This window comes from Yersinia thracica, assembly GCF_902170565.1.
GTDB classification, from domain to species: domain Bacteria; phylum Pseudomonadota; class Gammaproteobacteria; order Enterobacterales; family Enterobacteriaceae; genus Yersinia; species Yersinia thracica.
This window is the reverse complement of the sequence record NZ_CABHXX010000095.1, coordinates 1-57,671: the sequence shown is the minus strand read 5'-3', so window position 1 is coordinate 57,671 and position 57,671 is coordinate 1. Positions and strand designations below refer to the sequence as shown.

Below are 57,671 nucleotides of genomic sequence, written 5' to 3'. Positions count from 1 at the left end.
CGTGTAGTGATACATGAATTTCTCTCCCTTACTTAATCATCACCGTAATAACATACGCAGCCGGTGTATCCTCATGCCGTTTCAGTACAGCAACGACTTCAAGCACATCCCCGGCAGCAATACCTTGCAGGTTGAACTTCCAATCGCCAGCCGCAGTTTGGTGCGGCACCTCAGTAAACCGACTGTGCTTGCTGGCAAACACATGTAAAATTTGTCTCAGTGTTACGCGCCGCTCAGACATCCTTTGTTTAGCATGTGTACTCATACGAATGAGGCCAGTGTGATTTATCGCCAAATCTTTCACTATTTTACGCGCTGAAATAGCGCTAAGTGGGAATTCTGTGATAGAAATTCCCTGATAGCGCGAAGGTGTATTAGATTCCATTCAATTACCCCTCTCTTCTTTACCTATCATTTTGATAGGTTAAAAAGAGGACGTCAAGAACAGACAGAGAAGAAAAGAGAAGAGAAGAGAAGAGAAGAGAAGAATGTGGTGTTCGTCGGAAAAAGACCGATATTTAGCGCCGATGAGCTAATGACCTAACCCACCTATCACCCAGACTTTGTACGCCTTGCACTAAAATAACTAATATCACTAACGTTGCGACCATCACTTCATTATTAAATCGCTGATAACCATAACGAATAGCCAAGTCGCCCAAACCGCCGCCGCCAATAACACCGGCCATGGATGAGAACCCCACCAGCATCACCACGGTTAATGTCACCCCGGCTAATAAAGCGGGTAAAGCTTCCGGCAATAACACTTTTTGAATCACATGCCACGCGGACCCTCCCATAGATAAAATGGCCTCAACCCGCCCTTTATCAACTTCATCCAACGCCGCTTCGACCACTCGAGCAAAAAATGGAATAGCCCCTAAAGTGATGGGCACAATGGCCGCGGTGCTGCCCAATGTGGTGCCGATAATCCAACGGGTAATAGGAATGAGCGCAATCAGCAAGACCACAAAAGGCATTGAGCGCCCCAGATTCACAATGGCACCAACCAATGTATTCACGCGGGGAGCCGGTAGCACTCCATTAGGGCGCGAAACAAATAATAAGACCCCCAATGGCAGACCAATCAATACCGTAAAAAAGGTGGCAACCACCACCATATAAATGGTTTCACCGGTCGCATTGACCACCAACTCCAATAGATCCTGCCAACTCATGCCGCTGCTCATATCAGTTCAGCCCTCACACCACGCTCATTCAAGAATTGTAAGACTTCCGTTAAATTCAACCCGCCGTCTGGGTGGCTGAAATCAACTTGTAAACGCCCGACTCGTTGACCCGCGATAGATTCAACCCCACCTCCCAGCAGGGTGACTCCGATCGCATGAAGCTGTGATAATTCACTGAGTACCGGCGAGGCCGATACCGTATCAAAGAATGTCAACTCCGCCACCGGAGTACCGGATAATGATGCCGCGCCGCGCGCAGGCAGCAACGCGCGCCCTAAACGGGAGTGAGGAGAAGACAGTAAATCCGCTATTGCGCCAGTTTCAACTACCCGCCCACGTTCCAATAAGGCGGCGGTATCGCAGATGGATTTCACTACATCTAACTCATGGGTAATCAACACGATGGTTAACCCCAACTGGCGATTGATATCACTGAGCAGCGCCAATATCGAGGCAGTAGTTTCTGGGTCTAATGCACTGGTGGCTTCATCCGATAATAAATAGGCCGGTTTGGCCGCCAGCGCTCGGGCGATCCCAACCCGCTGTTTTTGCCCGCCCGATAATTGCGAGGGAAAAGCCTGGGCTTTATCGGTTAATCCGACTAAATCCAGTAACTCTGCCACACGCTTTTGCCGTTGAACTTTCGGAATGCCCTTAATTTCCAGCCCAACAGCAATGTTGTCCCATACATTACGTGAATGAAGTAAGTGGAAATTCTGGAAAATCATGCCGATATTCTGCCGTTGCAGACGTAATTCGCGATCAGAAAGAGTGGTTAACTCGCGGCCATCCACTTGAATACGGCCCGAAGTGGGCCGTTCCAGTAAATTTAAGCAGCGGATTAAGGTACTTTTACCCGCCCCGCTGCGGCCAATAATACCGAACACCGAGCCGGTTGGGATCTCCAGCGATACCTCCTCCAGAGCCACCATCGGCAGCCCCCCTTGTGCATAGGTTTTACTCAGGCGTTCGATGCTAATCATGATTTAATGCCTGCCACTGGAATAACGGAACCGGCATATTTCTCAGTAATAAACTTCGCCACTTCCGGTGACTGTAAATCCTTTGCTAACTGTTTGATGCGTGGGTCATTTTCCAGCGTGGGTGTGGTCACCAGAATATTCGCATAAGGGTTACCGGCCGCTTTCTCCAGTCCCAATGCATCTTTTGCCGGGTTTAATCCAGCTTCCAGTGCATAGTTACCATTAATCACAGCTAAATCAACATCATCCAGTGAGCGAGGGATCTGCGGTGATTCAATCTCCAGGATTTTCAGGTGTTTGGGATTGCTGGCGATATCCTTAGGTGTGGCCTGATGCTTCGCCGGGTCAGTAAAGCCCGGTTTTAAGGTGATCAAGCCCTGATCTTGCAATAAATAGAGCGCCCGGCTGAGATTAGTTACATTATTTGGCACGGCGACAGTGCCTTTATCCGGCACATCAGCAAAGGTTTTATGTTTATGAGAATAGACGCCCAGTGGCTCAACATGCACGGTAGCGGCTACAGCAAACTTCTGCCCCAGAGCTTGCTCTTGAGAGCGCAGATAAGGAACATGCTGGAAGTAATTAGCATCAACATCACCGTGGGCTAACAGCTCATTGGAGTTTACGCCATTGGGGATCTCAATGATTTTTAGATTCAACGATGGATCAAGCTTTTGCACAAATTGCAGAATTTCTGCATGTGGTACCGGATCAGCCGCGACCCGCAGAGCTTCGGCTGCTTGTGCCGATAAAGTAAAAGTGGAGGCCAAAGCGGTCAACAATGCTGTGCGCACCAAGCCAGAAATACGTGTTTTAGTCATCATGGTCTTTGTCATAATTATCATCCCAAAAAGTAAGTTTTTATAATTTAATATCAATAAGTTGTGCTGGCCGTAGCCGCCGTTTCTGATGGTGTAACCACTTCAGGATAAAATTGCTGCGCCACATCTGGGTGAGAGCGCAAACGCCCTTTGAGATAATTCAATCCGACATCACGGAACAGCGGATTATGCGGGTCACTCGCCGGGCCACGGGCCTCTGCTGCCAGTTCTGCGGTTAACGGGTACAAAGGAACCACCGCGTCTAAACGCGCGCCGAGGAAAAAGGCGATGGACAAGCGGTCGGTGCCCGCCGGTGGTGTTTCGACCCGATGCACCGTGGCACGCAAATAGCCATTACTGGCCAGCTCCAGCAGTTCACCAATATTGACCACAAAAGTGTCCGGCAGTGGCTCCGCATCAATCCAGCGCCCCTCTTCTACCTCAACCTGCAAACCGCGTTGCTGGTCTTGCAATAAGAAACTGAGGAAACCGGAGTCTTTATGCGCCCCAACCCCCTGCCCGCTTTGAGTCGTTTCTCGCCCCGGATAGCGAATCAGTTTGATATGTTCATTGGGTTTATCGCCATACAACTCGTCAAAGGCGTTTTCATCCAAATTCAATGCCAAAGCAAAGGCGCGCAATAAGCGCAATGCCATGCCGGTCATTTCGCGCTGCCATTGCAATAAGGTCGGTTTTAATTCAGGTAGCGCTTCAGGCCACTGATTTGGGCCTTGCAACCGCGCCCAGCTTGGCGTGCCCGGTGTTTGAGGTAATGGCGTGCGCTCAGCGCCAATATCGAACTGTTCGCGCCAATCTGGCTGGCCGCGAGTAAGTTCTGAGGCCGCACGGTTATAGCCGCGAAAATGTGGTGAGCGCACCATCGCCACCGCCAACTTCTCTTCATCAGGCAGAGCAAAAAATTCACGTGAAAGAGTTTGGATTTGCTGTAATAACGCGGGGTCAATCCCATGTCCGGTAAGATAAAAAAATCCAATATCTCGTGCGCCATGGCGCAAGTCGGCTAAAAATGCCTGACGTTCAGCTTCACTGCCATTGAGCAATGAGAGATCCAATAAAGGTAAGATATCGGCATTAACCGGTGACTGATTGTTTAAGTTTTGGTGACTCATTTTTCACTCCAGGATGTTCAACGGGCTGTTTTTTCTGCTCAGAACCAATGAAAACTGGACAACCATACAAACGAATAATCAGCATATTCAGCTCCTGAGCTGTGGGGTGAAAGCAGGCAGTCGACAACACTCTCTCTGTGGCCTTAAATACCCGTCATACTTCAAGCTGCATCTGCGTTGGTTGCTTTCCTGCAATTCAAATTATTTAGGGTGGTTAGTGCCATTAAAAAACTTTTTAAGAGCGTTCTCGACTAGATACTTATCAATTTATATCCAAACGATATAAACAATTAACACCGAAACTCAGCAGCACACCAATATCAATCCGTTCTATGTTATTTCTTTCATTATTTTGTCTTATTTAATCGCTAGGCTGATTCGCTTTCCTATTTGGGTGGAAAGTATTAGCTTAACGACTGATACCCGTTATTCCGGTGGGGAATTGCCCGATGCCCAGCACTCGTACTGTTAATTTTCACTTCAATCGATTTGCCGACCTGGGGGTGACTTCATGGATTTAGCCCTGTTTGATCTTGATGAAACATTGATAAGCGATGACAGTTCTGGCCTATGGCTGCGCTGGCTGGTGGATGAGGGGCTTGCGTCCCATGAACTGGCAGAACAAGAACAGTATTTAATGAAACAGTATTATCAGGGGAGTTTGTCGATGTCCTGCTATATGGAATCGACCTTATCGCCCTTGGTTGGAAAACATAGGGTCGAAGTGGCGGGTTGGGTTGAGCGTTTTATCGCGCGCGATATTTTGCCGCGTATTTATCCTCAAGCCAAGAAATTGCTGGCCTGGCACCGCGACCGGGGGGATTACATTGTCATTATTTCAGCCACCGGTGAGCATTTAGTTAACCCCATTGCGCAGTGTTTTTCGGCTAATGCAGCATTGGCGATCGGCGTCGCGGTGGAAGATAACCGCTATACCGGCAAGACCTACGGCACCCTGACTTACCGCGAGGGTAAAGTCGAGCGGCTAAAACAGTGGCTCACGGAATCGCCCCTGTTAGACTTTCAACACACCTATGGTTACAGTGACTCAATCAATGACAAACCCTTATTGGAATATGTTGATCGCGCCGCAGTGATCAATCCGGGTACTGAATTGGTGGACTTAGCAATTTTACATGATTGGGATATCCATCATTGGCAACGACGTTAAACATGACCGGAGTTTGATATGCTGACAATCTGGGGTCGGAATAATTCGACCAATGTCAAAAAAGTGCTTTGGTGTCTGGAAGAGTTGGGGCTCAGTTATGAGCGAATAGATGCCGGTGGCCAATATGGCCAGTTAAACTCGCCGTTATATCGCTCACTGAACCCTAATGGCCTGATCCCTTGCTTGCAAGATGATGATTTTATCCTGTGGGAGTCCAACACTATTGTGCGCTATCTGGCAGCACAATATGGCGCCAATACCCTTTACCTGCCGGATGCAAAACAGCGGGCTGCCGCTGAGAAATGGATGGATTGGGCGACATTCAGTATTGCGGCGCCGTTTAAGAGTGTGTTTATTGGGTTGGTGCGCACTGCGCCGGAATTGCAGGATAAAGCCCAAATTGCTCATGGTATTGTGCAATGGAATACATTAATGGCGATTGCCGATGAAGCCCTGAGCAAACAAAGCTATCTTTCGGGCGATAAATTCGGCCTCGGTGATATTCCATTAGGCTGTTTGGCGTATGCCTGGTTCAATCTGTCGATTGAGCGCCCACAGTTACCGCACTTACAGCATTGGTATCAAAACCTGACCGAAAGAGCGGCATTCCAGAAAGTCATTGATATTGGCCTAAGCTAATTAGATAAGGGGAGCTATGTTGGCTCCCCCTACAGCTTCAAGTACAAAACCTATCTCCAAAGCAATTGGAGTCGCAGGTAGGCAGCCAGCGAACGCATCCCGATGAGCTTACTTATGTAAGTGATTCGGGTAAGTGAACGCAGCTAACCCCCGCGGCTTCAAGTACAACATCTATCTCCAAAGCAATTGGAGTCGCAGGTAGGCAGCCAGCGAACGCATCCCGATGAGATTATTCAAGCAATGCCAACAACCAGTAAGTGATTCGGGTAAGTGAACGCAGCTAACACCCCTGCGGCTTCAAGTGCGAAGGAGATTAGAAATCGTAGCTGGCACCTACCATATAACGGCGACCATCCAGAACTTTATCATTCACTTCGATATCTACGCGTTTATCCAGCACGTTATAGACACCCCCCATCAGACGGACTTCTTTTGTCAGCTGATAGTTAGCGCCTAAGTCCACAAACGTATAAGACGGTGTGGTTTTCCCCATACTGGTACGGTCAAGGTATTCCGAGGTTTTACCGCGGTAGTTAGCTCGGATCCAGGTTGCCAGCTCTTCATTGGCTTGCCAGTTCAAGGTGCCGTTTAACATGTGTTTTGGCATTTGGTTCAATGGTTGACCGGAGAACTGCCCGCTCTTTTGCTCAGATTGAGTAAAAGTATAGTTTGAGGTCAGTGACCAGTCTTTGTTGATATCCCAACCAAATGTTGCTTCTACACCGCGCGTCATGGCTTTATCCACGTTGGTGCGGTCACTGATAAATTTGTAAGGAGTGCCATTGATAGTGCATTGGCCTGACGCATTGCCGGTGGTATCCGTACAGCGGCGCACTTCAGTGATTTTATCTTTAAAATCAGTATTAAACAGTGTCACACCCGCATTCATACCTTCCTGGTCATCCCAGAGAATGCCGATTTCCTGGCTGATACTTCTTTCGGGCTTCAGGTTAGCATTGCCGACAATAATGGCCGGGTCACCTCGCCCGCCACCGGTGATTTGCCCCCAATTATCAGTTGCCTGGCGCAAATCAGGTGAGCGATAACCACCGGATACCCCACCTTTTAATGTCCATTGTTCAGCTAAATGCCAAACACCGTACATCCGTGGCGTCCAGTGAGTACCATAGTTTTCGTCCTGATCCATACGAATACCACCGGTCAGAGCGAAATCATTGGTCATTTGCCATTCGTCTTCAGCAAATAATGCCCAACTCCAGCGCGTTAATTTGGTGAGATCTTTAGCTGAAGCTAACTGATTACCTTTATCAGATAACTCTTCATAGCGATATTGGCCACCAAGAATTAACGTGTGGCTATCAAACAGGAAGGAGGTTTGGCTATTAAAGACATTATCGACGCTTTTCATTTGGCGCGATGGGTTACGAGTTTCGTCGCGCTGAATATAGCTGGTTGAATTACCAAAATCATAATAACCGTGGTGAGTCACCGCATAATTATTACGGTCATATTGTACGTCACTGCTTTTACCGTTTAACGCCACTGAACGCCCGGCAGTTGTATTTCTATCTTGCACATAATGGCCAATATCAAAGTCAAATTCGTTTTTATCATCCGGTGTTAAGGTAAATGTCGCGGCCCCGTTTCTTAAGCGCTGTTCATTATAGCCATCGATAATTTTATCTTCGCTACGATGAGACAGTAAACCGCTAACTTTTAATCCCAATAAGCCATCAATTAATGGGCCAGAGGCATAGGCGTTAGTTTGATAAATATCGCCGGAATTAGAATCTTCCTGCAAGGTGGCATCTGCACGCACGGTGCCATGCCATTCTTTACCCACTTTACGCGTAATAACGTTAATGACCCCGCCCATGGCGTCCGAACCATATAAAGAGGACATTGGGCCGCGCACCACTTCAATACGCTCAATAGCCGCCAGCGGGGGTAACCAACCTTGCTCAATACCCGAGCCGTCGCTGTTTGGCCGCGTGCCACGAGTATCAACCCGCTTACCATCCACCAGAATCAGGGTGTATTTCGCCGACATCCCACGAATACTGATATCACTGTGACTACCGCCGCCAGTGACAACTACCCCCGGCACATCTTTCAGCGCATCAGTAATATCGGTATAGGCTTTATTCTCAATTTGTTCGCGGGTCACAACAGAAATAGACGCCGCCGAGTCTTGAATGCGTTGTTGGAAGCCTGTTGCTGTTACCACCATAGTCTCTGTTGCGGGGGGATTAGTTTCAGCAGCAGATGCCTGAGATGAGATAATTGTCGCGATAACCAGTGCCGCAGAATGCGATTTTCTGAAAGTCATTGTTCTTTCTCCATGAGATATAAACTTATTCAGTTCCTTTTCCATCAGGTTATTTTGCCTGTAGCAATGCCGCCTGACGGGCAGGTGATAAATATTATTTTTATAAAAAACCGGCAATAGCTCACCAAAGCAGAAATAGCGCTTCCAACGATTTCTGCTTAATACATAATTATTATTTTATAAAAAACAGTTACTTCTGAAATAAATTCCTTACATCCCAGGATTAATATTAACCACAGCAATAATAAGGCATCAGAAATATTGACTAAATAGTTGGCTCCGTCACCAACCCATCAATTAATACTTGGGGCGTCCCTTGTGAACAGCGCTCAATACGCCCTTTCACACCATAGACCTTGGCCAAACTTTGCGGCGTAATCACCTCTTCGGGTAAACCATCCGCAATCAACGAACCGTTTTGCAACATCAGCACATGGTCGCCATGACGCAAAATAATGCTCAGGAAGAACGGCACACCCACCAGCGAAGTGACAATCCCGACCGAAATAATGACACCAGGAATCAGGTTTTTTGACGCAATCGACGCCATTGACAGCACCAGCGCAGATAACATACTGATACATAACAATGTTCCCAACCGTAAGCGGCGAACATCAATACCAAAACAGATGGCCCGGTCTTCACCTAAATGTAGCGCCATCAGCTTCCACGAGCTCATCATCAACAAAGGTAGCATCAGGGCATAAGGTAGACGAATATCCCAGACGATAACCCGAGTCCCTGCATCTGCACTGGCCGGGTCAATGAGCGTCTGCCACAGGGACGACAGTGTCAGGCCCGATGGCCCCATAGTGAAGTCCAGTAACAAGCAGCCGAAGATAGCTAACACCAACACGCCCATGATAAGCAGGCGGTGGCGCACAATATTCTTATAACGCCCCATAACACTGGCATCTGCCTGGCTAGAGATTTTTGTCATGGGTTCTGTGGATACACTCATTTATTTCAGCTACCAGCTGTTATTTCAGCGACTGAATATCAATATGGCGCTAACAATAAAACAAACGATAATACTTATCAATAAGATTGCTATAACTATTTTGACGCAAATCCTTGTAAGCACTTATTTTATAATGTTATTTAGTCTATGCGGTGGGGGATATTCATAATGTCTAGCGGGGAATGAAGCGAAGTCAGCGAAATTATTTGCTTAATGTTGTTCAAATAATCATCAGCTCATCGTCCTAAAAAAGGGCGATAACATTATCGCCCTATAACATTATCGCCCTTTCATCTACTGCATCATTTTGTTAGTCAGAAATCAGCACTGTTTTTTTAGGTTCCTGATCATCATAACTTTCATCACGCCATTTCGGGAATTCCATATCTTTGTATTTGATAACCTTAGTGCCACGACTGAGCTTATAGCCGAACCAAATCACCAGGAATAATGGAATGCCAATATAGGTGGCGGTCACGCCATACCAATCAATACGGTCTTGCAGGAATGCCTGATAGTTCTGACCCAAAGTAATGATCAAACACAGTACAAAAGCAAAGATTGGCCCCAGCGGGAAGAAACCCGACTGATACGGCAAATCGTTCAAATCGCGGCCCTGCATCATATAGCCCCGGCGGAAACGATAATGACTGATAGCAATCCCCAACCAGGCGATAAAGCCAGTCATACCGGAGGTATTCAGCAACCACAGATAGACAGTTTGATTGCCAAACATGGAGCTTAAGAAGCACAAGCCCGCAACTACGGTGGTTGCATACAGCGCATTACGCGGCACACCGCCCTTAGACAATTTAGCGAAAATACGTGGCGCTTTGCCCTCTGAAGCCAGGGTAAACAGCATGCGGGTTGAGGCGTACATCCCCGAGTTACCTGCGGATAATACCGCCGTCAGAATAACCGCATTCATTACCGCCGCCGCCGACAACAGGCCCGCATTCTGGAATACCAAGGTGAACGGGCTGACGCTGATATCTTTGACATCATTACGCAACAGACTTGGGTCGGTATACGGGATAATCAAACTGATAATCAGAATAGCGAAGATATAGAACAGCAGAATACGCCAAAAAACCTTACGCACTGCGCGTGGGATATTTTTGGCCGGATCTTTTGATTCGCCGGCCGCGATACCAATCAGTTCTGTCCCCTGGAAGGAGAAACCGACAATCATCGCCACACCAATCATCGCCGAGAAGCCACCGGCAAACGGCGCGTCGCCAATGGTCCAGTTGTGCCAGCCCGCAGTCTCACCGCCTTTCATGATGCCGCTAATCATCATTATGCCAATAATGATGAAGATAATAACTGTGGTGACTTTAATCAGTGAGAACCAGTATTCCGCTTCACCAAAGCCTTTGACTGAGATGTAGTTCAGTAAAAACATTAAGGCGAGGAACAGTGCACTCCAGATCCAACCGGGCGCATCCGGGAACCAATAATTCATCACCAATTGTGCCGCGACCAGGTCAACGGCGATAGTGACCGCCCAGTTGTACCAGTAGTTCCAGCCAAGGGCGAAGCCGAAGCCTTCCTCAACATATTTTGAACCGTAAGTCGAAAATGAACCCGATACCGGCATAAACGCCGCCAGCTCACCGAGGCTAGTCATCAAGAAATAAACCATCAGGCCAATCAATGCATAGGAGAGCAATGCTCCACCTGGGCCTGCCTGGGATACCGTCGCCCCTGAGGCCACAAATAAACCGGTACCAATAGAACCACCGATAGCAATCATGGCTAGATGCCGTGATTTAAGCTCTCGGCGTAAGCGCTGCGCACCCTGCTGCGCGGGGATTTTAGTCTGTGGCTGAGTCATTCTTACCCTAATCCGCCCTTAAAAATGAGGCGGGATTGTAACAAATCCCATCGCCTGTGTGAGGAACAATGCGCTGATATAAGATACCTTCATGATCCTAGCTGAATTATTAGCAAAAGCTCAATTATCAGAATAAATGCAATCCCACGGGGTATTCTTGCCGTAACAACCCTTTATAGTGGTGTAAAACACTTAAAACCCTATGCCGCATACCGCGAATGCGCTTTGATAAATCCAGCGGCTCAAGGCTCTTCTTGGCAATAACTTAGAAAACGTTGCAAAGCATTTGAGATGTGTTTTTGCCGATGATGAATCAGATATAACGTCCTGATCAGTGGCGGCAAAGGAATATTAAGTTCAATCAGTTCACCGCTGGCAAGTTGATCGGCAATCACTCGCCGCGACAAGCAACTGATTCCTATGCCATAACGCACCGCCCGCTTAATGGCTTCAGAATGCCCCAGTTCCATAACCAATTTAAAATGGGGCAATTTTGCCAACAATAAATGGTCGAGAACTTCACGCGTCCCCGAACCTCGCTCACGTAAGATCCACGCGGCATCAGCCAGCTCCTCTAGCGTCAGCATTTTATGGCATAACGGGTTATCGGGCGCAGCAAACACCACTAATTCATCGTGCAGCCAAGCTTGTGTCATCAATTCTGGCATATGACACGGCCCTTCAATCAGGCCCAGATCACCGCGAAAATCGGCTACCGCTTCAATCACATCCTGACTGTTACCAATATTCAACTCCAGCGGCGTTCCAGGGAAATCACGCCGATATTTAGCAATCATACCCGGCAACATATAATTGCCGATGGTGCTACTGGCGGCGATGCGCAATGCGCCTAAATCCTGCAAGAAAAGTTGTTCAATTTCTACAGCCTGATCAAGAAGTGATAGTGCTTTGGGGTAAAGTAACCGCCCATGCTCATTAGTAACTAAACGCTTACCGACCCTATCAAAAAGTTGTACCCCTAATTGCCCTTCCAAATCCGCCAACGCGGCGCTGACTGCCGATTGTGAAAGTGCGAGCACAACCGAGGCTTGTGTCGTAGAGCCGCTTTTTAGCACCTCAGTAAAGACTTCAAGTTGACGTAAGGTTATGTGCATAAGAGTCTCTTTCATAAATGAAGGTGATGGGTATATAACCTCGATTACCCTACAAGACTAACACTTCTGAGTAAAATTCGGCGATCATCAAGGATGAATTTAAGCAGTAAAATACTATTTATTATCATCGGCACGAAAGAAAACACGATAAATAATCGTGCCAATCGCACAAATAATAACATTAAAAATCAACCATATAATTAACAGGTAGCTGAATGTATGAGATAATGGAATACCACGTTCGCTCTTAAACGGATTAAAATGAGGTAGCGGTGTAATATGGAAAGGATTCAAGTTATATAACTTGAAAAAATAAGCAACTAAATAAGGTGGGGTCAATAAATAAATAAGTGGCGCAATTATCAAGATCATCCACAGTGATTTTTCTGGTTTTACTTTTTTCATATTAAAACCTTATATCATCAATTATTAATGTTGTAATTCTAACATGGCTCCTGGTTTTACTCATAAGCTCCAATCCAACAATCCAAGTTTATATTCACAGCAATGGCCTTTTATGGCACCTGTCGGTTGTTCCGATGCTTTAAAGTTACTCATACAGGTATAAACGCATTGAACTGTTGCTTTTATCGACATACTCTCTCTGTGATATGCTAACTCATTGTATATTCTAAGTATAATTATTATTTATTAGCTTAGAAATTAAAATGTGAACAATGGGTTTTCATATCTGAAATATATGGATGCATTTCACTTATGAGGTATTTCTTATGAATAATAGTCTTAAATATATATTACTTTCCTTAACTTTTTCAGCAACTCCACTGCTCGCTAATGCTTGCGAGATTGCGGGAGGGTCTGAAGAAGACTGTATGGAGGCGTGTTCACAGCCACAAATAGAAAACTATGATGCTTGTATGCTAGGCACACCAGCACCTACCGGGCAAACTGATCAGTCCGCCACTCAATAGTCGTATTATCAGGCATACCTCTTTGTGTATGCCTGCATCACTCACCGCGATCTCCCCCAACATCTCTTTTGGTCCACAGAACATTACTTACCACTTATATCGATTTATTATAAATATATAATCAATTTATCTATTATATCTAAAATAGGTAAACTAACGGCAATCTTTACAGGACACAGGACATCAACATGGCGACTTCTCATATTAAAGAACTCTCCCGACCACAGCTGCCAGCTTTGTTTCGCTATATTCCGGGCTTGGTATTGACTGGTGTGATTACCGGGTTAGCACTCAAAGTGGGTGACATGCCGTGGTTTATTGACATGGGTCTTGGGGCACTGACGCTGGCAATTTTATTCGGTATCCTGGTGGGCAACACTCTGTACCCTTGGGTACAGCCGGTCTGCTCTGACGGGGTGGTGCTCGCCAAACAACATTTACTGCGGCTGGGCATCATTTTGTACGGCTTCCGGCTGACTTTTCAACAAGTGGCGGATGTCGGTGCCACCGGCATGATTATTGACCTGTTAACTCTCGGCTCCACCTTTATATTGGCCTGCTGGCTAGGGAAACGCGTGTTTGGTTTGGACCAGCAAACCGTGATGTTAATTGGTGCCGGTAGCAGTATTTGTGGGGCGGCAGCTATTATGGCAACCGAACCGGTGCTGAAAGCGGACGCCAGCAAAGTGGCGGTGGCCGTCGCCACAGTGGTGATTTTCGGGACACTGGCGATTTTTATTTACCCATGGCTGTACCAGCTAAACCTGCATTACCAATGGCTGCCGTTCAGTCAGGAAACCTTTGGTATTTTTGCCGGTTCGACCATTCATGAAGTGGCACAGGTAGTCGCCGCTGGGCATGCCATTGGCCCTGATGCTGAGAATGCCGCCGTCATTACCAAAATGATCCGGGTCATGATGCTCGCGCCATTCTTGCTGTTATTGTCAGCTTATTTGGGCCGCAGCAGCATGAAAAGCCGCGGTGAAAAACGTGAGAAAAGTGCTATTACCATTCCGTGGTTTGCGGTGATATTTATTCTGATGGCGGGGTTTAACTCACTGAATTTGCTGCCCGCAGCATGGGTTAGCCACTTAATAACACTCGATACCATCTTGCTGGCCATGGCGATGGCGGCACTGGGGCTAACCACCCATGTGGGTTCTATTCGTCAGGCTGGGGTCAAACCGCTGTTACTGGCTTTGATGCTGTTTGTCTGGTTGCTGGTCGGTGGGACAGGTATCAACTTACTGGTGCAGCATATTGCCGGTTAATACTGCTGTGGCGGGGCGACTGCACCGATGGGCGCTCCGACGGCCTAAGCCGTTACGACCCATCCGGCGCATTTCCCCGCTTATCAACTTGGTCTTCGGTCTGAGGGCCGCCACGGCGGCCCTTTTCTTTTGCCGCAGTTTATACTCTAAATAATTCGAGTTGCAGGAAAACGGCAAGTGAGTGACTCCCGATGAGTTGACGCCAGTCAATGATTCGGGTGACAAATCTGCCGGGAGCAGATTTGAACGCTGCTGGCAGCGACCTCAACGAGGAGAGGCCCACGGATGGGCCGAGTAACGAAAGCAGTCAACGCACATGCAGCTTGAAGTATGACGAGTTTATCCCATTCAATCGCGCCGCTATCAATGCCATAATGGGCCGGATATCAAAGGAGAATGGAATGAAATTTGTCGGTGCACATGTCAGCGCAGCAGGGGGTGTAGACCAGGCTGTGATTCGAGCGCATGAACTTGAGGCCACTGCCTTTGCCTTGTTTACCAAGAATCAACGTCAATGGCGCGCCGCGCCGCTGGCGGAAGATGTGATTGAAAAATTTAAGCAAGCTTGTGAACACTATGGCTATACCTCAGCCCAGATTTTACCTCACGATAGCTACCTGATTAACCTCGGTCATCCGGTGGCCGAGGCGCTGGAGAAATCCCGCGAAGCCTTTATTGATGAAATGCTGCGCTGCCAGCAACTGGGGCTGTCATTACTGAACTTCCATCCCGGCAGCCATTTACTGCAAATTGATGAAGATAAATGTCTGGCGCGCATCGCCGAATCTATCAATATCGCGCTGGACGCCAGTGAAGGCGTGACCGCGGTGATTGAGAATACCGCCGGTCAGGGCAGCAATCTGGGCTTCAAGTTTGAACATCTGGCCGCCATCATTGATGGGGTGGAAGATAAGAGCCGCGTGGGAGTTTGTATTGATACCTGCCATGCTTTCGCCGCCGGTTATGATTTACGCAGCGAAGCAGATTGTGAGCATACTTTCAGTCAGCTTGGTGAAATCGTCGGTTTCGAGTATTTGCGCGGTATGCATCTTAATGATGCAAAAAGTGAATTTAACAGCCGCGTCGACCGCCACCACAGCTTGGGTGAGGGCAATATCGGCAAAACCGTGTTCAGCTATATTATGCGCGATCCGCGCTTTGATAATATTCCGCTGATTCTGGAAACCGTCAATCCAGATATCTGGGCTGAAGAGATAGCCTGGCTGAAATCACAAGCAGAAGTTTAATCAAAATCAGCATGTTAAAAAATGCCCGCCAGTAAATCTGACGGGCATTGATAAAAACTAACTTAATCAGTCTTTAATAATACTTATGCTACCTTGGCGACCACTGCATCAGGGCGTTTTAGCATCGCGTACAGGCCACCGGCTAAGACGGTACCCGCAATAATGGCCACCAGATATAACAGCACCGGATGAATGGCCCCTGGAATCAACAACACAAACAGACCGCCGTGTGGTGCCATCAGTTGCGCGCCGAAGGCCATCGACAGCGCGCCAGTTAATGCGCCACCGGCAATACAGCACGGCAACACGCGCATTGGGTCACGGGCCGCAAACGGAATCGCCCCTTCAGAGATAAAGCACAAGCCCAGAACCAGCGCCGCTTTGCCCCCTTCCTGCTCACCTTTGTCAAACTTATGACGTGCCAGCAATGTTGCCAGACCCATGGCCAGCGGTGGAACCATCCCCGCCGCCATAATCGCCGCCATCGGGGCATAAACTGACGAACTCAACAGCGCGACACCAAAGGCGTAAGCCGCTTTGTTCACCGGCCCACCCATATCGGTACACATCATCGCCCCGAGGATAGCGCCCAGCAGCACCGCATTGGCGGTACCCATAGATTGCAGCCAATTAGTCAGGCCAGTCATGATTTGTGCCACCGGCGTACCGACCACATAAATCATCACCAAACCGACAATCAAGCTCGCCACCAGCGGGATAATCAATATCGGCTTCAGCGCTTCCATACTTTGCGGTAAATGCAACTTGGTGCTGATGGCTTTGGCGACATAACCGGCGAGGAAACCGGCAATGATACCGCCAAGGAAGCCCGCACCAGTGCTCACCGCCAACATACCGCCAATCAAACCCGGTGTCAGACCGGGACGGTCGGCAATCGAGAAGGCGATGAAACCAGCCAATACCGGCACCATCAGGGCGAATGCTGAACCGCCACCAATTTGCATCAAGGCCGCAGCCAAAGAGCCTTTGACTTCAAATGCTTTAATCCCGAACACGAAGGAGAGCGCGATACACAAACCGCCTGCCACCACCATCGGCAACATGTAAGACACACCGGTCAGCAGATGGCGATAAGGGCCGCCAGTTTCTGTTTTTTTGCTGCCAGTGCTGCTGCCGGTTTTTGGCTGATAAACTTCCGCTTCCACCAGCGCTTTGTCCAGTTCCTGCACAGTTTTCTTCAGCGCCAAGCCGGTGGTGGTGCGGTACATCGGTTTGCCAGCAAACTTATCCAAGTCCACTTCAATGTCAGCCGCTACAATCACCAAATCGGCCGCAGCCACTTCTTCCGGCGTAATAGTATTGCCCGCACCGACAGAACCGCGCGTTTCTACTTTTACCCACCAGCCGCGTTTTTTCGCTTCACTTTCAATGGCCTCAGCCGCCATAAAGGTGTGCGCGACACCAGTCGGGCAGGCGGTAATCGCCACAATGCGCTTTGGACCGGTTGCTGACGTGGTTGCTGAAATTGTTGCTGGCGCGGTGGTCACTGGAGACTGATAAGGCTTGGCCTGCGCAATTGCCTGAGCCAAAAAACCCTCAGGGTCACGCACCGCTTTTTCTAGCTCACCGGCATACACTTTCTTGCCGTTCAGCGCGCTGTCAGTTGGAGCTGATGGCCCAGCCACAATCACCAGTTCGGCATCTGCGGCATTTTCTACCCAGCTCAGCCCGGCTTTTGCCGCCGCTGCACCCAGCATCAGTGACGCAAGGTGGCCTCTGGCCTGCCCGAGCGAACTGTCTATTATTAGTAGCGTTTTCATTTCGCCTCCGGAAATCAATTAAAAGGTTTCAAATCGACTTTTGCCATCATGGCGGCCAATTGCGGGCGATCGGTAATACCCACATTGCTTTGACTGACGGCCAAAGCGGCGACTGCGGTTGCCAGGCGCAAGGTATGCTCGCTGGACTCACGCATTAATAATCCATAAATCAGGCCGCCGACCATTGAGTCACCGGCACCGACAGTGCTGACCACTTCGCAAGCCGGGGGTTTTGCCAACCAGGCACCGGAGGCGTTGACCCACAGCGCACCTTCCGCGCCGAGTGAAATCACTACATGGGCAATCCCCTGGTCGCGCAGTGCGTGTGCGGCTTCCACCACATCACTCAGTTCTGGTAATGGGCGACCGGCCCAGATTTCCAGCTCACGGCGGTTGGGTTTTACCAACCACGGCGAAGCTTTCAGACCTGCAACCAGGGCTTCGCGGCTGCTGTCGAAAATTATGCACGGGCACTGGGAGCGCAGGCGCTTCATCCAGTCGGTAAAGTCATCGGGATTCACCCCCGCTGGCAAACTGCCGCTGACCGCCACCATGTCGAACTGCCCCAACCAGCTCAATGAGTCGGTGACGAAGCGGTCCCAATCGGGTTTGGTGACTTCAAAACCGGAGAAGTTAAAGTCAGTCACTTCGCCATCTTTTTCGGTCAGTTTGACGTTGATGCGGGTACGCCCTGGCACCACCTGAAAACGGTTGGCGATACCCAGTTCGCTGAACAACAGTTGGAAGCCATCTTGGTTATCTTTGCCGAGGAAACCGCCAACCGTGACATCAATACCTAAATCTTTCAGCACCTTGGCAACATTAATACCTTTACCCGCCGCATGCAGGCCGGCAGTTTTTACCAGGTTAACTTCACCGCGCTCAATCTCTGGGCAAAAGCCCACCAAATCGTAAGCCGGGTTCAGTGTGATAGTTGCGACTCTTCTGCTCATGCTGCCCCCTCGCCCAAACCGGCGGAGATGGCGGCACCAATGGCGTCCAGCGCAGCCTGTGCATCTTCACCGCTGGCGGTAAAGCGCAGACGATTCCCTTTTTTAACCCCTAAAGCCACAACTTTCATTAGACTACGTCCATTAGCGGGTTTACCGGTGCCGTCCAGATTGGTTACGGTGATTTCACTGGTAAACTGTTTGATTGTATTGACTAAAATCGTCCCTGGGCGCGCATGTAACCCATGTTCATTGCGGATAACAAACTCTGCGCTTAATACTTCATTTTGCTCTACATATTCACTGGTCAGCAATGCCAACAGTGCAGCGGCATCAGCGTTCAGCAACGCGTCAGCTTTTTTCGCCAGCAGTAAGTCACTCAAATAATTGAGTACTGACAGTGGTTGGTTATCGGCCACTGACTGGTTATTAGCGACGGACAGTGTCAGCAATAGGGCAACTTTCTCCCCATTATGCTCAAAAGCAGTTACCGGGCGACTGATTGCCGCAGCACTGACCAAATTACCTTCGGTGCTGTCACTCAGCCAGATGCCCTGCCCCAGATTCAGCGGCTCGCGGGTAATCACATCACTGACAAAATGCGTATCAACAGCGCCGATTTGCTGTAAACGGCCGGCATTCAGTGCTTGCAGCGTGATCAAATTGTCAGCCGCCACATCGAGCGCGATAAGTGAGGTGTCAAAATGGAATTCAGCGGTTTTTTGCTCGCCCATCAGCAAACTGCGTAACTCTTCAGCTGAGGTGGTTTTTGCTAGCTGTGCGGCAACCGCATCATCACTTAACACGTGCGTCAATTGGCGTAATAATGCCAGATGTTCATCAGAGCGGGCCGCGATGCCGATAACTATATAGGCGGTTTGATCTTCACCCCAGGCAATACCCTGTGGGAATTGGAACACCTGTACGCCGGTGTTCAGCACCAAGTCGCGGGTATCAGTGGTACCATGTGGGATAGCAATGCCATTACCCAAATAGGTCGAGGTCTGCTGCTCGCGGGCTAGCATCCCATCAAGATAGCCAGCAGCAACATTGCCAGCTTGAGTCAGGGCGGCGGCCACCTGAGTGATAGCCTCATTTTTGCTGCCTGCTTGAGCAGCCAGATGAATATCTTTTGTCGATAACTGGAACATTATGTCTCCTCTCTTGCTGAAATTGAATCGTTTCAGCTTTCATAAGAAAAAGGAGCCTGACCCTTTATCATTTGGTGACGAGGTAACGCTGAAACGTTTCAAGGAGTGTGTTTCCGACTCAGAATATATGCAAGTTTTCTGCTTTTATTCTTGATGAATTTTTGACACTCCGCACATTTTCCGTCTTGAACAAGTTTCTGTCATCAGCAAAATAGCCCATTTTGCTGATGGTAGCTGATACTCAGATCAAAGGAGCTAAACAATGTCTGTCGTTGTCGGTGTTGGCGTGATTATCGTCAATCAACAAGGTGAAATTCTGTTGGGGAAACGCAGCGGTCAGCATGCACCTTACTGGTCAATTCCCGGTGGTCATATGGAGGCCGGCGAGTCTTTTGAACAAGCGGCACAGCGGGAAATCATCGAAGAAACCGGCTTAAAAATCAATGACATGTCGGTTATTGGTTTATGCAATAACCTGGCGACCTGGCGTGAAGAGGGTAAACATACCGTTTCGGTTTGCTTGCTAGCACAACACCCCGGTGGGGAGCCAGAGCTGAAAGAGCCAGATAAATGTCAGCAATGGGTGTGGTGCAATCCGCGCGAATTACCCGAGCCTCATTTTGAAGCCAGCCGCCATGCGGTCGACTTATGGTTGAATCAGCAGTTTTACACCGCTTCCAACTAAAAAATAGCGTTATATATAATATTATATAACCAGCAATTTCAGCTGGTTATTTGCACTCCCTCACGAAATACCCTCCATTTCTGGCATTTATATTCAGCTAATTTGAACTAATATTGCTAAATACCTCTATTGAGTTAGTCAGCTGCGGAAAACCGCCCTACAATAAGCTTACTTATTTTATGGGAAAGAGTTGTCGCTGGCAGATTAACCAGTGGTGCATTTGATCCGTCCGTTTTACCAATAATTATTAGAATGGGTGCAATTATGAGCAACAAACAAACTGGCTTCGGGAAGCGACGCCGGTGGGGATGGTTATGGATTTTGCTGATCGGCATTATTATTGGGGCCGCCCTATTAGCAGGAACCGCCACCGTCTTCCATAAAACCAGTGATACCGCATTCTGCGTTTCCTGCCATACCATGCAGCAGCCACTGGCTGAATATCAAGGTAGCGTACACTTCCAAAACACCAAGGGTATCCGTGCTGAATGTGCTGATTGCCATGTGCCTCATGAGCCGCTGGATTATCTATGGACTAAAATCCGGGCAGTGAAAGATATCTATGGTGAAATGGTTGGCACCATCAATACACCAGAGAAATATGAAGCCCATAAACTCGCCATGGCCCAATCAGTGTGGAAAACGCTGAAAGAAAATGATTCAGCAACCTGCCGTTCTTGCCACAGTTTTGATGCTATGGACATCACCGGGCAAAGTGCTGAAGCACGCATTCAGCACCCGGTCGCCATCAAGAAGGGTGAAACTTGTATTGATTGCCATAAAGGTGTCGCCCATATCCTGCCCGACATGAGTGAAGTGACTCAAGCCGGTGCCGCCGAACTGGCCACCGCCGCAGCCCAAACCCCAGCCAGCGCCACCACGCTTTACACCATCGCCACTGAACCCTTCTTTATGAATGCCGGTGACAGCCACAATGCTGGTAACTTGATGCCATCGACCGAAGTGGAAGTCGTGAAGCAGCAAGGTGACCAGGTGTTAGTTGATGTCAAAGGCTGGCAGCAAGATGGCGTAGCAGAAGTGTTTTACGCCGCCCAAGGAAAACGCATTTTGAGTGTGTTACTGGGCGAAGAGGCACAAAAAGCCCTGAAAACATTGAATACCCAAACCGACCCACAAACCAATCTGGTCTGGCACCAAGTTGCACTCCAAGTGTGGTTGCCAAAGAAACAACTGGTTGATGACCAACAGAAAATCTGGCGCTATGCCGCTGATATGATGTCAGCTAACTGTACCGGTTGCCACGGTTTGACCGCACTGGACCGCTTCAATGCGAATCAATGGATTGGGGTTATCAAAGGCATGGCACCACGCACCTCCCTGACGCAGGAACAGTTGCGCGTGATGACTCAATATGTACAAAAGCATGCCAGTGATATGCCGGCCAAGCTGTAAATAAGAGGCAAAAATGACTAAATATCAACAACAACCCTTACAAATGAGCCGCCGTCGCTTCTTACTGGGAACCAGTGCGCTGGCTGCATTGCCTTTAGTCGGGGGTTTGTGGCCAAAATCCGCATTAGCCCAGGCCATCAGCCAGGCATTACCGCAATTTTTAGCACTGCGTCAGGCCCAGAAAGGTATTCTGACCGGCGCGCATTGGGGAGCCTTTGAAGCTCTGGTCGAGAATGGGCGCATGGTTGGCGTCCAACCGGTCAAAGATGACCCTTGGCCGAATGACCTTATCACCATGGCCCCCTATCAGGTGCATGCCGAAAACCGCATTAAATACCCGATGGTGCGCAAAAGCTGGTTGGAGGGCGGCCCCGGCAGCCATACCGAATTACGTGGCCGCGATGAGTGGGTGCGCGTCAGTTGGGATAAAGCCACTGAGCTGGTGTGCAACGAAATCTTACGTGTACAAAAAGACCACGGCCCACAAGCGCTGTATGCCGGCTCTTATGGCTGGAAAAGTGTCGGCATGCTGCACAACAGCCGCACTTTGCTGCAACGCTTAATGAACCTGAGTGGAGGATTCCTCGGTTATGCCGGTGACTATTCAACCGGTGCCGCGCAGGTGATCATGACCCACGTTATGGGGTCAATGGAGGTTTATGAGCAACAAACCGCCTGGCCGAATGTGGTCGAAAATAGCGAACTGGTGATTCTGTGGGGCTGTAACCCCATGATCACTTTGAAAAATAGTTGGAATATTCCGGATCATGTCGGCCAAACCGGCTTTGAAGCGCTGAAGAAGAAAGGCACCAAAGTCATTAGCATTGACCCGGTTAATAATGACAGCGCCAAATTCACTAATGCTCAATGGATTGCCCCGCGTCCTTACACTGACAGCGCGATGCTGATTGGGATTGCCCACACCTTGCTGACGGAAAAGCTGCACAATCCGGACTTTATCAAAACCTATACGATTGGTTTCGATAAATTCCAGGCTTATCTGTTAGGAGAAACCGACGGCCAGCCGAAGACGGCGGAATGGGCGGCTGATATCAGCGGTGTCGATGCTGAAGTTATCCGCCAACTGGCGCGCGATATGGCAAAACAGCGCACCATGATCATGGGCGGCTGGGGGATCCAGCGCCAACACCACGGTGAGCAACAACACTGGCTGCTGGTGACGGTGGCCTCGATGCTCGGCCAAATTGGTTTGCCCGGTGGCGGCTTTGGTTTCAGCTATCACTACTCATCCGGCGGCAGTCCAACCGCCAAAGGCGGCATTTTGCCGGGGATTTCTGCCGGCAATGCGCCGAAGAACTCGCCGACGCCAATTCCAGTGGCGCGCATTGCCGAATGTCTGGCCAATCCGGGTAAAACCATTGATTTCAATGGCACCAAAGTGACCTATCCGGATGTCAAAATGGTCTATGTGGCGGGCGGCAATACCTTCCACCAGCATCAGGACACTAATAATCTGGTGAAAGCCTGGCAGCATCCGGAAACCATTGTGGTGAATGAACCCTACTGGACCGCCACCGCCAAACACGCGGATATTGTGTTACCGGCCACCACCAGCTACGAACGCAATGATTTGGAAATGGGCGGCGATTATTCGCAGCTTTATGTGTTCCCGATGCATCAGTGCGTCCCGCCACAACATGAATCTCGCAGTGATTTTGATATTTTCGCCGCTATGGCCACCCGACTGGGGGTGATTGATGCCTTTACCGAGGGCAAAGATGAAACTCAGTGGTTGAAATCAATGTATGACGATATGAAATCGCAGGCCCGCACTGCGCGTGTCGCGCTGCCGCCGTTCGATATGTTTTGGGAATCGAATAACTATATTCGCTTCCCTATTCCAGAGGCGAACAAACAGTGGGTTCGTTTTGCCGATTATCGCGAAAATCCATTGCTCAATCCGCTCGGCACACCATCGGGTAAAATTGAAATCTACTCCGATACTATCGCCAAAATGGAATACGCGGATTGTCAGGGGATCCCGACCTGGATGCCACCTCATGAATGGTATCGCGGAGCAGAAGCCAAGCAATATCCGCTGTCACTGAACACGGCGCACCCTATCAACCGCCTGCATTCGCAATTGGATAACACACCACTGCGCGAAAAATACGCGGTAGCTGATCGCGAAGCCATCCTAATAAGCCCACAAGATGCCAGTGCGCGGCAGATTGTAAACGGCGATTTAGTGCGGGCGTTTAATGATCGCGGGCAGATTTTAGTCGGTGCGGTCGTCACCGAGGATGTGCGCCCGGGTGTGGTGCGGATAAGCGAAGGGGCATGGTTTGATCCCGCCGAGCCGTCGGTGCCGGGTTCGATTTGTAAGAACGGTAATATTAATTGCCTGACTTTTGATATCGGCTCATCCAGTTTGGCGCAGGGCAATTGCGGGCAAATGGCACAGCTTGAGATTGAAAAATACACCGGGCCGGTGCTGAAAAATACCGCCCATGCGGTTCCGGCTGGGGCTTAGTCCTTAGGTTGAATAACTCGGTAGTTTAGTGCTAACAGCGGAGAGAACTGACAGATCGTAAAGACGCCGTAAACCCTTCCCTGGGGGCTCGAGCCGCGCCTTCCCTGGCGCGAACGCTTTACTCTTCTGCCAGTTCTCACCGTTTAAGATAGAGCTTGAGGACTTTGCCATTTAAGGCGCAGTCTCCACTTCCAACTGAATCAAATATACCAAAGCCTGTTCGCGGGTATCAAAACACATCTCGCGCAATGCTTGTAGGCTGGCACACACCGCCGGACGAGAGGGCGAATGGAAAATACCACAGCGCATATTGTCATCTAAATGCAAGCAACGGGTATTGGCGGGCTTGCCGAATGGCATGCCGGGGATCGGGCTGGAAATCGAAGGAGCAATACAGCAAGCACCGCAATCTGAGCGACAGTCCATCAGCAGGCTCCTGTAGGCTGGTGGCATAACAGCGGACAATAGCAACCGGCCTCATCAACTACCAGCACTATCCTTGATCAACAACCCAATAGCAGATCCGGCACACCGCTTCAGCTTTGAAGCTCATTATTTTCAGTTTATTTTTTAACCTAAAAAATCCTCATTTGGGCGATATTCAATCACAACCCAATACCAGATCAAAACTAATCACTGACCCGACTATCCACATAAGCATATTCATCTGTTTACAGTTTTATTGCCATCATGTACCATTGAGCTAGTACAAAAGAACCATGAAATAATAATTCCAAAAATAACGGAGCAAAATTAAATGTCGATGGGTTTAGCCGAACCACTCTCACGCCCTTCCGTCCTCGGCGGCGCAATGATTGTCGCCGGTACCGCTGTGGGCGCGGGGATGTTTTCAATCCCAATCGTGACGGCGGGTGTATGGTTCAGCGGCTCAGTCATGCTGCTGATTTATACTTGGGCATGCATGCTAATTTCCGGCTTGATGATTCTGGAAGCTAACCTGAACTACCCTACTGGGGCCAGTTTCCATACCATGGTGCAAGACTTGCTGGGCAAAGTCTGGAGCGCCATTAATGGCGTATCTATCACTTTTGTTCTCTATATTCTGACCTACGCCTATATCTCAGCTGGCGGCTCAATCATCACCCATACACTGCAAAATACAGTGGGCATCAGTCAGACCGGGGCGGGCTTTATCTTTGCGGTGTTAGTGGCATTTATTGTCTGGTTATCGACCCGCGCAGTAGACCGCTTAAGCACCATATTGATCGGTGGCATGGTTATCACGTTTGTCATGTCCGTCGGTGATATGTTTAGCCATGTGGAAAGCGCGGTTCTGTTCAATCAGGCGGATAGTAATGCCCGTTATTTACCTTATGCGCTGGCGGCCCTGCCCTACTTACTGACCTCCTTTGGCTACCACGGTAATGTGCCGGGACTGGTGAAGTATTACCATAAAGACGGCAAATCAGTGGTGCGCAGTTTGCTGTACGGCACCTTGATAGCATTGGTCATTTATATCCTTTGGCAGTATGCCATTCAGGGCAATATTGCCCGGGATGCATTCAAACAAGTTATTGCTGACGGCGGGAACATAGGCAGCCTGCTGAAACAGATGGATACCGTCTCTGCCAGTCAAGCCACCAGCCGACTGTTGAATGCTTTCTCTTATATGGCATTGGCCAGCTCATTCCTCGGAGTCTCTCTTGGGTTGTTCGATTATATCGCCGATTTCTTTAAGTTCGCCGATGACCGCGGTGGGCGCACCAAATCAGCGCTAATCACTTTTGTTCCGCCGACTATCGGGGCGCTATTGTTCCCGAATGGCTTTATCTACGCCATTGGTTTTGCCGGTTTGGCCGCCACCATTTGGGCGGTGATTGTTCCCGCACTGATGGCGCGCGCTAGCCGTAAACGCTTCCCACAAGCGAGTTATCGGGCTCCGGGTGGGCGTTTTATGATTGGTTTTATTATCTTGTTTGGTCTGATCAATGCAGTGGCGCATATTGCCGCATTATTGGGCCTATTACCGGTGTACGCGTAAGGTCAATTTTATCGCGAAATCTTGCTCTTTTTTGCGCTATCCGCTTGCCTGAAACTGGCGGCGCGAGTAACTTGTCGCAACTTATCTTCAATCCTGATTGGCGGTTAATAAATGGCAAGAGCTAACGAAATAAAACGCGGTATGGCGGTCAACCTCAACGGCAAATTACTGCTGGTGAAAGATATCGACGTGCAAAGCCCAAGTGCCCGTGGTGCGAGCACTTTGTATAAAATGCGTTTTTCTGATGTGCGTACCGGTTTAAAAGTTGAAGAGCGTTTTAAAGGCGATGAGATCCTCGACACCATCACTTTGACCCGCCGCAGTGTGAATTTCTCTTACATCGACGGCGACGAATACGTCTTTATGGATGATGAAGATTTCACGCCATATAACTTCAAAAAAGAGCAGATAGAAGAAGAATTGTTGTTTATTCCTGAGGGCGGGATGCCGGGGATGCAGGTGCTGACAATGGACGGCCAATTGCTGGCGTTGGAATTGCCGCAAACTGTGGATATGGAAATTGTTGAAACCGCGCCGAGCATTAAAGGCGCATCAGCCAGTGCTCGTAACAAACCAGCAGTGATGAGTACCGGCTTATCTATTCAGGTGCCGGAATATATCAGCCCTGGTGAGAAAATCCGTATTCATATTGCAGAGCGCCGCTATATGGGCCGTGCCGACTAATACCCTTCATCTTTCAAGTTGTTAAGGGCCGAGAAACCGGCCCTTAACAATTTTATACCCAAACTATACCCTATAGATTTCAAGATGCAGGAAGGCGGCAAGCGAAGTCATCCCGATGAGCTTACATAAGTAAGTGATTCGGGTTATTGAGTGTAGCCAACACACCTGCAGTTTGAAATATGACGGGTTACTTCAGTTCTGGGAAGAACGTGCGCTTCAACGCTAGCTCCACCCCGCGAACTTCAGCCAGACCTTTCAGACGACCAATAGCGGAATAGCCCGGATTGGTTTTCTTATGTAAATCATCCAGCATTTGGTGACCATGGTCTGGTCGCATCGGAATTGGGCGCATATCTCCAGCCGCCTGACGACGTTGCTCTTCAGTTAAAATGGCTTTAACCACTGAGTACATATCAACATCACCTTGCAGGTGACCGCCTTCGTGGAAGGTTTTTGGGTTCCCTTCGCGGCAAGTCGAACGCAGATGGGTAAAGTGAATACGATCACCAAAGGTTTCGATCATCTTCACCAAATCATTATCTGCCCGCACACCATAAGAACCGGTGCACATAGTAAAGCCGTTATAAATGCTATCAACGGTCTCTTTTAGCCACTGCATATCTTCAATGGTCGACACAATACGCGGCAGGCCAAGAATTGGGCGCGGTGGATCATCCGGGTGAACCGCCATACGCAGGCCAACCTGTTCAGCAACCGGTATAATAGCGCGCAGGAAATACGCCATATTTTCACGGAGTTGCGCTTTATCAATACCGTCATACTCGGCTAAACGCGCGCGGAATTGATCCAGCGTATAGCCCTCTTCTGCTCCCGGCAGACCAGCAATAATATTGCCCGTCAACTTGGCAATGTCGGCCTCAGACATGGCAGCGAAATAATCTGCCGCCTGCGCCAGTTCTTCAGCAGAGTAATCTTTCTCAGCACCTGGGCGCTTAAGGATATGCAGCTCAAAAGCAGCAAAAGCTATCTGGTCGAAACGCAATGCTTTGGAACCGTCCGGCAATTGGTATTCCAGATCCGTACGTGTCCAGTCTAATATCGGCATGAAGTTATAGCACACGGTGTCAATGCCACATTCGGCAATGTTACGCAGTGTTTGCTGATAATTTTCAATATGTTGCTGATAGTTACCGCTGTGAGTTTTGATTTCTTCATGAATCGGTACGCTTTCCACTACCGACCAAACCAAACCTTTCGCCGCCAATTCTGCCTGGCGTTGTTTGATTTCACTCACCGGCCAGACCTGGCCATTCGGAATATGGTGCAATGCAGTCACTACTCCGGTTGCACCAGCCTGACGGATATCATCTAACGACACCGGATCATTTGGGCCATACCAACGCCATGTTTGTTCCATTTATTTTTACCTTCTACGTAAACTGTTCGGGTGCATACAATTTTGTTATACCGACTAACGCGGTTATACCGACAATGTTGTTATATCGAGAATGCTGTTATACCGATTCCAAGAGGTATCATTCAGCTTTATCCTTACTCTTTCAGCGTCGTGTGTCAAAAAGCAAAATCTCATTGGTTGATCCACTTCACGAATATAATCAATATTGGACTTACCAATTTTATTTTCTGTCATATGCCTTTACACTGCAAGCCGATATTGCATGACAACGAACAAAAGAAAACGATCCGTATGGTGTGGTTTTTTTTCGTACAGAAGCCAAATTAAACTGGTCTAACAACTTTTTATCTATCACCATCCCCTTTGCTATATCCGTGGGGTGAATGATTCTGGAGCCACGTATGAACACTATTGCCAACAGCCGCCTACCCGATACCGTACAGCTGCCAACTTATGATAGAACTGCACTGAAAAGCCGCATTGTTCACCTCGGTTTTGGCGCATTTCACCGCGCACATCAAGCTCTACTGACTGACCGGGTGTTAAATAAACAAGGGGGCGACTGGGGTATCTGTGAGGTCAGCTTGTTTGGTGCTGATGTCTTGATCCAAAATTTGCGCCAACAAGATCATCTTTTCTCAGTGCTGGAAAAAGGTGCACAAAGTCATCAAGCCATTGTTGTTGGGTCGGTTTGTGAGTCGGTGCATGCTCGACTAGATGGTGTCATACAAGTTCTGGCGAAATTGGCCGAACCACAAGTGGCTATTGTTTCGCTGACCATTACTGAAAAAGGTTACTGCATCGAGCCGGGAACTGGCCAACTGGATCTGCGCAATGAGTTTGTACTTGCCGACCTGGCTATCCCTGATGCCCCGACTTCCGCCCCCGGTATTCTGGTTGAAGCTCTGCGGTTACGCCGCCTACGAGGGCTGCAACCTTTCACCGTTCTTTCATGCGACAACATTCCAGAAAACGGCCATGTGGTAAAAAATGCCGTCCTCGGTTTGGCGACGGCCCGTGACCCCGAACTGGCAAGTTGGATAGAACAAAATGTCACGTTCCCCAACACCATGGTCGATCGCATCGTTCCCGCAGCGACTGCAGAAACATTGCAGCAAATCTCAGAGACACTGGGGGTTGCCGACCCTTGTGGCATTGCCTGTGAGCCTTTCATTCAATGGGTCGTCGAAGACAAATTTGTGGCGGGCCGCCCTGACTGGCAAGTTGCTGGGGTGCAATTAGTCAATGATGTTTTGCCCTTTGAAGAAATGAAGTTACGCATGTTGAATGGCAGCCACTCCTACCTCTCTTATCTGGGTTATCTGGCCGGTTATCAGCATATTAATGATTGCATGGCGGATAAAAATTATCGTCTGACCGCCCGTCGCTTAATGATGGATGAACAAGCCCCAACACTGCGTGTTACCGGCATTGATCTGAATGCTTATGCTGACCAATTGATTGAACGTTACAGCAACCCGTCGTTAAAACACCGCACCTGGCAAATTGCCATGGACGGTAGCCAGAAATTGCCACAACGGATGCTGGATTCAGTGCGCTGGCATTTACAAAATGGCGGCCCATATCGTTGCCTGGCATTGGGTATCGCCGGCTGGATGCGTTATGTCAGCGGTGTGGATGATAACGGCCAACCTATTGATATTCGTGACCCAATGGTGGATAGCTTCAAAAAATGCGTTGAGAATAGCGAAGATGGTATTGCCAGAGTAGAGAGCTTACTGTCGCTGAAATCACTGTTTGGTGAAACCCTGCCACAACAACCCGAATTTGTTCGGGCCGTGACAGAAGCCTATCTCAGCCTACAACAGTTTGGGGCGAAAGAAAGTGTGAAACGTTTGGCACAGCAGGCTTAATTTAGTGAGCTTACAGAATGAGCCTCAAGAATGGGGCTCATTCATCTCAATCGAGTTTCGAAGCGCAGCCAACCCCCTGCTTTCAAGGCCGAAAGGTTTACCCAAAGTCATTGGAGTTATAGGTAGGCGCAGACTCAAACAAATACCCATCAAAATCAGGATGGTCAGCATCAGAAATCTCGAGTAATTTTAATTTTACATTTTCTAAATGCTGCCACATGGCTTGCTTGGCTGCTTTGCTATCTCGGCGCAATACTGCTTGCAGGATTTTTTGATGGTCTTCCATCCATTGCCAGCGGTAACTAAAATCGAGGGTATGACTATGTGCCCCTTGCCACATGGCGCTGGTTTTTCTCGCCTGCCATGCCTCCGCCACCATATTCGCCAACACACTATTTTGCGTCGATTGCGCCAACAAACAGTGGAACAATTCATCCGCACTTTCATCCACAGCGCCAGCATCTAATGCAGTTTTTTCCTGCTCGATGGCCTGGCGCATTTTAATAATGTCAGCTTTGGTTGCTTGCATGGCGGCAAAAGCAGCGACTTCACTTTCCAGCAATTGGCGGGCTTGCAGCAGTTCAAATGGGCCGTAGCCACTGTCGGTTGACACGACAGATTCACCATACGCGGGCCTATCGGGGACATTCACCACATAGACACCTGAACCTTTACGCACTTCCACTAACTTTTCCAACTCCAGCATGATCAGTGCTTCACGTACCACACTACGACTGACGCTGAAGTTTTCGGCAATATCACGCTCAGGCGGTAAACGATCGCCCAAATTGTATTGCCCACTGATAATTGCTTCACGCAGTTGACTGCCGACTTCCTGATATAACCGCATAACCTTATTTCCTGCATCAGGTATTGGCACTGAAAATACCAAATTGGCCTGACCAAAGGGTGTGTGAATAATATTGAGTATATCATGTGGTCAAACAATTTCATTGCAGCAAAGTTGAATAACTATCACGGCTTATCAATGTGATAAGCCGTGATTATAAGATGATGGTTAGTCTTAAATATTAGAGGTAGGAGACGGTCAAAATTCCCAAACTACGTTGTGAGTTCAACCATTCCAGGCTTGAAGATGCTAAATTACTGGGTAACCGGGAGGTCAGGGGCATCTTGTCTGAAATTGTTTGTCTGTGAGTGAGTGTTTCACCATTACGGTAACAACTGGATGTTATCGTTTGGTTTGCAAATGAGGTATCACATGGGCTGTCTACAATAGCACCGGAAAAAGTAATTGTTCCGCTAACCGACAGGGTGGATTGCGCACTACTTGCAGCAAAAGATATTATCCATGAAAACATTATTGCTACGATAATCAGCACTCGAAAACTCTTCATAACCACCTCGACTCTCATATCCGTCATTTTAAATGATAGAGGATTCCAGCCTGAGCGATGGGAATGACAGAGCATTTTTTATTGCCCTACTCTGTCGATAACTCACTAAGATTCCTCGTAGAAGTGAATTATATTGCTTAGCCTGGCAATGCTATTAGGCGAGGTTCCTAACCCACCTAGGAAATTGTCTATCTTTTAGTCTTTTTCGTTTAATAATAAGCTTGGCTGGTGTTATATCCTCTTCTGATTACATCGACACACTTGAGCCTTTTCTTGAGATGGTATTGAAAATAAATTTACGGCAGGAGATCTCTGATGACCAAAACGAACTTAATTACTGGCTTTTTGGGGTGTGGCAAGACCACGACTATTCGCCATTTATTGTCACAAAAGCCGGAAAATGAAAAATGGGCGGTTCTGGTTAATGAATTCGGGGAGATCGGTATTGATGGGGCACTATTAGCTGACAGCGGTGCCGTATTAAAAGAAATACCTGGAGGGTGCATGTGCTGTGTGAATGGACTTCCCATGCAAGTTGGTTTGAATATGTTGATCCAACAGGCAAAACCGGATCGTTTACTCATCGAACCTACGGGGTTGGGCCACCCAAAACAGATTCTATCCTTATTAACCTCAGAAATTTACCAACCCTGGATTTCTCTGCATGCCACTCTCAGCTTGCTTGACGCCCGCCAGTTAAGTGATCCCCGCTATACAGAAAATGAAAATTTCCGTGACCAATTGGCCGCAGCCGATATCCTCGTGGCGAATAAACAGGATGCCTATAGCGAGACGGATTACGCTGTATTACAGCAATGGCATGAACAACAGCCGGTATCACGCCCGCTCTATTATGCAGAACAAGGGAAGATTAATATTGCTCTGCTGGATATACCGCACAGTAATAATGATGAATTACCCGACGGCGCACATCATCACAGCTCAACCCGACAAAAAGGATTGGCCGCATTAAGTTTGAAAGGTAACGAACCTTGGCGTCGCGCCCTTAATCAGGGTCAAGGTTATCTGAGTTGTGGTTGGGTATTTAATGCGGATACCGTATTTGACACAGTGTCATTACTAGAATGGGTGCGGTTAAATCCAGTGGAGCGGATCAAAGGTGTGATACACATACCTGAAGGTACTCTGGTGGTTAACCGACAAGGTCATGATTTGAAAATTGAAACTCGCCAAGTTCCACCACTTGATAGCCGGATTGAACTCATTAGCACCACTGACCCTGATTGGAATGTATTACAGCATGAATTACTCAGGACTCGACTACAGAAGGGGGTATAATGCGGCCAAATTTATTTACTGCACCATTCTTACATTGACCATTTCTAGATTAAAGGCCACCGCATGACCCGTCGTAATTTGCCGGCAATATTACTGCTTAATTTACTTGGAATAGCTCTATTTTTCTCTTGGTATATTCCAGCGAACCACGGTTTTTGGTTTAAAATAGACTCAGCAATATTCTTCTATTTTAACCAGCATCTACTGTCCAGCCCTTCGTTTCTGCATTTGGTGGCGATTACCAATAATCGGGCCTTTGATGTTATTTCCCTGATTTGCATGGGACTGCTTTATTTGTGCTTCTATATAAAGGAAACCGCCGCAGGCCGCCGTCGGCTGATCATCACGGGGTTTGTCATGCTGTTGACCGCCGTTATCCTCAACCAATTAGGCCATTTGCTGCCGGTATCGCATCCCAGCCCAACACTGGTTTTTGAGAATATTAATCGTGTCAGTGAATTAACGGGTATTCCGACCAAAGACGCATCCAGTGATAGCTTCCCCGGCGACCATGGCATGATGCTGATTATTTTTGCCTGCTTTATGTTGCGCTATTTCTCTCGTGGTGCTTTTGCCATCGCCTTAGTGATCGTGGTGGTCTTCTCTATGCCACGAATAATGATTGGCGCGCATTGGTTTACTGATATTGCTGTCGGCTCACTTTCAGTCGTCTTGGTTGGGATAAGTTGGATATTGCTGACACCACTTAGTGATAAAGTCATTGATGCCATTAACCGGAATCTGCCAGGCTCAAAAAGTCAATAACCCGGCCCCTGCTTTATGTTGGAGCAAAAAATAGACTTTTTTTGTTCCAACCGCCATTAATAATTTCACGCCTTTATTATCAGCAAACGGCCATAAATTCAGCTATCTGCATTTAATATATAATATTACATAATGTTACATTAACATTTTGTAAAATTATGGGCATAAAAGCTCTCGCCTTTTATTAATCATTACGGTAATCTCAAAAACGTTTGTGCTCGGATACCGGCATTTCACCACTATCCTGATTAATATTGTGCGTTCCTGCACATTTATTTGGTTAAGTGATTGTCTCATCAGACCACAATCAATAATCTCGATTCGTTTGGTATTTTTGGTAGCGACATCCGTCGTAAGGACAGCAAGGGAAAACAACAACAATGGTCAAGTCTCAACCTATTATGAGATATATTCTGCGGGTCATTCCTGCGGTTGCAGCAGCGGTAATGTTATCCGCGTGTAGTTCACCACAGAGTTCGAACGTACATAATACGCAAACTGAGATGCGTGCAGTTAATGACAAAGATGGGCTTTTACTGCAAGCCTCTCAGGATGAATTCGAAGCGATGGTGCGCAACGTTGACGTCAAGTCGAAAATTTTAGAACAGTATGCAGGGTGGAAAGGAGTTCGTTATCGTTTAGGCGGTAGCAGCAAACGCGGTATTGATTGTTCTGCGTTTGTACAAACCACTTTCCGTGAACAATTTGGTATGGATTTGCCACGCTCAACCTCTGAGCAGCAAGATATTGGCAAGAAAATCCAACGTACTAAGTTGCGCCCTGGTGATTTAGTACTGTTCCGAGCAGGATCGACGGGTCGTCATGTGGGTATCTATTTAGGTAACGATAAATTTGTACATGCATCGACCAGTGCCGGTGTGACAATTTCGAGCTTAAATGAAGATTATTGGAATAAGCGTTATCGTGATGGGCGGCGAGTGCTAAGTAGCGGTTCGCGCAGCTAACTGATTTTATTCCTGTTGTTCGAGATACCAAACGAAACTATGAAACGCTGCCATTGGTAGCGTTTTTTATTGCCGAAATCGTTTTTATTGCCAAAATATAGTTTTTGTAGTCCCATTACCTCACCTTTTGTAGGAAACGTCCTTTTTTACCAAAAACAGCGAAATTCAAGAATATTCTGTGTAACATTCGCCCTGCTAAATCAAGAGTTCCCTGACACTAAGACATATCAACTACGATTATCCTTTCTGGAATTAAGTAGATTGTGTTACTAAGCTGAAAATCTGTTTTATGGATATGTATTTCTAACATACGTCAATACAAATGAATTTCACTGGCACCACATATTTGATGCATTTACATGGCATCTTTGCTTTATATTAGATTGAGTTTCAACTCGATAAGTTTATTAATGTCAATAATGCTCCCTGGCAAATCGGTAGCGCTGTGCTGCTAACTTACTTATACTCATAACACTTTATCGATCATGCTGAGGAGCGGCGTAACATGGGTTCAAACAGTGCGTTCTCCCGCAATATTTTATCCAGACGCCATCTTGTTAAAAAAAGTGTCATCCTCGCACTCTGTTTCTTTATATTTTTTGTTGTTATTACTTTGTCATTACTTTATCGCAGCAGTGAACGTAAACTAACAACACAAAGCGACCATATTATCTCCTATTCATCCCAGTTCCTTAATGAACTGACGACAACGATGTCTCAGCTTATCCCGCTAAGTGCCAAAAGTTGTGAACAGGCCAGTGCGGCTCTGCACTATCGGGCGGCATTTACCAATGGTGTCCGAGCTTTCTTGTTAGTTCGGGATGATATTACCTATTGCTCTTCAGCAACGGGGGAAATGAATACACCTGTCAGCGCGTTATACCCCAAAATGAATGTCTCTCGGCCTTTGGATTTTAAAATTCAACAAGGTACGCCGATGATGCCGAGCAAACCGGCAATTGGCGTATGGCTGCGTGAAGCTGGCCGCGGTAATACCGGCGTATTAGCAACACTCGAACTGAATTTACATCCCTATCTGTTACTAAATAATTCCAATAATCAAGTCAACGGATTGGCTATTATTATTGATGAGCTGGCAGTCACGACATTTGATTCTAAAGTCATGCCTATCAGCCAGTTACCCATACGTGATACGCGCGAAATTCAATTACCTGGCTATCCAATTAAAATATTGATTTATCATACCAACCTCACTGCGGATGATATTCGCATGACCTTGTTAGGGGGCGTATTACTCGCAGGGTTAGTCGGTATCTTGGCTTATTATATTTTAATTGCCAGCCAAAGTGCGGAAGCTGAAATTTTGCGTGGTATTCGTCGGGGTGAATTCTTTGTTGAATATCAGCCCGTATTCCGGTCTGATGACCGCTCCCTATCAGGATTGGAAGCGCTTATCCGCTGGCAACATCCGATTGAAGGTCGTATTTCCCCAGACCTTTTTATTCCCTATGCAGAAGCTCAGCATCTGATTCAACCTCTGACCCGACATTTATTTGAATTAATCATTAGAGACAGTGAATTAATGGCAGCCCCCATTCCAGCAGGAATTAAATTGGCCTTTAATATCTCCCCTGTCCATCTTACTGATGATAATTTCCGCAAAGATGTCACTCAAATGTTACAACAATTAAATACCGATGTGTATTCTCCAGTATTTGAGATAACTGAGCGGGGTATGGTTGAAGAGGAATTGGCTATTAAGCAGTTTGCCTGGCTGCGCGCTCAAGGGATACAAATCGCTGTTGATGACTTTGGCACCGGGCACAGCGCACTGATTTATTTAGAACGCTTTACTTTAGATTATATTAAAATTGATCGTGGTTTTGTCAGCACCATTGGTGTTAATACTGTTGCAGCACCGGTATTAGATGCAGTATTAATGTTGGCGAGTAAACTTAATATTGAAACCGTTGCTGAAGGTGTTGAAACCGAACAACAGCTCCAGTATTTGGCACAACACGGAGTCAACTACCTACAAGGCTATCTACTCAGCAAGCCGCTGTCTGTTGAGGATTTAGTCGAGTTTTGTACGCAAAAAACTTCGTAACAAAAACTATACTCTAAATAATTCGAGTTGCAGGAAGGCGGCAACTGAGTCAGTCCCCAAGAGCTTATTGATTTTAAGGTCAATAGCAGTAAGTGACTGGGGTGACAAATCTGCAGGGAGCAGATTTGAACGCTGCTTGCAGCGGTCTCGCAGAGGCGAGGCCCAAGGACGGGCCGAGTAGCAAAGGCAGCCTACGCACATGCAGCTTGAAGTATGACGTGTATAATTGGCTTAATGTTTGCTTTACCCCTGTAAACTGGTAATTTTATTTAAGATTATTACTATTAAAATAACAGCAGGAGATCACCACCAATATGTTGTTACGCCTACTTGCTGCCTTCGCGCTTTCAGCTCTGAGTTTTGGCCTACAAGCTGAGACCATTAAGGAAGGTAGCTCTTTTGCCATATTAGGCGAACCCAAGTATTCATCAGATTTTAACCATTTTGATTATGTTAATCCGGCAGCCCCTAAAGGCGGAGATATCACGCTCTCAGCAATTGGTACCTTTGATAACTTCAACCGCTATGCACTGCGTGGCAACCCGGCAGTGCGCACTGAGCGGCTGTATGACTCATTGTTCTCTACTTCGGACGATGAGATTGGCAGTTATTATCCCTTAATTGCCGAGTCAGCGCGTTTTGCCCCCGACTTTCACTGGATTGAAGTCGATATTAATCCTCGTGCTCGTTTTCATGATGGCAAACCCATTACTGCACAAGATGTGGCATTCACTTTCAATAAATTCATGACCGAGGGTGTCCCACAATTTCGAATTGTTTATAAAGGCGTGCAAGTCAAAGCGATTTCGCGCCTGACTGTGCGTTTTGAATTCCCAGAGCCGAATAAAGATAAGATGCTGGGCCTATTTGGTTTACCGGTAATGCCCGAGCATTTCTGGAAAGACCATAAACTCAGTGAGCCGCTGAGTAAACCGCCAGTTAGCAGCGGCCCCTATCGTATTGGCAAATATAAGATGGGCCAATTTATTACTTATGAGCGGGTCAGAGACTATTGGGCAGCCAACTTACCGGTCAATCGTGGGCAATATAATTTTGACACCATCCGTTATGATTATTATTTAGACGATAAAGTCGCGCTGGAAGCGTTTAAAGCCGGTGCCTTTGATTTCCGTGAAGAAACATCACCAAAAAGCTGGGCGACACAATATGTGGGCGGCAACTTTGCGAAAAACTATATCGTCAAACAGGATATCCTCGATAACTCCGCGCAGAACACCCGCTGGCTGGCATTTAATGTCCAGCGCCCTATTTTCAGCGACCGCCGAGTTCGTGAAGCACTGACATTAGCCTTTGATTTTGACTGGATGAATAAAGCTTTTTATTTCGATAGTTATCAACGCACTAATAGTTTCTTCCAGAACACCGAATATGCCGCTAAAGGTTATCCGAACAGTGCGGAATTAGCATGGCTGGCACCGCTAAAAGGTAAAATACCGCCGGAAGTTTTCACACAAATTTATCAGCCTCCTCAAACTGACGGCAGCGGTAACGCGCGGGATAATCTATTAAAAGCACGCGAATTGCTGAGTGAAGCGGGTTGGGAAGTGAAAAATCAGCAATTGATCAACAGCAAAACCGGCAAACCTTTTGTCTTTGAGTTGCTGTTACTCAGCGGCAGTAATTTCCAATACGTTCAGCCGTTTAAGCATAATTTGCAACGTTTGGGGATAACCATGAATATCCGCGAGGTGGACAACTCTCAATTTGTTAACCGCCTGCGCAGCCGGGATTACGATATGATCCCGACGGTTTATCGCGCCTTCCCTTACCCGAGTCCAAATCTGCAAATTTTGTGGAGTTCGGCTTATATTGATTCCAGCTATAACGCCTCGGGTATTAAAGATCCGGCTATTGACCAATTGATTGAACAGATTATTAAACATCAGGAGCAGCCAGAGGCATTACTGTCTCTTGGCCGTGCACTGGACCGCGTGTTGACCTGGAATTATTTGATGATCCCGATGTGGTATTCCAACCATGCTCGTTTTGCTTATTGGGATAAGTTCTCGATGCCAGCGGACAGGCCCACATATTCGCTCGGCTTTGATAGCTGGTGGTTGGATGTCAACAAGGCAGCTCGCCTGCCAACAGAACATCATTAGGGGGCGGTGTGGGCGCATATCTATTACGGCGATTGTTGCTGGTTATTCCCACCTTGTGGGCCATTATTACTATTAACTTTTTCATTGTACAAATCGCCCCAGGTGGCCCGGTAGATCAGGCGATAGCCAATATTGAACTGGGCCATTCCAGCGGATATAGCGCAGGTGGCGGTGATAGCGGATTAGGTGGAGCGAAAGTCGGCTTGAATGCGGCGCAAGTCGGAGACAGTAACTATCGCGGCTCTCAAGGGTTAGACCCGGAAGTGATTGCCGAAATCAAGCAGCGTTTTGGTTTTGACAAGCCGCTACATCAGCGCTATTTCGATATGCTCTGGAGCTATGTGCGCTTTGATTTTGGTGACAGTCTGTTTCGCGGCGAATCTGTCATGTCATTGATCAAACATAGCCTGCCGGTATCTATCTCACTTGGGCTATGGAGCACACTGATTATTTATCTGGTTTCCATTCCTTTGGGGATTAAAAAGGCGGTGCGTAATGGCTCGGCTTTTGATACCTGGAGCAGTACCTTAATTATTATTGGCTATGCCATTCCTTCGTTTTTATTCGCCATTTTACTGGTGGTGCTGTTCTCCGGCGGCAGTTATTTCGATCTATTCCCGCTGCGCGGGTTGGTATCGAGCAACTGGGATACACTGCCGTGGTACGGCAAGATAACTGACTATTTGTGGCACATTACATTACCGGTTCTGGCCACCGTGATTGGCGGTTTTGCTACACTCACCATGCTGACCAAAAACTCGTTTCTGGACGAAATCCGCAAACAATATGTGGTCACCGCCCGCGCCAAAGGCTTACCTGAAGAAAAAATCCTTTACCGCCATGTATTTCGCAATGCCATGTTGCTGGTGATTGCAGGCTTCCCCGCGACATTTATCAGTATGTTTTTCACCGGGTCATTGTTGATCGAAGTGATGTTTTCACTGAATGGTTTAGGGTTGTTGGGCTATGACGCCACCTTGCAACGAGATTATCCAGTGATGTTTGGCACCCTTTATATTTTTACTCTGATTGGTTTACTGCTGAATATCCTCAGCGATATCACCTACACCTTGGTTGACCCGCGGATTGATTTTGAGGGCCGCCAATGATGAAACGGCTAAGTGCTATTAATCAGGCCCGCTGGGCACGTTTTCGCCAAAACCGCCGTGGCTATTGGTCACTGTGGATCTTTCTGACACTGTTTATTATCAGCCTGTTTGCCGAGTTAATTGCGAACGACAAACCGCTGCTGGTGAGCTATCAGGGCAAATTTTACATGCCCTTTATGGTTAATTACACCGAATCAACCTTTGGTGGCATTTTAACCACGGCCGCTGATTATCAAGACCCGTATGTGATTGGCCGCATTAAAGATAATGGCTGGGCTATTTGGGCTCCCATCCGTTTTAGTAATAACACCATTAATTTCGCCACCGATGTGCCCTTCCCCTCGCCCCCCAGCCGCACTAATTGGCTCGGCACTGACAGCACTGGCGGCGATGTATTGGCTAAAGTTATTTATGGCTTTCGTATCTCACTGTTATTTGGCCTAACGTTAACCTTATTTTCTAGTGTGATTGGGATTTGTGCCGGGGCAATTCAGGGCTATTACGGCGGTAGAGTTGATTTATGGGGTCAGCGATTTATTGAAGTCTGGTCTGGTATGCCGACCCTATTTTTAGTGATTTTACTGTCCAGTATTGTGCAGCCGAATTTCTGGTGGTTATTAGCCATCACCGTCATATTCGGCTGGATGGGGCTGGTCGGTGTGGTGCGAGCTGAGTTTCTGCGCACCCGAAATTATGACTATATCCGCGCAGCAAGGGCCATGGGAGTGCGCGACCGCGTGATAATGTCGCGTCATATGTTGCCCAATGCCATGGTGGCTACCCTGACTTTCTTACCCTTTATTCTATGCGGCTCGATAACCACCCTCACCTCACTGGATTTCCTGGGTTTCGGCTTGCCAATGGGGTCGCCATCATTAGGTGGGTTATTATTGGAGGGCAAAAATAACCTTCAAGCTCCCTGGCTCGGCATCACCGCATTCCTGGTGTTAGCCGTGCTGTTATCTCTGTTGATCTTTATCGGCGAAGCAGTGCGTGACGCCTTTGACCCAAGTAAGGTGTACTGATATGGCGACTTCTCCACTTCTGGACATTCAAAATCTCAGTATTGCATTTCGCCAAGCCGGAGTTGATCGTCAGGTGGTCAGCAACCTTTCATTGAAAATAGAGAGCGGCGAGACACTGGCTTTAGTGGGGGAATCGGGTTCGGGCAAGAGTGTGACCGCCCTGTCGATATTGCGCCTGCTGCCCTCGCCACCGGTAGTTTACCCCAGCGGCGATATTCTATTTGCCGGAAAATCACTGTTACATGCCGATGAGCCGACATTGCGCGCCATTCGCGGTGATAAGATTTCTATGATTTTTCAAGAGCCGATGGTGTCTTTAAACCCTTTACATACTATTGAGAAACAGCTGGCAGAAGTGCTGTCACTGCACCGCGGTATGCGCTGGGAAGCCGCCAGAGCTGAAATTATTCAGTGCCTTGACCGGGTGGGTATTCGCAATGCTAAAGGCCGATTAGCTGATTTCCCACATCAGCTTTCTGGAGGGGAACGCCAGCGCGTGATGATTGCCATGGCCGTCCTGACCCAGCCCAAATTGCTGATTGCCGATGAACCCACCACCGCGCTGGATGTTTCGGTACAAGCCCAGATTTTGAGTTTGCTGAAAGAGTTAAAGCAAGAGATGGGGATGAGCTTGCTGTTTATCACCCATAACCTGAATATCGTCCGCCGGCTGGCCGATAACGTAGCCGTGATGCATGAGGGGCGCGTGGTTGAGCACAATACCCGCCAGGCGCTGTTTAGCGCACCACAGCATACTTACACTCGCCAATTATTAGACGCCGAACCACAGGGCGACCCACTGCCGCTCCCGAGTGACCTGCAACCTTTGCTTGAAGTCAAAGGGCTGCAAGTCGCTTTTGCGATTAAACGCGGCCTGTTGCGCCGCACTGTCGCGCATCACTATGCTCTGAAAGATCTCAGCTTTGTATTAAAGCCCGGTGAAAGTTTAGGTTTGGTGGGGGAATCCGGCTCGGGGAAAAGCACTACCGGCTTAGCTTTGCTGCGCTTGCTGCCCTCTAAAGGGGAAATTTGGTTTAGTGGTCAGCCGCTACACAACTTCTCGCCCAAACAGATGCTACCTTATCGCAGCCGAATTCAGGTGGTTTTCCAAGACCCTTACTCAGCGCTAAACCCGCGCTTGAATATTCAGCAAATCATTGCAGAAGGGCTGGAAGTGCATCAGAAACTCAGTGCTGCGCATCGCGAGCAGCGCGTGATTAAGGCGATGGAAGAAGTTGGGTTGGATCCGGTCAGCCGCTATAGATACCCGACTGAGTTCTCCGGCGGCCAGCGCCAGCGCATTGCTATTGCACGGGCACTTATCCTGCAACCTCAGTTACTTATCCTCGATGAGCCAACCTCATCACTGGATAAATCGGTACAAGCGCAAATTCTGGCTTTGCTGAAATCCCTTCAGCAGCGCTACCAACTCAGTTACCTGTTTATCAGCCATGACTTGCAAGTGGTGCGATCGCTTTGCCACCAAGTGATTGTGTTGAAACAGGGGGAAGTGGTGGAGCAAGGTGACTGTCAGGCTATCTTTGCCGCGCCAAAACAGCAATATACCCAACAATTACTGAAATTTGCTGACTAATTTGGGGCACATCAGGATGTCAGGGCACAACAAAACGTCAGCATAAAAACTGACAAACACTTCATCGCGAATCAGAAAGGATAAAGTGCGGTCATGGTCTCGGCAATCGCCACCCCAACATCTTTCAAGCGGCACATAGTGGCACTTTCATCCTGACGATGAACAAACAGGCAAGGCTCGCCTTCCCATTCTACAATCGCGGAATCCACTTGAATCTCTTGCAGTGAGAGATGAAGCCGCTGCATGATAATTTGCGCATGGGCACCATCATGGCTCAGTAACTTCAGTCCCATGAGGTCATTATTGCTATCGTCTATCGCCGTTAATGGCATCGGTTCAACTTTTACGCCGATAAACCCCGATAGCCAACGGTAACTTTGCGGCAGACGATGTACCACCGAAAGTTGGATATTATTCACGTATTTTTCCTAGTAAAAATAAAAATTCAAAAAACTCACAAAGCACCACAATGACTCACACTGATTAAAGTTATAGCCGCTAAATTGTCATTGCGCTTGATCCAAACCTCATCAAAACACAACATTGATAACAATTTAGAAACTTAAAATCTACAATGATATTTTTTGTGCTGTTTTCAGCCCTTATTCAGCCCGTTGCGCCAAGACTGAAACTGCCGGTTTGGGATTTAGATCCCATTTTTCGTTATTTTTAACCCTTTATCGCGTCCATCTCAACCATTTTTCTTGCAAACCCATTACCTAATATCAGCCAACATTTTACATTTAAGGAACAATTCAATGCCAATCAAACCGAATTAAATGAATTTAATTAATTGATAAATATATAAATTCATTGATATTCGTCACTCTGTGACGAGTAAGAATAACGGGTAAAAATAACGGCATAACAATTTCATATTTTTTATCACATAGCTCAAAAAATTAACAATATGGTATCAAACACAACTATGCAATAGATAATGATATGCATGCTTATTATATTGATTAAGCGCAAGGATTCGGTCTTTTTTAGTGGTCATTGTGGCGATATTTAATCATGCGCAGGGCGGAGAAAAGGAGGAATAAATAAGCTGTGATTTGACAAAATAGCTACAAATAATAAACGTGAGGGGCGCCTCGGGAGCATCGCCCCTCACATTTCTTGATAGTGATTATTTCACCGCATTTTTATGTGGGCGGCTGGCATAAAGATACAGCAACATAGCGGCGATAATACAAAATGCCATTGAGCTGACCATCGGCCAGGCGCTACGCGATGGCGCCATTGACAACAGCGTCCCCACTATCGCACCGATACCAAACCGTAAAGTTCCCGCCAAAGAAGAGGCCGTCCCCGCCATATGGGGAAAATCATCCAAAATGACGGCCATGGCATTCGAGGTAATCATCGCGATACAGCCCACATAAGCCGCGACGCCCAGCACCAGCGCCCAGAACCCTAACCCGGTGGCGCACACCACCAGCAGCCAGATGCCCATCACAAATTGGACCCACAGACCAAAGCGGAACATTTTCAGTGCTCCGAAACGGCGAACATTGCGGCTGTTGATCAATGTCATCAAGAATAAAAAGACGATATTCAGCGCAAAGTAATAGCCAAAGTTCTGCGGAGAAACGCCATTTAAATCAATATAAACAAACGGCCCGGCGCTGAGGAATGAGAACATACCTGCGAAAGAGAAACCGCTGGCCAGCATATAGCTCAGTACCCGCTTATGGCGGAATAAAGCGCCAAAATTGCCAATAGTGGTGCGCAAATGAAACTTTTGCCGTTTCTCCTTCGGCAAGGTTTCTTTGATAAACAACGCAACCAATATCGCCCCCACCAATGCGGCTCCCGCCATCGTCCAGAAAATGGCATGCCAGTTAAACCACACCAACAAAGCGCCGCCGATAATGGGTGCCAGCAATGGCGCGATTGTCATCACCAAGACCACAAAAGACATCATGCGCGAGAAATCATCTTTGGTGAACATGTCCCGCATCAATGCATTAATCACCACACTGGCGGCGGCGGCTGACAAGCCGTGCAAGAAACGCAAATTAATCAGTTGCTCGATTGATTGCGCCATAGCACAGGCCATTCCTGCCAGTGCAAAGATGAGCGTTCCCCAGAAAATGACCGGCTTGCGCCCGATGCTATCCGCCATCGGCCCATAAAACATTTGTCCGATGGCAAACCCCAGCACATAGGCGCTTAGCGTCATTTGTACTGCGCCACTCTCTACGCCAAATTGCTGTGCAATGATCGGCATACTGGGCAGATACATATCAATTGCCAGAGGCATCAGCATTGATAACAAGCCCAGGATAAAAATCAAACCAACGTGGGATGTCCGGTTTGTCGCTTCATTTTGATTACTGGCATGCACCTTCAACCACTCCTTCACTAACCTACCACGGGTTATCCCCGTCAGACTTCAAGCCGCATGTGCGTTGGCTACGCCGCAATAGAGAATCAATTACAGATGGGGAACGCCGACACTCGCAATTTCTTCGGCAGTCAGTGGGCGATACTCGCCGGGTGCTAAATCATCATCAAGTTTGATGTCGCCAATGCGCTCCCGATGCAGTTCCAGCACACGATTCCCGACCGCCCCAAACATGCGTTTTACCTGATGGTAGCGCCCTTCACTGATAGTCAAACGCACTAACTGAGGCTCGATAACTTCAAGCTGCGCCGGTTTCGTCAATGATTTTTCGTTATGCAGCTGTACGCCGTCAGTAAACTGCTGCGCCGTATCATCAGCAACCGGGTGTTCCAGTGTCACCAAATAGGTTTTTTCGCAATGATGGCGTGGAGAAGTAATGCGGTGCGACCATTGACCATCGTCGGTCATCAGCACCAGCCCGGTGGTGTCGATATCCAACCGCCCTGCCGCGTGAAGCTTATAAGCCACGGGTTCATCAAGGAAATACAGCACGGTTGGGTGATCCGGATCTTCTGTTGAACACACATAACCCTGCGGTTTGTTCAGCATAAAATAACGCGGGCCAACCGTCTGTTGTAATGGGTTGCCATCAAATCTCACGTCTTGTTCTGGCGTCAGCTTAATGGCACCACTTTTGACTATTTCGCCATCAATAGTGACGCGTTTTGCCCGTAGCTCGCGCGCGACCAACGCCCGGCTAACCCCTAATTGCTGAGATAAAAACTTGTCCAATCGCATTAAATCTACTTTGCCTGTTGTCTTACCCGTCATACTTCAAGCTGCATGTGCGTGGGCTGGTTTCGTTCACCCCAGTCACTTACCAGTGTAAGCTCCTGAGACTCCCTCCGTTGCCGCCTTCCTGCAACTCGAATTATTTAGGGTATAGTCGTGCCACTGAGGGGCGCGATACCCGCACTCACACCTGCCAATGATGGCAGAATGCTAATAATACGGTGTGAAATTAAGTAAACAGTATAGCGGCGGTTGCCCTATCATCCTAGGAACAGTTACGCAAAAAGCCGTTATTGAGAAACAGCTTATCTGCACAGCATCGTCCCCTCGCGCAGGCGGCCACACACGGGCATAATAATAGAAAGCCTTGACGATAATAATAGAAAGTCTTGAAGATAAATGGCACTTATACGTTGAAAGTAAATGTTAGGTTGCAGGAAAGCGTTGCAAAGGGTGAATGAGTTGAACAAGTTGAAAATGATGATAAAAATCACCGGGCAGGCGCATTAATGGCTTTCACACTTCGCCCTTATCAACAAGAAGCGGTGGACGCGACGCTGGCTCATTTTCGTCGCCATACCGAACCGGCGCTAATTGTCTTACCCACGGGTGCAGGTAAAAGTCTGGTTATTGCTGAATTAGCCAAACTGGCGCGTGGACGTGTTTTGGTGCTAGCACATGTCAAAGAGCTGGTGGCGCAAAATCATGCCAAATATTGTACTTACGGTTTAGAGGCCGATATTTTTGCCGCTGGCCTGCAACAACGCCAAAGCGAGGGGAAAGTGGTTTTTGGCAGTGTGCAATCCGTGGCGCGGAATCTGTCACTGTTTGATAGTGCCTTTTCGCTGCTAATTATCGATGAATGCCATCGAATCAGTGACGAAGATGACAGCCAATATCAGCAAATTATTCAGCATTTACGCACCACTAACCCGCGTTTGCGTTTACTGGGACTGACGGCGACTCCTTACCGCTTAGGCAAAGGCTGGATTTACCAATTCCACCATCACGGTATCACTCGTGGTGATGGGAAATCCCTATTCCGCGATTGTATTTATGAATTGCCCCTGCGTTATATGATTAAGCACGGTTTTCTGGTGCCACCGGAGCGGCTGGATATGCCGGTCGTGCAATATGATTTCAGCCGGTTGACCAGCAATAGCGACGGCATGTTCCGTGAAGCGGATTTAGACCGCGAGCTTAAACAGCAGCAAAGAATTACCCCACATATTGTTAGCCAGATAATTGAATATGCCGTCCATCGCCGCGGCGTGATGATTTTTGCCGCCACGGTCGAACATGCCAAAGAAGTCTATGGGCTACTCCCCAAAGGCCAGGCGGCGTTGGTGAGTGCCGGAACGCCCCCCGCCGAGCGGGATGCGTTAATCACCGCTTTTAAGCAGCAACAATTACATTATTTGGTCAATGTGGCGGTATTAACCACCGGCTTTGATGCCCCGCATGTTGATTTGATTGCGATTCTTCGCCCAACCGAATCCGTCAGCTTGTATCAACAAATTGTTGGGCGCGGCTTGCGGCTCTCGCCGGGCAAAGAAGATTGTCTGATTCTGGATTATGCCGGCAATCCCCACGACCTTTTCACCCCAGAAGTGGGCACCAGCAAACCCCACAGCGACAGCCAGCCGGTACAAGTTTTTTGCCCAGACTGCGGTTTTGCCAATATTTTCTGGGGGAAATGCACCGAATCCGGCGAGATCATTGAGCATTATGGCCGCCGCTGTCAGGGCTGGTTTGAAGATGATGATGGCGCGCGAGCCCAATGTGATTACCGCTTCCGTTTTAAATCCTGTCCACATTGCGGGGCGGAAAATGATATTGCCGCCCGCCGCTGTCATCAGTGTCGGGAGGTGCTGGTCGATCCCGATGATATGCTGAAAGCTGCCCTGAAATTAAAAGACGCGCTGGTATTGCGTTGCGGCGGAATGAGTTTGGAAAGTGGCCAGGATGTAAAAGGCGAGTGGCTAAAAATCACCTATTACGACGAAGATGGCACCGATACCAGTGAGCGTTTTCGCTTAACCACCGCCGCCCAACGGATGGCATTTGAGCAAATTTTCCTGCGCCCTCATCAACGGGCGCCTGGGGTTGCGTTAAAATGGCAAACCGCCGCCGATATCATCGCTCAGCAGGCGCTATTGCGTTATCCGGATTTTGTGGTCGCCCGCCGCCGTGGGCAATGGTGGCAAATCAGGGAAAAGGTTTTCGATTATCAGGGACGTTTTAGGCGGGCTGACTCTCTCGCCTAAGCCGCATTAAGCCTGATAAATTCGTAGTTTCGTTTGCTGTCTGGTGGATATTTCGCTAGAATGTCGCCCGCTTTGCTCTGGGTTTACCTAAGTAAAGCCGAGTATCGAACCTGTTGCTGGGTCGCCTGTAGCAGGGTTAATTTTCTTTAAGAGAAAACAAAATGACCACTATCAATGTAGAAGTACGTAACGACCAGGGTAAGGGTGCGAGCCGCCGCCTGCGTGCAGCAAATAAATTTCCGGCAATCATTTACGGTGGTTCAGAAGCAGCAATCTCTATTGCTCTTGACCATGACACCACCAAGAACCTTGAATTGAAACCGGGCTTTTATGATTCAGTACTGACTCTGGTTGTCGACGGTAAAGAAACCAAAGTTAAAGTACAGGCTGTTCAGCGTCACGCTTTCAAGCCAAAACTGACTCATATCGACTTCGTTCGCGTTTAATCGCGTCGCTTTCGATATTCGGGACGCCGAAATAAAAAACGCCGCTTCTGCGGCGTTTTTTATTAGCTGAATAAAGTCATGGTGCAAACCATTACTTCTTACCCGCATTGCGCTGTAGCTGATCACGCAGATTGGGTGGCGTGCCTTTAATGGTCAAAGTATCTGTCGCCGCATCCCAAAAAATACGCTCGCCCAGTAACAACGCATCAAAATTGATACTCAACCCACCGCCACTCCCTGCAAACTTGGTCAACTGGCGCAAAGTGCCGCGATCTGCTGGGAAACTCTCTTCCAATGCATAACCCTGCTCAGCAGAGAATTGTTGGAAATCTTTTTCGCCCAACTTTGGCAACTCTTGCGAAAGTTCCTGCAAGGCAATTTCTTCACCGGCCTGCAATTGCTCATTGCAATAGCTATAAACCTGCTGGCGATAAGCCTGGCGCTCATTTTTGTCCAGCTCGGCATCCGCGCAATAATCATCAACCGCCTGTAATAAACCGCGGTTTTGCGCTTTAGTATCCAGACCTTCACTTGCGGCCAAGAAATCCATAAAGAAATCAGATACTTTACGCCCCACCCGCCCTTTCAAGAAAGTCAGATAACGGGTTGATTCCGGGTTGTTTTCCCATTCAGTTAAATCAATACGGGCCACAATATCAGCACGATTGATATCAAGATAATGGGTGGTGCTCAGGTCAAGTTGCTCATTCACCCGCATGCTATTACAGCTGCTGAGCACTGAAATCAGCAAATATTCCACCGCCAGATAGCGGTATTGGCAAAACAGCACCACGCCACCCTCAGCAAACGGATATTTGGCTAACTCATCACGTAAACGCCCGGTTGCCGCGCGGCTAAAACTGAGGAAGTCTTCATCACCCTTACGGCTCCGTTTCAGCGCATCGGCCAGCTCACTTTGTTCATTAAACAACCCATAAGCTTTGCTTTTGGCACTGTAAACCCGATGCAGCTCGGCCATCATTTCTTCAACTACAGCATTGGCTGGTAACAACGAATCGCGCAACACCACATCAAGCGTTTGTTCATCACGTTTGATAAGCTGATGTAAGGCTATCTGGTCAATATCCAGACTCATGATAAATACTCCTTTTGGCTAGGGGCGTATTCAATCACTGATACCTGAGAGCTGCAACTCAAAAGCTATCTCGGCCCTCAATTAGTGGCCAATGATTCTTAATGCTATAAAATAGCGGAAAAACGCGTCTCTATACGGTAAGATATGGGACTTTGTCAGGTGTTGAGCACAATTTCTATGCCACAATCATCCCGTTATAGCGACGAACACGTTGAAAAATTGCTGTCAGAATTAGTCAGCGTACTGGAAAAACACCGTACCCCAACCGATCTTTCTTTGATGGTTTTGGGAAATATGGTAACAAATCTGATCAATACCAGCATTGCCCCGGCGCAACGCAAAGTATTGGCTCGTTCTTTCGCTGAAGCCCTGCAAGCTTCAGTTCGTGAAGATAAAGCTCATTAATTTACCGGCCAAGACTGCAATCTCAATATGGTGACAAATCGTCAGCGCTATCGTGAAAAAGTCTCCCAGATGATCAGCTGGGGGCACTGGTTCGCCCTGTTTAACATCCTGTTCAGCCTGGTGCTGGGTAGCCGCTATTTGTTTATCTCCGATTGGCCCTCATCGCTGATTGGCCGTGTCTATGCCCTTGTCAGTTGGCTTGGGCACTTTAGCTTTATCGTTTTTGCTGCCTATTTACTGGTGATATTCCCACTGACTTTTGTGGTGATGTCACAACGGCTACTCCGTTTCCTTTCCGCCGCCTTTGCCACTGCGGGCTTGACCCTGCTACTGGTGGATACCGAGGTTTTCACCCGCTTCCATTTGCATCTTAACCCCGTCGTATGGGAGTTAGTGGTTAACCCGGATCAAACTGAGTTGGCGCGTGATTGGCAATTGATGTTTATTGCCGTGCCAGTCATTTTTCTTGTCGAGATGCTTTTTGGCACCTGGGCATGGCAAAAACTACGCAGTCTCAACCGACAGCGCTTTGTTAAGCCGCTGGTTGCCGTGCTTATTTCCGCCTTCTTTGCTTCACATCTAATTTATATCTGGGCAGATGCTAATTTCTATCGCCCCATCAGTATGCAGCGCGCGAATTTACCGCTCTCCTATCCGATGACTGCGCGTAAATTCCTTGAGAAACACGGCCTGCTTGACCAAGAGGAATATCAGCGGCGCTTAGTCGAGCAAGGCAATCCAGATGCATTGACAGTTGAATATCCTCTCAGCCCGATCGCCTTCAGCGATAAAGGCAGCGGTTATAATCTGTTATTAATTGTGGTTGATGGCATCCGGACCAATAGCCTACAAAAAGATATGCCAGTCTTGGCGGAATTCGGCCATTCAAACATCCAGTTTGACCGGCATTACAGCTCGGGTAATCGTCAGGATACCGGGCTGTTTGGGCTGTTTTACGGCATTTCCCCAACCTATTTAGACGGTATTCTTTCTTCACGTAAACCGTCTGCATTCATCACGTCATTGAGTGCGCAAGGCTATCAGTTTGGATTGTTCTCATCCGATGGTTTTGCTTCGCCGCTCTACCGCCAGGCGTTGTTATCTGATTTCACCTTACCTGCTCCGGTAGAACAAACTGACAGCGCGACCACCGCACAATGGCAACAATGGCTGTCAACACTAAATAATAATACGCCGTGGTTCTCATACATTAATTTGAACGGGTCAATTGAAGCGCAAGATCCTGTTGCTGGTCATAAAGTTGCCACGCCAGCCGATTTTGTTCGCCGCTATAAGACGGGCGCAAAAGATGTGGATCAGCAGATTGCGACCATTCTGGATACGCTAAAACAACGCGGACAACTCGATAAGACCGTCGTTATTATTACTGCCGCCCATGGTGTCGAATTTAATGATAGCGGTAATGATAACTGGGGGGCTGGTAGCAGCTTTAATCGTCAACAGTTACAAGTCCCGTTAATCGTCCACTGGCCGGGTACACCCGCACAGAAAGTGAATAAGCTAACTAACCACGAAGATATTATGACCACATTGATGCAGCGGCTATTACACGTTAAAAACGCAGCAGAGGATTATTCGCAAGGGGAAGACTTATTCGCCGCACAACGCAACAACAACTGGGTAGCGACGGGCGATAATGGCACTCTAGTTATCACTACGCCAACACAAACGATTGTGCTAGATAATAATGGTGAATACCGGACTTATGATGAACAAGGCAATGAAATTAAAGATGAAAAGCCACAGCTCCCATTACTATTGCAAGTGCTGACTGATATAAAACGTTTTATTGCCAACTAGCTCTAAAAACCGAACTTCGAGCGCTTAAAAAACCAGCGAACGATTTTTACAGGTCTTGCATTAGTCACTGTAAAATGTAGTATAAATGCCACTGTATCGGCATGTAGCGCAGCTTGGTAGCGCACCGTCATGGGGTGTCGGGGGTCGGAGGTTCAAATCCTCTCATGCCGACCAAAATACCTCAAGAAAACCAATCCATTAGGGTTGGTTTTTTTGTTTGTGGGGTTTGAGGATGGAAGTTAAGGGGAAATCAAAGGGAAAAACTGACTCATCCGCGAGTGGATAGTAATCATTAATTTACATTACAAATACAATCCAGACACATAAGTATTGTTAACCATTAAAATCCAGGATTTTCATTGTGTTGCCCATCCTACCAAGCAATTAACTTAATTATCACCATAAACTATTTGTAATAATTCAATTTCGTCGACTACATTATCTATGGATATATTTAATATCCTAATGAATATACTTGCATTTGTATTTATTGCAATTATACATAATTAAAACAATTATCAGAGAGCGTTATTATCATGGGCAATAATAATCAACTTAAGAATGGAAATGACAGTGCAGCATTATACTTATTAGAACAGGCGATGGGGTTTACTTTTCAAGCCTCATTACGGGCTGCAACTATTTTAGGAGTAGCGGATCATCTGACCAAAGGTGCCAGAACAGCGGAGGAATTAGGGACGGCGGTGGGGGCTGATGGGCGTCTGTTAAATCGTGTTTTACGCATGTTGGCATCGCGTAATATTTTTGAAGAATCAGCAGATGGTCGCTATTCACTTAACGCCGCCGCACAATTCCTTTGCTCAGGTAGCCATAATTCACTGCGATCAGCAGTATTGATGTTAACCGATAAAACATTTTGGCTGCCGTTGGGAAATCTTGTCGAAAATTTACGGGGGGAATCGGCCTTTAAACAGGCTTTCGGAATGTCTTTTTATGAATACTGGTCACAAGATAATATTCCCGAGTCAGAAGGTGATTTTCATACTGGGATGTCGTCTATGTCCTCAGTGGAAAATAACTTTTTGGTACGCAGTTATGACTTCCCAGAACATGCCACAGTGGTGGATATTGCTGGGGGATTCGGCGGATTGCTGCTGAAAGTTTTGCAAAATAATCCGACACTCCAGGGTATCTTGTTCGACCGCCCCGCTGTTTTAGCAAAAAACCGTCTTGGTGAGTTAGGGGATGATTCGCGCTGGGAAACCCAGACAGGTAATTTCTTTGAAAGCTGCCCAACAGCTGATATTTATTTATTAAAATACATCACAATGGATTGGCCGGAAGAACAAGCAAGCAAGATATTACGCAGTTGCCGTAATGCAATGCGGCCCAACGCAAAAGTGCTCATCTTAGAACCGGTTATCTCCAGAGAGGATATCTGGCAGGGAGGTCGAGAGATTGACCTGCTATTACTCGGTAGTTTTGATGGAGGGCAAGCACGGACGGAAGAGGAATTGAAAGCACTACTGGCTAGTGCAAATTTGAAGCTTAATCGTATCATCGACACTGGGAGCTATGTATCAATAATCGAGGCAGTCGCCGACTGAATATAAGCATCAGTTAGAAAATAAAAAATACTTAACTGAAAGATTAAACATTGGATTTAATCTGATAACTATTATCTATTAAGTCGTGAAACACTATAGACAATGTTATGAAATATTGCTGTGTAGCATTGTCTTTATTATTAACACCCAGAGGCTGGCTCGATTAAAGGATGATATTCTATGCCATCAGGGTCTCATTTATAAAACTGACTTTAATAAATTATTGGTAATATATTGAATGACTCAGAAATTAAAATTACATTATTTTGAATAATTAAAACTTTCTCAGATTACCGGTAACTGACAATATTCTGCCCATGTTATAAGCCGCCCATATAATTGAGCGGATTTCTTTAATGGCAAGTTTGTCGAGAAATTAGAGTTTTTCACCATTGCTGGCGATAACTTTCTTATACCAGTCAAAACTCAATTTACGCGAACGCGCCATCGTGCCAGTCCCGTCATCATTTTTATCCACGTAGATAAAACCATAACGTTTGCTGTATTCACCCGTCGTGAATGATACACAGTCGATGCAGCCCCATGGAGTGTACCCCATCAAGTCCACGCCATCTTCAAACACCGCTTTTTTCATTTGCTCAATATGGGCTTTGAGATACGCAATGCGGTAATCATCGTGAACCATGCCGTCATCAGCAACGTGGTCGATAGCACCAAAGCCATTTTCAACAATAAATAGCGGCTTTTGGTAACGCTCATACAATACGCTCAGTGAATAACGCAAGCCGACAGGATCAATCTGCCATCCCCAATCAGATGCTTTAACATGGGGGTTAGGTACACTGCCCTCAAAACCGGAAAGGGAATTTCCACTCCCTGGATTAATCGCAGAAACTGCATTACTCATGTAATAACTCAACCCCATGTAATCCGCGCAACCTTCACGAAGAGTGTCGAGATCCCCCTCCTCCATATTAATAGTGAAACCGCGACGCGCCCATTCATTCAGAATGTAGGAAGGGTAGTAACCACGCATATGAACATCACCGAATAGATAACGCTCACGCATAGCTTCTACTGAATACATCATGTCATCTGGATGGCAAGAGAATGGGTATAGCGGCACCATCGCGACCATACAGCCAATTTTGAATTCTGGATTAATAGTGTGGCCCAGTTTGACCACTTTGGCACTGGCCACAAACTGATGATGCAGAACCTGATACATTGTTTCTTCAGGGTTTTCTTGTTCAGTGAACACCACGCCAGAGCAGCAATAACCAAATAATGGATACTTCCAGTTGCGTTGGTTATTGATCTCGTTGAATGTCATCCAGTATTTGACTTTGCTTTTATAGCGCTCCATGACCACTTCGCTGAATCTCACGAAGAAATCGACTACTTTCCGATTTTTCCAGCCGCCGTATTCTTTAACCAAGTGCCATGGCATTTCGAAGTGAGACAACGTAATCACCGGCTCAATGCCGTATTTCAGTAGCTCATCAAACATATCATCGTAAAATTGCAGACCAGCTTCATTCGGTTGCAGCTCATCACCTTTCGGGAAAATGCGCGTCCAGGCAATGGAAGTACGGAAGCATTTGAAGCCCATCTCAGCAAACATTGCGATGTCTTCTTTGTAATGACCATAAAAATCAACCGCTTCATGATTTGGATAGCGATAACCGTCTTGTACACCATCAGTTATCACACGGTCAACACTGTGTGAGCCACCGGACAATACATCGGCAATACTTATACCTTTGCCGCCTTTATCCCAGCCGCCTTCAACTTGATGCGCTGCAACTGCGCCGCCCCATAAAAAATCTTTCGGTAATTGTTTGTGGCTCATAAATTTATTCCTTAGTACTGCGGGCAATCGTTCACCCTGAAAATGAAAATCAATGGCGGGTGATAGCCCGCCCGAACATTAACTATTTTAGCCCTGATTCATTTGCGCCTGAACAATTGGTGCATCGGATGTTTTAGCACTGTTTGATGGTTCAACATTCTCTGTCTCATCAGTGAACCCAACCAACCAAGTAAAAACCGCACCCAAGACGAAAGCAACAGTGATGGATAGCAAGAATCCCAGGAACTGTGTCATATGCCCTTCTTTAAAGAAGACTGGCAGTACTGCGATACCGGGCAGGCAATAACTCCATGACACAGCATTAAAACTCCCTGCAATAGCCCCGCCGATCCCCCCGGCAGCACAACTGCATAAGAACGGTTTCTTCAAGCGTAATGCCACACCGTAAATAGCAGGTTCGGTAATACCGAATAAAGCTGTAATCCCTGCTGACAATGAAATTCCTTTCATTTCACTGTTGCGCGTTTTTAAATAAACGCCAAACATGGTTCCGGCCATGGCGAAGACCGCTGAGGCTTGCAGACCAGTAAAGGTGTCATAACCCAATGTAGCGTAGTTACCCACAGTGACTGGGGTGATGCCCCAATGAACACCCAATGTGACCAGTGGCTGCCAGAATGCACCAACCATAAACCCTGCTATCGCTGGGCTGAGGTTATAAAGTGTATTGTAAACCCCGCCAATAGCCCCACCTATCAAGTTACCCACTGGGCCAAACACCAGCAGGGTTAATGGCACCATAATGGCAATACAGAACATTGGGGTAAACAGATTACGCACCACCATCGGCAGCACTTTTTCACAGAAGCGCTGCACATAAGACATCGCCCAAACCATCAAAATAATCGGGATAACCGAGGCGGTATAGCTCAGGTATTGCACGGGAATACCGAAGAAATCTAAGGTCGGTGACGACAAAGGAATACCGGCGATGGTATTCAAAATATGGGCAACCTGCGGATTATTCAGTGCTTCATGCATTAATTGCTGAACCGCAGGGTCGGCTGAGTTCACCGTGACGATTTTGTTGGCCGTGAGCATGTTCATATAATCTGGGCTGATCAGCGCACATGCAGTAATAACAGCGGTGAAAGGGTTAACATTGAATTTCTTGGCAGCAGTAAAGGCCACCATCACCGGCAGGAAGGTAAAACCGGTCCAGGAAACAAAGTTTAGAATACGATAGGTGCCGCTGGCGGCATCCATCCAACCTATCGCGGCAAGGAAAGAAATGATCCCTTGTAAAATACCGCAAGCGGCCAGTGGGTAAAGAAAAGGCGCAAAAATACTGGAGATAATATCCATTAAGCGACTAACAATGCCGACTTTAGGTGCTGCCACCGGCGCGCTTTCATCAATATTAATCAGGTTCGTCACATGCTTATAAGCATCGCCAACGTGGTTACCAATAACCACTTGCATTTGCCCACCCGCTTCAATGACGGTAATAACCCCTTTAACACGATTTAATTTTTCTTTATCGACAGCTTTATTATCTTTCAATATAAAGCGTAACCGCGTTGCACAATGTGTGACGGTAATCACATTATTATCACCGCCGATATATTTAATAATTTCCTGGGCGGTCAATGAGTAATCAATTGCCATTATTAGTCTCCTGCCACGAATGCTGAGTATAAGATAAACAGAGTGTTACTGGATTATTATTAATATTTTTTGTTGATTAAGACTGAAGTTTAACAAAAAGAAAAACGAAGTCACGATATAACAAAAACCGTGACTTGGGATATGTTCCATGTAAAAAACACCCTGTTTTATCGAGTGTTTTTATTAATTAACTTGGGGAGTTTCTTGCCGATAGTCTCAATAATATATAATACTGGGATCTGAGTGGTAATATTATATTGGCCTTCCAATACAATAGGCGGCATATGATAGGAAATATTTAAATCCGCCATCTTAGCCAATGTTGAGTTATCACTGTTAGTCAGACTAATCACTTTGCAATTCTGTATGCTGAACTGATTGGCTATGCGGATAATCTCTTCCGTCTCACCAGAAACCGAGAAGATAATTGCAATCGCATCCTGATACATATCACTATTGATCGGATAGTAAGGATCATCAATATAGGTACTGTACTTCCCTATATTAGAGAAGAAACGCGCACTGTATTTCCCCAATGCACCAGATGTTCCTATTCCAACAAAAATAATTCGACGTGTAGCGGCTATTTGAGCTGCCGCCGTATCAAGTAACTCATCAAATTCGCTATTATTAATACTTTTAAAATAGCTAATTATTTCACTGATACCAAAAGTGACTGGTGGTTTTTCATCATGTTCTAAATACAGTTTAAAACGAATACGGAATTCAGAATAACCATCACAATTCATTTTTTTGCAGAAACGTAAAACTGTGGTAGTCGATACTCCCGCAGCATCCGCCAATTCTCTGATGGTCATGTACATCACTTTATCAGTATTTTTTATGATGTAGTTATAGACGATCAATTCCAGTTCGTTCAGCGATGATATTTCTTTATAGGTAAACATACTGGTACCTGAAACGATGCCATGGTGTGAGATAGGTAAATTTAGCATGAAATGGGAGGAGTAACGAGCAGGGATATCACCACTATTCAGCTTGTTAAGTAAGTTGAGTAGATAAAAACGGAATAACTGACGTCATAAGTAAATGAATAGAGCGTTCGCACAGGTGTCATCACCCTTAGAGGCTGTCATGCCCACCGAGCAAAGCCCCGATAATATCAGTAGTATCACCCGCCCCCCCCCCAAAAATCCGTTTGTCATAAATTAATTC

The 57,671-nt window shown here is 47.4% G+C and carries 47 protein-coding genes, 1 tRNA gene and 1 pseudogene (1 of these 49 running past the window's edge); 24 read left to right on the top strand and 25 right to left on the bottom strand.

From position 1 onward, the window contains the following. The 7 genes from FTA91_RS13250 to FTA91_RS20405 form a co-directional block, all read right to left on the bottom strand. Positions 1 to 15, bottom strand: partial view of a helix-turn-helix domain-containing protein gene (locus tag FTA91_RS13250; protein WP_050113063.1) — the 5' end (the start) only. Its footprint begins 426 nt before the window's first position; 15 of the gene's 441 nt are visible here — the first part of the coding sequence; its start codon is at positions 13 to 15; its stop codon lies beyond the left edge, outside the window. Between the two features lie 13 nt (positions 16 to 28). Then, positions 29 to 385, bottom strand: coding sequence for a DUF4258 domain-containing protein (locus tag FTA91_RS13245; protein ID WP_050113062.1), 357 nt, complete (start codon positions 383 to 385; stop codon positions 29 to 31). A gap of 133 nt (positions 386 to 518) precedes the next feature. Then, the gene (locus tag FTA91_RS13240; RefSeq protein WP_050113061.1) at positions 519 to 1,190 is read right to left on the bottom strand and encodes a methionine ABC transporter permease; all 672 of its coding nucleotides are present in this window, start codon (positions 1,188 to 1,190) and stop codon (positions 519 to 521) included. After that, the gene (locus FTA91_RS13235) at positions 1,187 to 2,173 is read right to left on the bottom strand and encodes a methionine ABC transporter ATP-binding protein (protein ID WP_145536159.1); all 987 of its coding nucleotides are present in this window, start codon (positions 2,171 to 2,173) and stop codon (positions 1,187 to 1,189) included. Before FTA91_RS13235 ends, FTA91_RS13240 begins: the two co-directional genes overlap by 4 nt. Continuing rightward, on the bottom strand, positions 2,170 to 2,994 hold the full coding sequence (locus FTA91_RS13230) for a MetQ/NlpA family ABC transporter substrate-binding protein (protein WP_050113159.1): 825 nt from the start codon (positions 2,992 to 2,994) through the stop codon (positions 2,170 to 2,172). The genes FTA91_RS13235 and FTA91_RS13230 overlap by 4 nt, the downstream gene beginning before the upstream one ends. Positions 2,995 to 3,047: 53 nt before the next feature. Then, positions 3,048 to 4,124: an isopenicillin N synthase family dioxygenase gene (locus FTA91_RS13225; RefSeq protein WP_186366635.1), complete on the bottom strand. Its 1,077-nt coding sequence runs from the start codon at positions 4,122 to 4,124 to the stop codon at positions 3,048 to 3,050. Further along, positions 4,087 to 4,209 carry a hypothetical protein gene (locus FTA91_RS20405; RefSeq protein ID WP_264751673.1) on the bottom strand — a complete coding sequence of 41 codons (123 nt, stop codon included), beginning with the start codon at positions 4,207 to 4,209 and terminating at the stop codon, positions 4,087 to 4,089. The genes FTA91_RS13225 and FTA91_RS20405 overlap by 38 nt, the downstream gene beginning before the upstream one ends. 426 nt (positions 4,210 to 4,635) lie before the next feature. Here FTA91_RS20405 and FTA91_RS13220 point away from each other — a divergent pair, with 426 nt between their 5' ends. Both FTA91_RS13220 and FTA91_RS13215 read left to right on the top strand, forming a co-directional pair. Then, positions 4,636 to 5,295 (top strand): HAD family hydrolase, encoded by a 660-nt coding sequence (locus FTA91_RS13220; protein ID WP_050113058.1) that lies wholly within the window; start codon positions 4,636 to 4,638, stop codon positions 5,293 to 5,295. 18 nt (positions 5,296 to 5,313) lie between these two features. Then, on the top strand, positions 5,314 to 5,934 hold the full coding sequence (locus FTA91_RS13215; protein ID WP_050113057.1) for a glutathione S-transferase family protein: 621 nt from the start codon (positions 5,314 to 5,316) through the stop codon (positions 5,932 to 5,934). A 313-nt stretch (positions 5,935 to 6,247) separates the two neighbouring features. Here FTA91_RS13215 and FTA91_RS13210 read toward each other — a convergent pair whose 3' ends face one another. The 5 genes and pseudogenes from FTA91_RS13210 to FTA91_RS13190 form a co-directional block, all read right to left on the bottom strand. Then, the gene (locus tag FTA91_RS13210; protein WP_050113056.1) at positions 6,248 to 8,224 is read right to left on the bottom strand and encodes a ligand-gated channel protein; all 1,977 of its coding nucleotides are present in this window, start codon (positions 8,222 to 8,224) and stop codon (positions 6,248 to 6,250) included. Between the two features lie 430 nt (positions 8,225 to 8,654). After that, positions 8,655 to 9,185 (bottom strand): annotated as a pseudogene (locus tag FTA91_RS13205) (iron chelate uptake ABC transporter family permease subunit); the annotation flags it as partial. 310 nt (positions 9,186 to 9,495) lie between these two features. After that, a complete protein-coding gene (locus FTA91_RS13200) occupies positions 9,496 to 11,022 on the bottom strand; it encodes an amino acid permease (RefSeq protein ID WP_050113053.1) in 1,527 nt (508 codons plus the stop codon). Positions 11,023 to 11,264: 242 nt separating this feature from the next. Further along, positions 11,265 to 12,137 (bottom strand): DNA-binding transcriptional regulator YeiE, encoded by an 873-nt coding sequence (gene yieE, locus FTA91_RS13195; protein ID WP_050113052.1) that lies wholly within the window; start codon positions 12,135 to 12,137, stop codon positions 11,265 to 11,267. Positions 12,138 to 12,251: 114 nt separating this feature from the next. Then, positions 12,252 to 12,542, bottom strand: a complete 291-nt coding sequence (locus tag FTA91_RS13190; RefSeq protein ID WP_050113051.1) for a hypothetical protein — start codon at positions 12,540 to 12,542, stop codon at positions 12,252 to 12,254. Positions 12,543 to 13,257: 715 nt separating this feature from the next. Between FTA91_RS13190 and FTA91_RS13185 the strand changes: the two genes are divergently transcribed. Together FTA91_RS13185 and nfo are read left to right on the top strand one after the other, a co-directional pair. Beyond that, a complete protein-coding gene (locus FTA91_RS13185; protein WP_050113050.1) occupies positions 13,258 to 14,340 on the top strand; it encodes a YeiH family protein in 1,083 nt (360 codons plus the stop codon). Between the two features lie 401 nt (positions 14,341 to 14,741). After that, positions 14,742 to 15,587: a deoxyribonuclease IV gene (gene nfo, locus FTA91_RS13180; RefSeq protein WP_050113049.1), complete on the top strand. Its 846-nt coding sequence runs from the start codon at positions 14,742 to 14,744 to the stop codon at positions 15,585 to 15,587. 83 nt (positions 15,588 to 15,670) lie between these two features. Here the strand turns inward: nfo and fruA are convergent, their stop codons facing one another. The 3 genes from fruA to fruB are packed head-to-tail and all read right to left on the bottom strand — an operon-like array spanning position 15,671 to position 19,469. Further along, positions 15,671 to 17,368 carry a PTS fructose transporter subunit IIBC gene (gene fruA, locus FTA91_RS13175; RefSeq protein WP_145583478.1) on the bottom strand — a complete coding sequence of 566 codons (1,698 nt, stop codon included), beginning with the start codon at positions 17,366 to 17,368 and terminating at the stop codon, positions 15,671 to 15,673. A 14-nt stretch (positions 17,369 to 17,382) separates the two neighbouring features. After that, positions 17,383 to 18,321, bottom strand: coding sequence for a 1-phosphofructokinase (gene fruK, locus FTA91_RS13170; protein WP_145536155.1), 939 nt, complete (start codon positions 18,319 to 18,321; stop codon positions 17,383 to 17,385). Then, the gene (gene fruB, locus FTA91_RS13165) at positions 18,318 to 19,469 is read right to left on the bottom strand and encodes a fused PTS fructose transporter subunit IIA/HPr protein (RefSeq protein WP_145583476.1); all 1,152 of its coding nucleotides are present in this window, start codon (positions 19,467 to 19,469) and stop codon (positions 18,318 to 18,320) included. The genes fruK and fruB overlap by 4 nt, the downstream gene beginning before the upstream one ends. 262 nt (positions 19,470 to 19,731) lie before the next feature. Between fruB and FTA91_RS13160 the strand changes: the two genes are divergently transcribed. The 3 genes from FTA91_RS13160 (at position 19,732) to torA (ending at position 24,061) form a co-directional block, all read left to right on the top strand. Continuing rightward, positions 19,732 to 20,154 (top strand): nucleotide triphosphate diphosphatase NUDT15, encoded by a 423-nt coding sequence (locus tag FTA91_RS13160; RefSeq protein ID WP_050113045.1) that lies wholly within the window; start codon positions 19,732 to 19,734, stop codon positions 20,152 to 20,154. 264 nt (positions 20,155 to 20,418) lie between these two features. After that, positions 20,419 to 21,567 (top strand): NapC/NirT family cytochrome c, encoded by a 1,149-nt coding sequence (locus FTA91_RS13155; RefSeq protein ID WP_145536154.1) that lies wholly within the window; start codon positions 20,419 to 20,421, stop codon positions 21,565 to 21,567. 13 nt (positions 21,568 to 21,580) lie between these two features. Beyond that, positions 21,581 to 24,061 (top strand): trimethylamine-N-oxide reductase TorA, encoded by a 2,481-nt coding sequence (gene torA, locus FTA91_RS13150; protein WP_050113043.1) that lies wholly within the window; start codon positions 21,581 to 21,583, stop codon positions 24,059 to 24,061. 171 nt (positions 24,062 to 24,232) lie between these two features. On the opposite strand, the gene FTA91_RS13145 is transcribed toward torA, so the two are convergent. After that, positions 24,233 to 24,487: a YkgJ family cysteine cluster protein gene (locus tag FTA91_RS13145; RefSeq protein WP_038631961.1), complete on the bottom strand. Its 255-nt coding sequence runs from the start codon at positions 24,485 to 24,487 to the stop codon at positions 24,233 to 24,235. Between the two features lie 331 nt (positions 24,488 to 24,818). On the opposite strand from FTA91_RS13145, the gene mtr reads away from it, so the two are divergent. Further along, entirely contained in the window at positions 24,819 to 26,063 is a 1,245-nt protein-coding gene (mtr, locus tag FTA91_RS13140; RefSeq protein WP_050113042.1) for a tryptophan permease, read from the top strand. A gap of 111 nt (positions 26,064 to 26,174) precedes the next feature. Further along, positions 26,175 to 26,747: an elongation factor P-like protein YeiP gene (gene yeiP, locus FTA91_RS13135; RefSeq protein WP_004389501.1), complete on the top strand. Its 573-nt coding sequence runs from the start codon at positions 26,175 to 26,177 to the stop codon at positions 26,745 to 26,747. 187 nt (positions 26,748 to 26,934) lie between these two features. On the opposite strand, the gene uxuA is transcribed toward yeiP, so the two are convergent. Next, entirely contained in the window at positions 26,935 to 28,125 is a 1,191-nt protein-coding gene (gene uxuA, locus FTA91_RS13130) for a mannonate dehydratase (RefSeq protein WP_050113041.1), read from the bottom strand. 401 nt (positions 28,126 to 28,526) lie between these two features. Here uxuA and FTA91_RS13125 point away from each other — a divergent pair, with 401 nt between their 5' ends. Next, on the top strand, positions 28,527 to 29,999 hold the full coding sequence (locus tag FTA91_RS13125) for a mannitol dehydrogenase family protein (RefSeq protein ID WP_050113040.1): 1,473 nt from the start codon (positions 28,527 to 28,529) through the stop codon (positions 29,997 to 29,999). 97 nt (positions 30,000 to 30,096) lie between these two features. Here the strand turns inward: FTA91_RS13125 and FTA91_RS13120 are convergent, their stop codons facing one another. Further along, complete coding sequence (locus tag FTA91_RS13120; RefSeq protein WP_050113157.1) at positions 30,097 to 30,849, bottom strand: GntR family transcriptional regulator; 753 nt, start codon at positions 30,847 to 30,849, stop codon at positions 30,097 to 30,099. An 823-nt stretch (positions 30,850 to 31,672) separates the two neighbouring features. On the opposite strand from FTA91_RS13120, the gene FTA91_RS13110 reads away from it, so the two are divergent. The 8 genes from FTA91_RS13110 to yejF all read left to right on the top strand — a co-directional run bounded on the left by FTA91_RS13110 (position 31,673) and on the right by yejF (position 42,305). After that, on the top strand, positions 31,673 to 32,656 hold the full coding sequence (locus tag FTA91_RS13110) for a CobW family GTP-binding protein (protein WP_050113039.1): 984 nt from the start codon (positions 31,673 to 31,675) through the stop codon (positions 32,654 to 32,656). Positions 32,657 to 32,719: 63 nt separating this feature from the next. Then, positions 32,720 to 33,421 (top strand): phosphatase PAP2 family protein, encoded by a 702-nt coding sequence (locus FTA91_RS13105; RefSeq protein WP_050113038.1) that lies wholly within the window; start codon positions 32,720 to 32,722, stop codon positions 33,419 to 33,421. Positions 33,422 to 33,801: 380 nt separating this feature from the next. After that, complete coding sequence (mepS, locus tag FTA91_RS13100; protein WP_050113037.1) at positions 33,802 to 34,386, top strand: bifunctional murein DD-endopeptidase/murein LD-carboxypeptidase; 585 nt, start codon at positions 33,802 to 33,804, stop codon at positions 34,384 to 34,386. A 505-nt stretch (positions 34,387 to 34,891) separates the two neighbouring features. Next, positions 34,892 to 36,454, top strand: coding sequence for a cyclic di-GMP phosphodiesterase (locus FTA91_RS13090; protein ID WP_050113036.1), 1,563 nt, complete (start codon positions 34,892 to 34,894; stop codon positions 36,452 to 36,454). A gap of 314 nt (positions 36,455 to 36,768) precedes the next feature. Continuing rightward, the gene (locus FTA91_RS13085; protein WP_050113035.1) at positions 36,769 to 38,577 is read left to right on the top strand and encodes an extracellular solute-binding protein; all 1,809 of its coding nucleotides are present in this window, start codon (positions 36,769 to 36,771) and stop codon (positions 38,575 to 38,577) included. 8 nt (positions 38,578 to 38,585) lie between these two features. Continuing rightward, positions 38,586 to 39,686, top strand: coding sequence for a microcin C ABC transporter permease YejB (locus FTA91_RS13080; protein WP_050113034.1), 1,101 nt, complete (start codon positions 38,586 to 38,588; stop codon positions 39,684 to 39,686). Then, positions 39,686 to 40,711, top strand: a complete 1,026-nt coding sequence (locus FTA91_RS13075; protein ID WP_174634891.1) for an ABC transporter permease — start codon at positions 39,686 to 39,688, stop codon at positions 40,709 to 40,711. The genes FTA91_RS13080 and FTA91_RS13075 overlap by 1 nt, the downstream gene beginning before the upstream one ends. Before the next feature lies 1 nt (position 40,712). Beyond that, positions 40,713 to 42,305, top strand: a complete 1,593-nt coding sequence (gene yejF, locus FTA91_RS13070; RefSeq protein ID WP_050113033.1) for a microcin C ABC transporter ATP-binding protein YejF — start codon at positions 40,713 to 40,715, stop codon at positions 42,303 to 42,305. Positions 42,306 to 42,376: 71 nt separating this feature from the next. On the opposite strand, the gene FTA91_RS13065 is transcribed toward yejF, so the two are convergent. From FTA91_RS13065 to rsuA, 3 genes are all read right to left on the bottom strand, one after another. Further along, entirely contained in the window at positions 42,377 to 42,724 is a 348-nt protein-coding gene (locus FTA91_RS13065; RefSeq protein ID WP_004389488.1) for a YejG family protein, read from the bottom strand. A gap of 713 nt (positions 42,725 to 43,437) precedes the next feature. Further along, the gene (locus FTA91_RS13060) at positions 43,438 to 44,658 is read right to left on the bottom strand and encodes a Bcr/CflA family multidrug efflux MFS transporter (RefSeq protein WP_050113032.1); all 1,221 of its coding nucleotides are present in this window, start codon (positions 44,656 to 44,658) and stop codon (positions 43,438 to 43,440) included. Between the two features lie 90 nt (positions 44,659 to 44,748). Then, the gene (gene rsuA, locus FTA91_RS13055) at positions 44,749 to 45,456 is read right to left on the bottom strand and encodes a 16S rRNA pseudouridine(516) synthase RsuA (RefSeq protein WP_050113031.1); all 708 of its coding nucleotides are present in this window, start codon (positions 45,454 to 45,456) and stop codon (positions 44,749 to 44,751) included. A 503-nt stretch (positions 45,457 to 45,959) separates the two neighbouring features. Here rsuA and FTA91_RS13050 point away from each other — a divergent pair. Both FTA91_RS13050 and rplY read left to right on the top strand, forming a co-directional pair. Continuing rightward, positions 45,960 to 47,717, top strand: a complete 1,758-nt coding sequence (locus FTA91_RS13050) for a DEAD/DEAH box helicase (RefSeq protein WP_145536149.1) — start codon at positions 45,960 to 45,962, stop codon at positions 47,715 to 47,717. Positions 47,718 to 47,878: 161 nt separating this feature from the next. After that, a complete protein-coding gene (rplY, locus tag FTA91_RS13045; protein ID WP_004700538.1) occupies positions 47,879 to 48,163 on the top strand; it encodes a 50S ribosomal protein L25 in 285 nt (94 codons plus the stop codon). Between the two features lie 91 nt (positions 48,164 to 48,254). On the opposite strand, the gene yejK is transcribed toward rplY, so the two are convergent. Further along, a complete protein-coding gene (yejK, locus tag FTA91_RS13040; RefSeq protein ID WP_004389482.1) occupies positions 48,255 to 49,259 on the bottom strand; it encodes a nucleoid-associated protein YejK in 1,005 nt (334 codons plus the stop codon). A 177-nt stretch (positions 49,260 to 49,436) separates the two neighbouring features. Between yejK and FTA91_RS13035 the strand changes: the two genes are divergently transcribed. The 4 genes from FTA91_RS13035 to FTA91_RS13020 all read left to right on the top strand — a co-directional run bounded on the left by FTA91_RS13035 (position 49,437) and on the right by FTA91_RS13020 (position 53,053). After that, positions 49,437 to 49,664, top strand: a complete 228-nt coding sequence (locus FTA91_RS13035; RefSeq protein ID WP_004389481.1) for a YejL family protein — start codon at positions 49,437 to 49,439, stop codon at positions 49,662 to 49,664. Between the two features lie 27 nt (positions 49,665 to 49,691). After that, a complete protein-coding gene (gene yejM, locus FTA91_RS13030; RefSeq protein ID WP_050113029.1) occupies positions 49,692 to 51,485 on the top strand; it encodes an LPS biosynthesis-modulating metalloenzyme YejM in 1,794 nt (597 codons plus the stop codon). 97 nt (positions 51,486 to 51,582) lie between these two features. After that, positions 51,583 to 51,659 (top strand) — tRNA-Pro (locus tag FTA91_RS13025). A 362-nt stretch (positions 51,660 to 52,021) separates the two neighbouring features. Beyond that, positions 52,022 to 53,053, top strand: a complete 1,032-nt coding sequence (locus FTA91_RS13020; protein WP_050113028.1) for a methyltransferase — start codon at positions 52,022 to 52,024, stop codon at positions 53,051 to 53,053. Positions 53,054 to 53,429: 376 nt separating this feature from the next. On the opposite strand, the gene FTA91_RS13015 is transcribed toward FTA91_RS13020, so the two are convergent. From FTA91_RS13015 to FTA91_RS13005, 3 genes are all read right to left on the bottom strand, one after another. Next, a complete protein-coding gene (locus FTA91_RS13015) occupies positions 53,430 to 54,866 on the bottom strand; it encodes a 6-phospho-beta-glucosidase (RefSeq protein WP_050113027.1) in 1,437 nt (478 codons plus the stop codon). 87 nt (positions 54,867 to 54,953) lie between these two features. Then, entirely contained in the window at positions 54,954 to 56,495 is a 1,542-nt protein-coding gene (locus FTA91_RS13010) for a PTS transporter subunit EIIC (RefSeq protein ID WP_145536147.1), read from the bottom strand. A gap of 167 nt (positions 56,496 to 56,662) precedes the next feature. Next, complete coding sequence (locus tag FTA91_RS13005; protein WP_050113025.1) at positions 56,663 to 57,403, bottom strand: MurR/RpiR family transcriptional regulator; 741 nt, start codon at positions 57,401 to 57,403, stop codon at positions 56,663 to 56,665. Positions 57,404 to 57,671: the final 268 nt, after the last annotated feature.

What these genes read in the sequence shown, in the direction of transcription:
- FTA91_RS13185 (WP_050113050.1), top strand. Translation starts at nt 13,258, where the DNA reads ATGGCGACTTCTCATATTAAAGAACTCTCCCGACCACAGCTGCCAGCT.
- FTA91_RS13245 (WP_050113062.1), bottom strand. Translation starts at nt 385, where the DNA reads ATGGAATCTAATACACCTTCGCGCTATCAGGGAATTTCTATCACAGAA.
- rplY (WP_004700538.1), top strand. Translation starts at nt 47,879, where the DNA reads ATGACCACTATCAATGTAGAAGTACGTAACGACCAGGGTAAGGGTGCG.
- yejM (WP_050113029.1), top strand. Translation starts at nt 49,692, where the DNA reads ATGGTGACAAATCGTCAGCGCTATCGTGAAAAAGTCTCCCAGATGATC.
- FTA91_RS13005 (WP_050113025.1), bottom strand. Translation starts at nt 57,403, where the DNA reads ATGTTTACCTATAAAGAAATATCATCGCTGAACGAACTGGAATTGATC.
- yeiP (WP_004389501.1), top strand. Translation starts at nt 26,175, where the DNA reads ATGGCAAGAGCTAACGAAATAAAACGCGGTATGGCGGTCAACCTCAAC.
- FTA91_RS13240 (WP_050113061.1), bottom strand. Translation starts at nt 1,190, where the DNA reads ATGAGCAGCGGCATGAGTTGGCAGGATCTATTGGAGTTGGTGGTCAAT.
- torA (WP_050113043.1), top strand. Translation starts at nt 21,581, where the DNA reads ATGACTAAATATCAACAACAACCCTTACAAATGAGCCGCCGTCGCTTC.
- rsuA (WP_050113031.1), bottom strand. Translation starts at nt 45,456, where the DNA reads ATGCGATTGGACAAGTTTTTATCTCAGCAATTAGGGGTTAGCCGGGCG.
- yejF (WP_050113033.1), top strand. Translation starts at nt 40,713, where the DNA reads ATGGCGACTTCTCCACTTCTGGACATTCAAAATCTCAGTATTGCATTT.
- fruA (WP_145583478.1), bottom strand. Translation starts at nt 17,368, where the DNA reads ATGAAAACGCTACTAATAATAGACAGTTCGCTCGGGCAGGCCAGAGGC.
- uxuA (WP_050113041.1), bottom strand. Translation starts at nt 28,125, where the DNA reads ATGGAACAAACATGGCGTTGGTATGGCCCAAATGATCCGGTGTCGTTA.
- FTA91_RS13230 (WP_050113159.1), bottom strand. Translation starts at nt 2,994, where the DNA reads ATGACTAAAACACGTATTTCTGGCTTGGTGCGCACAGCATTGTTGACC.
- FTA91_RS13215 (WP_050113057.1), top strand. Translation starts at nt 5,314, where the DNA reads ATGCTGACAATCTGGGGTCGGAATAATTCGACCAATGTCAAAAAAGTG.
- FTA91_RS13050 (WP_145536149.1), top strand. Translation starts at nt 45,960, where the DNA reads ATGGCTTTCACACTTCGCCCTTATCAACAAGAAGCGGTGGACGCGACG.
- FTA91_RS13120 (WP_050113157.1), bottom strand. Translation starts at nt 30,849, where the DNA reads ATGCGGTTATATCAGGAAGTCGGCAGTCAACTGCGTGAAGCAATTATC.
- FTA91_RS13010 (WP_145536147.1), bottom strand. Translation starts at nt 56,495, where the DNA reads ATGGCAATTGATTACTCATTGACCGCCCAGGAAATTATTAAATATATC.
- mepS (WP_050113037.1), top strand. Translation starts at nt 33,802, where the DNA reads ATGGTCAAGTCTCAACCTATTATGAGATATATTCTGCGGGTCATTCCT.
- FTA91_RS20405 (WP_264751673.1), bottom strand. Translation starts at nt 4,209, where the DNA reads ATGCTGATTATTCGTTTGTATGGTTGTCCAGTTTTCATTGGTTCTGAG.
- FTA91_RS13085 (WP_050113035.1), top strand. Translation starts at nt 36,769, where the DNA reads ATGTTGTTACGCCTACTTGCTGCCTTCGCGCTTTCAGCTCTGAGTTTT.
- FTA91_RS13035 (WP_004389481.1), top strand. Translation starts at nt 49,437, where the DNA reads ATGCCACAATCATCCCGTTATAGCGACGAACACGTTGAAAAATTGCTG.
- yieE (WP_050113052.1), bottom strand. Translation starts at nt 12,137, where the DNA reads ATGCACATAACCTTACGTCAACTTGAAGTCTTTACTGAGGTGCTAAAA.
- FTA91_RS13075 (WP_174634891.1), top strand. Translation starts at nt 39,686, where the DNA reads ATGAAACGGCTAAGTGCTATTAATCAGGCCCGCTGGGCACGTTTTCGC.
- FTA91_RS13190 (WP_050113051.1), bottom strand. Translation starts at nt 12,542, where the DNA reads ATGAAAAAAGTAAAACCAGAAAAATCACTGTGGATGATCTTGATAATT.
- nfo (WP_050113049.1), top strand. Translation starts at nt 14,742, where the DNA reads ATGAAATTTGTCGGTGCACATGTCAGCGCAGCAGGGGGTGTAGACCAG.
- FTA91_RS13220 (WP_050113058.1), top strand. Translation starts at nt 4,636, where the DNA reads ATGGATTTAGCCCTGTTTGATCTTGATGAAACATTGATAAGCGATGAC.
- FTA91_RS13020 (WP_050113028.1), top strand. Translation starts at nt 52,022, where the DNA reads ATGGGCAATAATAATCAACTTAAGAATGGAAATGACAGTGCAGCATTA.
- FTA91_RS13145 (WP_038631961.1), bottom strand. Translation starts at nt 24,487, where the DNA reads ATGGACTGTCGCTCAGATTGCGGTGCTTGCTGTATTGCTCCTTCGATT.
- mtr (WP_050113042.1), top strand. Translation starts at nt 24,819, where the DNA reads ATGTCGATGGGTTTAGCCGAACCACTCTCACGCCCTTCCGTCCTCGGC.
- FTA91_RS13090 (WP_050113036.1), top strand. Translation starts at nt 34,892, where the DNA reads ATGGGTTCAAACAGTGCGTTCTCCCGCAATATTTTATCCAGACGCCAT.
- FTA91_RS13210 (WP_050113056.1), bottom strand. Translation starts at nt 8,224, where the DNA reads ATGACTTTCAGAAAATCGCATTCTGCGGCACTGGTTATCGCGACAATT.
- FTA91_RS13105 (WP_050113038.1), top strand. Translation starts at nt 32,720, where the DNA reads ATGACCCGTCGTAATTTGCCGGCAATATTACTGCTTAATTTACTTGGA.
- FTA91_RS13125 (WP_050113040.1), top strand. Translation starts at nt 28,527, where the DNA reads ATGAACACTATTGCCAACAGCCGCCTACCCGATACCGTACAGCTGCCA.
- FTA91_RS13225 (WP_186366635.1), bottom strand. Translation starts at nt 4,124, where the DNA reads ATGAGTCACCAAAACTTAAACAATCAGTCACCGGTTAATGCCGATATC.
- fruK (WP_145536155.1), bottom strand. Translation starts at nt 18,321, where the DNA reads ATGAGCAGAAGAGTCGCAACTATCACACTGAACCCGGCTTACGATTTG.
- yejK (WP_004389482.1), bottom strand. Translation starts at nt 49,259, where the DNA reads ATGAGTCTGGATATTGACCAGATAGCCTTACATCAGCTTATCAAACGT.
- FTA91_RS13200 (WP_050113053.1), bottom strand. Translation starts at nt 11,022, where the DNA reads ATGACTCAGCCACAGACTAAAATCCCCGCGCAGCAGGGTGCGCAGCGC.
- FTA91_RS13160 (WP_050113045.1), top strand. Translation starts at nt 19,732, where the DNA reads ATGTCTGTCGTTGTCGGTGTTGGCGTGATTATCGTCAATCAACAAGGT.
- FTA91_RS13015 (WP_050113027.1), bottom strand. Translation starts at nt 54,866, where the DNA reads ATGAGCCACAAACAATTACCGAAAGATTTTTTATGGGGCGGCGCAGTT.
- fruB (WP_145583476.1), bottom strand. Translation starts at nt 19,469, where the DNA reads ATGTTCCAGTTATCGACAAAAGATATTCATCTGGCTGCTCAAGCAGGC.
- FTA91_RS13235 (WP_145536159.1), bottom strand. Translation starts at nt 2,173, where the DNA reads ATGATTAGCATCGAACGCCTGAGTAAAACCTATGCACAAGGGGGGCTG.
- FTA91_RS13110 (WP_050113039.1), top strand. Translation starts at nt 31,673, where the DNA reads ATGACCAAAACGAACTTAATTACTGGCTTTTTGGGGTGTGGCAAGACC.
- FTA91_RS13155 (WP_145536154.1), top strand. Translation starts at nt 20,419, where the DNA reads ATGAGCAACAAACAAACTGGCTTCGGGAAGCGACGCCGGTGGGGATGG.